Genomic DNA, 54,495 nt, shown 5'->3' with positions numbered 1-54,495 from the left:
CAGGTCACGGTCAGCGCCACCTATGCGGGCGCCGACTCGGACACCGTCGCCCAGACCGTGGCCGCGCCCATCGAGACCCAGGTGAACGGTGCGGACAACATGATCTACATGCAGTCCACGTCATCGCCCACCGGCTCGATGACGCTCAACGTCTACTTCGACATCGGCACCGACCCGGACACCGCCCAGGTGCAGGTGCAGAACCGGGTGAACCTGGCGCTGCCGCAGCTGCCCGAGGCGGTGCAGAAGACCGGCATCAACGTGGAGAAGCGCTCCACCAGCTTCCTGCTGCTGATCGGGATCTATTCGCCGGATGGCCGCTTCGACCAGCAGTACATCAACAACTACGCGAACCTGTACGTGCTGGACGCCATCAAGCGCGTCAACGGCGCCAACCAGGCGCAGATCATGGGCTCGGCGGACCTCGCCATGCGCATCTGGCTGCGGCCGGACCGCATGGCGGCGCTCGGCATCACCAGCAAGGACGTGCAGAACGCGGTGCAGAGCCAGAACGAGCAGTTCGGCGCCGGCAGCGTCGGCCAGTCGCCGAACGCCAACCCGGTGGAGCTGTCGTTCCCGCTGGTGACACCGGGCCGGCTGACCACGCCCGAGCAGTTCGAGAACATCATCCTGCGCGCCGATGCCACGGGCGCCGCCATCGTGCGGCTGCGGGACGTGGGCCGCGCCGAGATCGGCCAGCAGCAGTACATGCTGCGCTCGGCCCTGAACGGCAAGCCGGCGACGATCATCGCGGTCTACCAGCAGCCCGGCTCCAACGCGCTCCAGGTGGCCAACGACGTGCGCAAGACGCTCGACGAGATGGCCAAGACCTTCCCGGCCGGCGTGGCGTACAAGGTCTCGCTGGACACCACCGAGTTCGTCAGCGCCTCCATCGAGGAAGTGGTCCATACGCTGGTCGAGGCCGTGATCCTGGTCGTGCTGGTGGTCTTCATCTTCCTCCAGAACATCCGGGCGACGGTGATCCCGGTGCTGGCCGTGTTCGTGTCGATCATCGGCACCTTTGCCGGCCTGCTGGCGCTGGGCTTCTCGATCAACCTGCTGACGCTGTTCGCGCTGGTGCTGGCCATCGGCATCGTGGTGGATGACGCCATCGTGGTGGTAGAGAACGTCGAGCGGAACATGGCCGAGTTCAAGCTCTCCCCGCGCGAGGCCACCCTGCGGGCGATGGAGGAGGTCACCGGGCCGGTCATCGCCATCGTACTGGTGCTCTCGGCGGTGTTCATCCCGGTGGCCTTCGTCTCGGGCACAACCGGGCAGCTCTACCGGCAGTTCGCGCTGACCATCGTCATCTCGGTGGTCATCTCGGGCTTCTGCGCGCTCACGCTCTCGCCGGCGCTGGCGGCGCTGATCCTGAAGCCAGGGCACCACACGCCGTGGCGCGGCTTCGTCTGGTTCAACGAGCGGTTCGACCGCCTGGTGCACCACTACGGCGGCTGGGTGCGCACGATCATGCGGCGCGCGGTGGTCGCGCTGGCGATCTTCGGGGCGATGCTGCTGGCTACGTGGCAGCTGTTCGCGCACATCCCCACGGCCTTCGTGCCGTCCGAGGACCAGGGCTACATCCTCGTGGCGGTGATCATGCCGGACTCCGCGAGCCTGGACCGCAGCGAGAAGGTCACCTCGCAGGTGGCCGAGATGTTCCGCAAGCACCCGGCCGTGGAGGATGCCTCCGCGCTGACCGGCTACAGCTTCATCGACAGCCAGTACAAGACCAACGCCGGCACGGTGTTCGTCGGCATGAAGAGCTTCAAGGATCGCGGTTCCGCCGATCTGGGCGTGCCGGCGATGCTGGCCGAGATGACGCCCAAGCTGCGCGCGATTCCCGAGGCGGTGATCATTCCGGTCAATCCGCCGTCGATTCCCGGGCTGGGCTCGCAGGGCGGCTTCGAGTTCTGGATCCAGAACCGGGGCACCGGCAACACGGCCGAGCTGGAAGGCGTGACGCGCCGCTTCATCCAGGCAGCGGCCGCGCACAAGGAACTGGGCCGGTTGACCAGCACGATCCAGTCGGCCTCGCGCCAGATGCGGGTGGAGGTGGACAAGGAAAAGGCCGAGACCATGGGCGTGCCGATTGCCGATGTCTACGGCACGCTGCAGACGCAATTCGGCTCGCTCTACGTCAGCCAGTTCACGCAGTACAGCCGCGTCTGGCAGGTGATCCTGCAGGCCGAGCCGCAGTACCGGGCCACGCCGACGAATCTCGAATACCTGTACGTGCGCGGGCGGGACGGCAAGATGGCGCCAGTCTCCGGGCTGCTGAAGACCTACTACTCCAGCGGGCCGGACCTGCTCTCGCGCTTCAACAACTTCCCGGCGGCCAAGATCACCGGCGATGCCGCGCCCGGCCACAGTTCGGGCCAGGCGCTGGCGGCCATGGAGGCGGTGGCGCGGGAGGTGCTGCCCGCCGGCTACAGCTTCGCCTGGAGCGGCGAGGCCTTCGAGCAGAAGAAATCCGGCAATACCACCACCATCGTCTTCGTGTTCGGCATCGTCATGGTGTTCCTGATCCTGGCGGCGCAGTACGAGTCGTGGTCCTTGCCGCTGTCGATCCTGACCGCCGTGCCGTTCGGCATCTTCGGCGCCCTGATGGCGATCCTGTTGCGGGGCTTGTCGAACGACGTGTACTTCCAGATCGGCATGGTGACGCTGATCGGGCTGGCGGCGAAGAACGCCATCCTGATCGTGGAATTCGCGGTGATGAAGCACAAGGAAGGGCTTTCCCACGCCGATGCCGCCGTGGAGGCCGCCAAGCTGCGCCTGCGGCCGATCGTGATGACCTCGCTCGCCTTCATTCTTGGCGCGGTGCCGCTGTTCATCGCCTCGGGGGCGGGGTCGAATTCGCGGCATTCCATCGGCACCGGGATCATCGGCGGGATGATCGCGGCCACTTCGCTCGCGCTGCTGTTCGTGCCGCTGTTCTCGTGGCTGGTGGGCACGGCCGCCGACAAGTGGGCGGCGCGCCGCCCGCGCAAGGTCGCGGCGCCATCCACTTCGCATCCTTCACCGAGCGCCGGGGAGCCATCATGAATGCCGTACTGCGTAGCACTGCGATGTCGGCCGCCTGTCTGGCGATCCTGGGCGGCTGCGCCATCGGCCCGGACTACGCGCGGCCGGAGGCGGCCGAGCCGCCCAACTACCGGATCGACAGCGGCGTGCTGACCGTGGCCGCCGACAGCGACTGGTGGAACAGCTTCAACGACCCGGTGCTGACCGCGATGGTCGAGGCGGCGCTGCGCAGCAACTACGACGCGCGCATCGCGGCGGCCCGCATCGACGAATTCCGGGGCCAGCTGATGGTGGCGCGCTCGGGCTTCTATCCGCAGCTGAACGCCACCGCCTCGGCGGCGCGGCAGAAAAGCGGCTCGTTCAACGGCACGCCGTTCGCGGCGCTGGGCGGCCCGCGCAACAGCTACGAGGCGCTGCTGAACGCCAGCTGGGAGATCGACCTCTGGGGCCGCATCCGCCGGCAGGCCGAGTCGGCCGAAGCCAGCCTGTGGAATGCCGAGTACACCCGGCGCGGCGTGGTGCTGGCGCTGGCGGCCTCGGTGGTGCAGGGCTACGCCACGCTGCGCGGGCTCGATGCGCAGCTCGAGGTGGCGCGCGCCACGCTCGACGCACGCGGCCGCGCACTCGACATCTTCCAGCAACGCTATCAGGGCGGCGTGATCTCGCAGGTGGAGTTGTCCCAGGCCGAGAACGACTTCTATTCGACCGAGGCGACCATCCCGCCGCTGCGCACGTCGATCGCCCAGACCGAGAACGCGTTGTCCGTGCTGCTGGGCCGCGAGCCGGGGCCGGTGGAGCGCGGCAAGCCGGTGAACGAGTTGACGGCGCCGGCCATCGGCGCCGACCTGCCTGCCGCGCTGCTGGCGCGCCGGCCGGACGTCCTGCAGGCCGAGCAAACCGCCGTGGCCGCCAACGCGCAGGTGGGCGCCGCGCTGGCGCTGTTCCTGCCGTCGGTCAATTTGTCGGGGTTCTTCGGCGCGCTGGCCACCTCGCCGGCGGGCCTGTGGCAGAGCGCCTCGCAGATCTGGGGCTTTGGCGCCAACCTCGCCCAGCCGGTGTTTCAGGGCGGGGCGATCCGGGGGCAGGTGAATACGGCCGAAGCGGTGCGCGACCAGGCCATGCTCGGCTATCAGTTCAGCGTGCTCAATGCGCTGGCCGATGTGAACAACCAGCTGTCCAACGGCATCGAGACCCGTAACCGGCTCGGCAGCCTGCGCCGGCAGGAGCAGAGCCTGCTGATCTACGCGGACCAGTCCAGCGCGCGCTACGAGGGCGGCTATTCCAGCTATCTCGAAGTGACGGACGCCCAGGAGAAGCTGTTCACGGTGCAGTTGGCGGCGATCCAGGGGCAGGTCGATGTCCTGACCGGCACCGCCTCGCTGTACAAGGCGCTTGGTGGTGGCTGGCCCGCCATCCCGAGCGATGTGCGGGACGCCGGCCTGACCGGCGACGCCCGCGCTACTGTGCCGCCTCCGCCCCCTCCCGCTAAATAGAAGTCCCTTCCCTCAGCGCGGCGACCACTCGCCGCGCCGCACGCCCAGCGCCGTCACCAGCCCGTAGGCCGTGATGCCGAGCGCCACGCCGAGGAAATGGCCGTCGATGCCCATCCCCGCCACATTGGCGAGCAGCCAGCCGCCACCGGCCGCCAGCGCGATGCGGCACAGCCCGGCGGCGATGGGGCCGCGCATCCGCCCGGCGCCCAGCGAGGCGAAGTAGAGCGCCATGCCCAGCCCGAAGCCGCCGAAGGCCGGCCCCACCCAGGACAGCGCCCGCGCGGCAATCTCGCGGACTTCGACATCGTCGGTGAACAGCGACGCGAACGACATCGGCGCCAGTCCCACGGCGGCGCCCACGGCCCCCGCGATGACCAGTGCGATCAGCGCGCCCACCCACGCCGTGCGGCGCGCGGTATGCCAGTCCCCGGCGCCTACGGCACGGCCGACCAGCGCGGTCAGCGCCGAGCCCACGCCGAACGCGAGCGGAATCATCAGGAATTCCAGGCGCGCCGAAATGCCATACGCGGCCACCACCGAGGTGCCGTAGTGGCGCAGCTGCGCGGTGACGAGGATGGTCGTCAGGTTGGCCACCGAGGCCAGCGCGCACGCCACCAGCCCGACCGACAGGATGCGATGGAACAGCGCGCCCGAGGGCCGCACGCGCAGCGTCGGCACAAAGCCGGCGCCCCCGCGCATCACCACCCAGGCCATGGCGAGCGAGGCCGCCCAGGACACCGCCGCCAGCGCCGCGCCGATGCCGGCGAGACCCATGCCCATACGCTCGGCGAAATACCACGACAGCACCGGGAACACGATCCACATCACGCACAGCACGCGCGCGGCCAGCGCGTGGCGCCCGCCGCCGCGCAGCACCGAGGCCAGCGTGTTGGTCAGCCAGGCGGGAATCGCCCCAACGCCGAACAGCCAGATCGCGTAGGTCGCGGCGGCCTCGGCGGCGGTGGGGCCGGCCACGGCGCCGAACACGGCATGCGGGAAGCCGGCCAGCGCCACGGCGAAGGCCAGGCCGGCCACCACGGCGATGATCACCGCGTGCATGACCAGCGACGAGGCGTCCTCGCGCTTGCCGGCCCCGAGCGCGCGGGCGATGGCCGACACCACGCCGCCGCCCATCGCGCCGGCGGACATCTGCTGGAGCAGCAGCGCAAAGGGCAGTACCACGGCCCAGCCGGCCAGCGAGGCGGTGCCCTGGCGCGCGGCCAGCCAGGTTTCGATCAACTGCGCGCCGGCCTGGAGGAAGGCCACCAGGCTGGTCGGCGCGGCCAGCACGGCGATGCGGCGGGCGAGTTCGGAGGCGGGAACGGGGTCGGCAGGGGCCTGGGCGCTCGCGCCGAGGGTGAGGGCATCGGGCTTATTCATGGTCGATGGCCTCGCTGCCTGCGCCGGCTTCGATCTGGTCGTCCGCGTCGCCGAAGCGCGCGCGGATGTAGCGGCCCGCGCCGGGGCCGGGCCGCACGCGCAGGTCGTCCGCGGTGATCGTGCTGCCATCGGGCCGGGTCAGGCCGCCGGCGACGATCTCGCCGCCGTCGCGCTTGTCCTCGAAGATCGTCGGCGGCCCTTTCTCATCGGCCAGCCAGCGCTCCGCCCACTGCTTGAGCGACACGTACACGGGGAAGAAGTCGCGGCCCATCTGGGTCAGCGTATAGATATGGCGCGCGCCGCCGCCCGGCGCCGGTGACTTCTCCAGCAGGCCATGGCTGACCAGCGTCTTGAGCCGCGCGCTGAGAATGTTCGGCGCAATGCCGAGGTGCCGTTCGAATTCGTCGAAGCGCGTGCTGCCGTAGTAGGCCTCGCGCATCAGCAGGATCGCCCAGCGCTCGCCGAGCATCGCCATCGAGCGCGCCACGGGGCAGGGCATGTTGGAAAAATCGGTGGGGGCCATGTCTCCTCTTTTACTTTTGATCTGCAAGTTGAGGAGAGAATAGCTTGCAAATTGAAAGTTCGCCAGCCCGTTTTCTAGGAGGTGCGGAAGACGTCGAGCCCGGCCACCGCCTCCCGCAGGAACGAAATCAGCGCCCGCGTGGCCATCGACGGATGCGGATTCGGCGTGGTGATGATGTAGAGCCGATTGCCCAGTCCTTCGGGCTTCCAGTCTGGCAGCACCGGCACCAGTGAGCCGCGCCGCACATCCTCCCAGCCGGCGTAGACCGGCAGCAGGCTGATGCCATGGCCCTCGCGCACGGCCCGGATCAGGAAAGGAAAGTGTTCCGACTGCAGGTAGGGGGTGATCTCGACGCTACATCGTTCCGGCCCATTGCAGCTATCGCGGCCCAAGGTCAATGAGAATCGTCTGGTTGTGTAGGGCGGACAGAGAAATCGGCATGCGGCGAGATCGGCCGGCTCCCGCACGGGCGGCACCTGGGCGAGGTAGCCCGGCGAGGCGCACAACTGCCAGCGGATGGCGCAGACCTCGCGCGCCACGGTGTCCAGCGGCGGCTCGGAGGTCACGCGCAGCGCCACGTCGATCTCGGCGGCAATCAGGTCCGTCACGCGGTTGGCGAAGAACACGCGCAGCGAGATGCCCGGGTGCCGCTCGGCAAACTGCAGCAGCAGCGGGGCGATAAAGGCGTCCCCGAGCCCGGTGGGCACGCTGACCCGCACATGGCCGCGCAGCGTCTTGCCCAGGCTGTCGATCTCGGCCTGCGCCGCCGCCACTTCCTGCAGGATGCGCAGGCCGTGCTCGTAGAGGGACTGGCCCGAGTCCGTCATCTCCAGCCGCCGCGTGGTTCGCCGCAGCAGTTGCGTGCCGGCCTGATCCTCGAGCTGCCCGAGCTGCCGGCTGATCTGCGAGCGCGTGACGCCGCGCCGCCGGCCCGCCTCGGCGAGGTTGCCGGCTTCCACGATATCGACGAAGGCCTGAATCAGGTTGAGGTCCATGCGAGGTGTCTGAAAGATTGTAAAGTCTGGCGCAACATTGTGATTCCGAACTACCGGATTGTCGATCTCAGCGATGGGCTTTACGATGGACCGCTTGTCGAATGTTGAGATGGAGACCGCATGCCCGCAGACCTTTGGTTCGAATCGCTGCACCGACCCGGCACGGAGGTACTGGCACGCGGCACGCACCTCGCGGGCGGCTTGCGACGGCTGGGTTTGCAGGAGGGCGACGTGGTGGCCGTGCTGCTGCGCAACGACCCGGTCTTCGCCGATGTGATCTTTGCGTGTCGTACCGCCGGCACCTATTACTGCCCGATCAACTGGCACTTCACGGCCGAGGAAGTGCGCTTCCTGCTCGAAGACAGCGGCGCGCGCGTGCTGATCGCCCATGCGGACATGCTGCCTGCCCTCAACGCGGTGATCCCCGCCGGGGTGGCCGTGCTGGCGGTGGGTGGCACGCATCCCGGCACCTCCGCTGATGCCATCGAATACGAACCCTGGCTTGCCAGCCAGACCCCGTACGACGGCCCGCGTGTGGCCCCGCGCGGCCATCTGGCCTACACCTCCGGCACCACCGGCCGCCCCAAGGGCGTGTTGCGCGAAGCCGTGCCGCTGGACCAACTCGACGACCAGCTCACCCGCATGCGCTCGGTGGTGGCCAAGGCCATCGGCGTGGTGCCCGGCTGCCGCGCGCTGATGTCCGCGCCGCTCTATCACAGCGCGCCGGGCGTGTTCATCCAGAACGCCCTGCAGATGGCCGAGCGGCTGGTGCTGACGCCGCGCTTCGACGCCGAGCAGGTGTTGGCGCTGGTGGAGGAACACCGCATCGACGTGCTCTACCTCGTGCCGATCATGTACGTGCGGCTGCTGAAGCTGCCGGCCGAGGTGCGCGCGCGCTACGACCTGTCGTCGATCCGCTTCGTGGCATCTACCGGCTCGCCGTGCTCGCCCGAGGTCAAGCGGGCGATGATCGAATGGTTCGGGCCGGTGATCCACGAGACCTATGCGTCGAGCGAGGCCGGCATGATTACCGTCGCCACGCCCGAGGACGCCGCGCAGCGCCCCGGCACGGCGGGCCGGCCTGTCGATTCCGCCAGCGTGCGCATCCTCGACGAAGCCGGCCAGCCGTGCGCGCCCGGCGAAACCGGCCTGGTCTACGTGCGCCAGCCGGCCTACCCGGACTTCACCTACCTGAACAACGACGCCGCGCGCCGGGCCATCGACCGAGAAGGCCGGGTCACGCTGGGCGACCTCGGCTACCTCGATGCCGATGGCTACCTGTTCATCTGCGACCGCGCCTCGGACATGGTCATCTCGGGCGGCGTGAACATCTACCCGGCCGAGATCGAGCATGAACTGGTGCGCTATCCGGGCGTGGCCGACTGCGTGGTGTTCGGCGTGCCGGACGACGAATACGGCGAGCGGCTCCACGGCGTGATCGAGCCGATGCCGGGCGCGGAGATCGTGCCGGCGGCCGTGATCGACTGGCTCAAGGCGCGGCTGTCGGGCTTCAAGGTGCCCCGGACGATCGAGATCACCGCGCGCCTGCCGCGCGACGAGACCGGCAAGCTGGCCAAGCGCCGGCTGCGCGACCAGCACTGGGCGGGGCGCCAGCGGCGGGTCTGAACCCCGGCCCGGCGCACCCGCCCTCTATATGAATACAAACAGGAGACAACCATGCATCGCACATTCGCCCAACTGGCGGCGGGGGCGTTCGGCCTTGCGCTGGCCATCGGCCACGCACCGGCGACCTTGGCGGCCTGGCCCGAGCGGCCGGTCAAGCTGGTGGTGCCCTACACCCCGGGCGGCTCCACGGACCAGTTCGGCCGGGCGCTGGCCGAAGGCATGGCGCGCGACCTGAAGCAGCCCGTGGTGGTGGAGAACCGCCCCGGCGCCAACACCATGGTGGGCACGCAGAGCGTGGCGCGCGCGCAGCCGGACGGCTACACCATGCTGATGGGGACCAGCGCGAGCATGGTGCTCAATCCCATGCTGTACAAGAAGACCGGCTATGACCCGAAGGACTTCAAGGTCATCGCCATCGGCATCGAGGTGCCGCTGGTAGTCGTCACCAACACGCAGGTGCCGGCGGCCAATATCCGGGACTTCGCGGCCTACGCCAAGGCGGCCGGCGGCAAGCTCAACTACTCGTCCGTGGGGCTCGGCAACCCGCTGCAGCTGGCCACCGAGATGCTGAAGTCCGAGCTGGGCATCGACATGACCCACGTGCCCTACAACGGCAGCGCGCCGGCGCTGTCGGCGCTGCTGGCCAATGACACCCAGTTGATGGTCGATGTGGTCAGCACCTCGCTGCCCCATATCAAGGCTGGCAAGCTCAAGGCGCTGGCCGTGACCAGCAACGCGCGACTGGACGTGCTGCCCAACGTGCCGACGGTGGCCGAAAGCGGCTATCCGGGCTTCCACGCCGCCACGTGGTTCGGGCTCGCCGTGCCGGCGCAGACCCCGCCCGAGGCCGTGGCCCGGCTCCAGGCCGCCGCCGCGCGCGTGCTGGTCGATCCGCAGTTCCGCAGCACCTTCGGCGCCTTGGGGCTGGTCGTGCAGGTGCCGCGCACGCAGGCTGAGATCGACCGCTACGTGGCCGCCGACCGCGACAACTGGGGCAAGGTCATCCGGGCCAACCACATCAGCCTGGACTGAGCCGACGGGGCGACCGGGGGCAGCTTGGGGGAGGGTGGGGGCGTATAGTACGGGGACGTTTCGATCCTCACCGCCCCCGCCATGACCGATTCCGCCGAGCCGCCAGATCCGTCCGCTTCGTCCGATTCGCCTGCATCGCCGCCTTCGTCCGCTTCGCCTCCCTCGTCAGATTCCCCGACGTCCCCCCCGCCCGCCGATTCCCGCGCCGCCGCCGAGACCGGCCGCCTGCGCGCGCTGCACCTGCAGGCCCGCCACGCGGCCCGGCGCAAGACCCGCCAGGTCAGCCGCATCTCGCGCACGTCGCTGCGCTACGGCGTGTTCATGTGCGGCGCCGGCTGCGTCGCGCTGTTCTCCATCGTCTTCGCCTATATCGCCGAACTGGCGTTGCGCTGGAACGCGCAGGTGACCACGGCCACGCCGTGGCTGGCGTTCGTGCTGCTGCCGTTCGGGCTGGCCGCGTTGCGCTGGCTGACCATCCGCCTCGCCCCGCAGGCGCGCGGCAGCGGCATTCCGCAGGTGATTGCCGCCGTCACGCTGCCGCCCGATGGGGTGGCGCAGGGCGTGCTGGTGTCGTTCCGCCAGTCGATGTGGAAGGTGCTGCTGACCACTGGCGCGCTGATGGCCGGCGCCTCGGTGGGCCGCGAAGGCCCATCGGTGCAGGTCGGCGCGGCGGCGATGCTGGCCTGGGGCCGCTGGTGCCAGGACAAGTTCCGCTTCCGGATCGGCTTTCATCCCAATGCGCTGATCGCCGCCGGCGCGGCGGGCGGGCTGGCCGCCGCGTTCAATACCCCGCTGGCCGGTGTGGTGTTCGCCATCGAGGAACTCGGACGCGGTACCGCCGTGCGCTGGGACCGCCTGGTGCTGTCCGGCGTGCTGACGGCCGGGTTCCTGTCGCTGGCCGTGCTCGGCAACAACCCGTATTTCAACGTGAAGGTGCCAATGCTGGTGCTCCACGACGCCTGGGGCCCGGTGCTGCTCTGCGCCGTGGTCAACGGCGTGTTCGGCGGGCTGTTCGCCAAGGTGTTGATTGCGGGCGTGCCGGGGCTCACGCCGTCGCGCTGGCGCGCGTGGGTGGTCGACCATCCCATCTGGGTGGCATTCGGCTGCGGGCTGGTGGTGGCGGCGCTAGGCTGGGCCACGGCCGGCGCTACTTTCGGCACTGGCTACGAGCAGGCGTCCGCGCTGATCAATGGCGAATCCCACCACACGCTGTGGTTCGGGCTGGCCAAGCTGGGGGCCACGGTGGTGTCGTACTTCGCCGGCATTCCGGGCGGGATCTTCACGCCGGCGCTGGCCATCGGGGCGGGCATCGGGGAGACCGTGTCGCACTTCCTCTCGGGCATGACCGAGCCGCGCGTGCTGGCGCTGGTGTCGATGGCCGCCTTCCTGGCCGCCGCCACGCAGGCGCCGATCACCGCCAGCGTGATCGTCATGGAGATGACGCGGACGCAGGACCTGACGCTGTTCCTGCTGGCGTCGTCGCTGCTGGCGTCGTTCCTGTCGCGCCAGTTCAACCCGCATCCTTTCTATCACCACATGGGTCACGCGTTCCGGCGCGAGGCCATGGCGATCGGCCGCAAGGCCGCCCCGGGCTGACCTCCTGGCGGGCGCGTTTCCGCGGGGGTGTCTCAGTTTCGCATCGCCCCCCTTGGCCGTTGTGGCGTGGGGGCTGGCGATGGCATACCATGTGCCGCGCGCGGACCGGCAGCAGCAGACTTCCCGGCCGCGCTGTGTACCGGCGGCACACCGCGATGCGTCGGGAATCTTCTGAGGGGGAGCTGGAATGGGATCGCAACGACCGGCCGGCACGCGCCCGGCCACCAAGCCGACGACATCGACCGCCACACATCGTCCGATCGTGCAGGATCTGGGCGCCGACACGGCGATCTGGCACACGCGCGGGCTGCAAACCAATTCCCGCATGCGCACGCCGCTGGTCCAGCGCACGCCGTCGACGCAACTGCCGCCGAGCATCGTACCGCGCCTGATGCTCTGGGCCGTGGTCATCGGCATCGCCCTGGTCGGCTGCCATTACCTGAAACAAGTGCTCTATTAAGTGCGTTATTAAGCGCTCTTGCGCGCCGTGGTAAGGTCGCGGCTGGAACCCCTGCCACGGGGTGGGCTCCAATGCGGAGCCGATTTCAGGAGTCAGTTTTGAGAGTTTCCCTCGCCGGGCTGGCCGCCGCCGCCCTGCTGGCGGCCACGGCCGCCCATGCCGCACCGAAGGCCGCCGCGTCGCAGCCTGCCGCCACCCCCGCCGCCCCCGCCGCTCCGTCCACATCCGCCACGCCGTCCGCCAATGACTTGCTGGCGCCGATGCTCCACGTGCTGGAGATCGGCAATCCGCTGCCCACACTGCCCGATTGCGCCGACCATCGCACCCCCGATGGCCGCGACGTGACCGCGTTCTGCGTGGAATTGCGCGGCGACGGCGTGATGCGCCAGGTGGGCGTGCCGCGCGACAAGCGTCCCGCGTTCATGGATGGTGCGCGCCTGGTGGCGTTCGTCGATGGCAACGCGCTGGTCGGCGTAATCGTGCCGACCGACGGCATCCGCTCGCAGGACGCCGCGGTCCAGTCGCTGACCGCGCGCTATGGCAAGCCGTTCCGGCAGGAACAGGAAGACATGAAGGACAAGGCCGGCAAGCCCGTGAAGGCGATCCACGCCGGCTGGATGCGTCGCCCGCTCACCGTGGAGCTGTACGCGATTCCCGAGAATCCGAACGAGGGCACCATCGAGCTGATGCTGCCGCAGGCGCGTGCGTTGATGGCGAACCGCGATGCCGAGGTGGACAAGGCGCTCGCCCCGCCGGCTTCGGCGCCGGGCGCCAAGAAGCCGGAAAAGTCCGAGAAGTCAGAGAAGTCGAAGAAGGAGCCGGCCAAGCCGGTGAATCCGGGTTCCTGGTGATTGGGGGGTGATAGGGTAGCGGGCGCCGGCCCTCTCCCCCGACCGCTCTCCCAAAGGGAGAGGGGAGAACACCGCCGGCATTTCAATTGCTGCTGGGCTGCTCCCCTCGCCCGCTTGCGGGAGAGGGGCCGGGGGAGAGGGGCGGCGCATCCAATTCGCGCCGGCCTTCCCCGGTGCCTACAGCCCTTCCATCACCTTATCCAGCCCCCGCACCAGCCCGCGCAGGCCGCGCACCTTGCGGATGGCCAGCAGCGCGCCGGACACATACGGCTTCGAGCCATCGCCCGCCTCGTGCTTGAGGTGCAGGCGCTGGCCGTCCGCGCCGAAGATCACTTCGACGCCCAACTGGTACCCGGGCAGCCGCACGGCATGGACCTGCGAGCCGGACATCGTCGCGCCGCGCGTTTCCTTCGGCCCGTTGACCTGATCCACCGGCACCACCTGCGTGGCGGCCTTGATCTCGCCGAGCCGGAAGGCCAGTTCGCGCACCGTGCCGGACGGCACATCGACCTTGCCCGCCTTGGCGTAGTCGATGATTTCCCAGTGGTCGAGGTGGCGCGCCGCCATCTCGGCGAACTTCTGCAACAGCACCACCGTGATCGCGAAATTGCCGCAGGCGAGCACGCCGCGCTCGGCCTGGCGCGCGGCGGCGTCGATCTCGGCGTAGTCGTCGTCGGTCAGCCCGGACGTGCCCACCACCACGTGCGCGCCATGCGCCAGCGCCTGCAGGATGTTGTGCTTGGCGATGTTCGGCTTGGTGTACTCGACGTAGACATCGTAGGGCGTGGCGCCCAGCGCCTCGATGCTGGCGGCGGCCACGCCGGGGGTGTCCGCATGGCCGGTCACCTGCGCCAGCGGCTGCCCGGCGGCGCCGCGCGAGAGGCCGGCCACCAGCGTCATGTCCGGCGCGTGCGCCACGCCGCGCGCCAGTTCGCCGCCGGCCCAGCCGGTGACGCCGCCCACGGCAACGCGAATCCGATCGCTCATCGTCATCTCCTTAATGTTGGCCAAAGCGCCTGACCAAAGCGCCCAAGCATAGCGCGCTATCCGGCCGCGCGCCGGCGGTCGATCTTGCGCGCCAGCACGATCGACGTGGTGGTGTGATTCACCCCATCGAGCATGCCGATCTCGTCTAGCAGTTTGTCGAGGCGGGCGTGGGTATCGCAGCGGATCACGGCCATGTAGTCCACCGGGCCGCTGACCGAGTTCAGTTCCTCGATCTCCGGAAAGCGCTGCAGCGCCCGGACCACCGTGGGCGCGGCCTTCGGCTGCACGGACAGGCCGCAGAAGGCCAGGATCGCGTTGTCCTCCATCCGCCCGCCCAGCCGCACGCCAAAGCCGGCGATCACGCCGGACTTTTCAAGCCGGGCGATGCGCGCCACCACTGTGGTCCGGGCGATGCCCAGCACGCGGGCGAGATTGGCTGCGCTCTCGCGCGCGTTGCCCTGCAGCAGGGACAGCAGGTGCCGGTCGGTCTGGTCGAGGTCTGCCATGGTGTTCGCTCGGGGTGACGTTTCGTCAGGATGGATCGTCGATACGTCCGATTATGGGGCGCTTTCGTCGATCTTGCAGCTACAAAACGTGCGCGCCGCTGCCCATACTTCCCTCACGGATTCACGCATTTTTGACGGGGGAGCCATCATGCAACCATCCAACCTCGGTCCCGGCGCAGCACGGGACCTGACCCAGTCGCCCCGGCCGCTGTCGGTCGTCGTGCTCGGCGCCGGCAAGATCGGCCGTGTGATCGCGACGATGCTCGCCGACACCGGCGACTACCGCGTCTGTCTGGTCGACCATGACCCGCACCGGCTGGACGGCCTGCCGCGCCAGATCGCCGTGCGCGCCGGGGACCCGACCGAGCTCGGCACTTGCGCCGCCTTGCTGGCTGGCGCCGATGCCGTGCTCAACGCGCTGCCGTTCCACGCGGCTATCCACGTGGCCACCGTGGCCGCGCGGCTCGGCGTGCATTACTTCGATCTGACCGAGGACGTGGCGGCCACCCACGCCATCCGCCAGCTCGCCCAAGGCGCGCGCTCGGTGCTGATGCCGCAGTGCGGCCTGGCGCCGGGATTTATCGGCGTGGTGGGCAATGATCTGGCGCGGCGCTTCCTGCGGGACGGCGGCGACCTGCTCGACCTGCGCATGCGCGTGGGCGCGCTGCCGCGCTACCCGAGCAACGCGCTCAAGTACAACCTCACCTGGAGCACGGAAGGGCTGATCAACGAGTACTGCAACCCGTGCGAAGCCATTGTCGATGGCCGCCGCGTGGAGTTGGCGGCGCTGGAGGGCCAGGAGTCCTTCGCGCTGGACGGCATCGAGTACGAAGCCTTTAATACCTCAGGGGGCCTGGGCACGCTGCCGGATACCCTGGCGGGCCGCGCGCGCCATGTCGATTACAAGTCGATCCGCTACCCGGGGCACTGCGCCCAGATGAAGCTGCTGCTGAACGACCTGCGGCTGCGCGAGCGCCGGAGCTGGCTGCGCGAGATCTTCGAGCACGCCATTCCGGTGACCGAACAGGATGTGGTGATCGTGTTCGCGAGCGCCACGGGGCATCCCGGCGCCAAAGCCGGGCAGGGTGGCCATGGCGGACAGGGTGGGCGGGGGCCGCTGACGCAGGCGTCCTTCTCGGCGCGGATCGGCGGGATGGAGGATTTTGGCGGCATCGGGCACGTCAACGCCATCCAGCTCACCACGGCCGCTGGCATCTGCACCGCGCTGGACCTCGTGGCGACGGGCGTGCTGCCCCAGTCCGGCTTCGTGCCGCAGGAAGCCATGCCGCTCGATCGCTTCCTGGCCAACCGGTTCGGCCAGCATTACAGCCACCACCCGCTACAGGAGACGCTCGCATGAAAGCGCAGGACATAGCCGCATGCTGGCAGGCCATGGGCCTGCGCCAGCCTTGGGACGATTCGCATGGCGCGGGCGAGGCCCTTGCGCTGCGCTCGCCCGTCGATGGGGAAATCTTCGGCCACCTGCCGGCCTGCCCCGTGGCCGACGCCGATGCCCGCATCGCCCGCGCGCACGCGGCGCAGACCACCTGGGCGCTGACCCCGGCCCCGGCGCGTGGCGAGGTGGTGCGGCGCTTCGGCGAGGCGCTGCGCATGCACAAGGCCGCGCTGGGGCGGCTGGTGGCGCTGGAGTCCGGCAAGATCCTCCAGGAAGGACTCGGCGAAGTGCAGGAGATGATCGATATCTGCGACTTTGCCGTCGGACTCTCACGCCAGCTTCACGGGCTGACGATTGCCTCGGAGCGCCCCGCGCACGCGATGCGCGAGACCTGGCATCCGTTCGGGCTGTGCGGGGTGATTTCGGCGTTCAACTTCCCGGTGGCGGTGTGGGCGTGGAACGCGGCGCTGGCGCTGGTCTGCGGCAACGGCGTGGTCTGGAAGCCGTCGGAGAAGACGCCGCTGTGCGCGCTGGCCGCGCAGGCGCTGCTCGATCGGGTATTCGATGAGGCGGCGCCCCAGCACGCCGGCCTCTGCGTAGTGCTGCCGGGCGGGCGCACGCTCGGCGCGCAGCTCGTGCAGCATCCAGCCGTGCGGCTGATCAGCGCCACCGGTTCCACGCGCATGGGCCGCGAGGTGGGCATGGCCTGCGCGGGGCGGTTCAAGCGCGCCATCCTCGAGTTGGGCGGCAACAACGCGGCCATCGTCGCGCCATCGGCCAACCTGGAACTGACCATCCGCGCGATGACCTTTTCGGCAGCCGGCACCGCCGGCCAGCGCTGCACCACGCTGCGACGCGCCTTTGTCCACGTCGACCTGATCGAGACCGTGACCAACCGGCTGCGCCAGGTCTACGCGCGGCTGCCGGTGGGCGATCCGCTGCAGGCGGGCACGCTGGTCGGCCCGCTGATCGACATGGCCGCCGGCGACACCATGGCCAACGCGCTGGCCGCCTGCCGCGCGCAGGGCAACGTCGTGCACGGCGGCGAACGGCTGCTGGCGGACCGCTATCCGCACGCCTGCTACGTGCGGCCCGCACTGGTGCTGACCGACACCCAGCACGACACCATGCTGACGGAGACCTTCGCGCCCATCCTCTACCTGATGCCGTACACCTCGCTCGACGAGGCCATCGCGCTGAACAACGCGGCGTCGCACGGGCTGTCGTCCTGCCTCTTCACCGAGTCCCTGCGCGAGGCTGAACTGTTCGTCTCGGCGGCGGGCAGCGACTGCGGCATCGCCAACGTGAACATCGGCACCAGCGGCGCCGAGATCGGCGGCGCCTTCGGCGGGGAGAAGGCCACCGGCGGCGGGCGCGAGTCCGGCTCCGATGCGTGGAAGGGCTACATGCGCCGGGCGACCAATACCATCAACTACGGCGATGCATTGCCGCTGGCACAAGGCATTCGCTTCGATCTGTAATACATCGTAATAATGCGAAGGATGAACCCGTAGCGACTCGTAACAATAGTTACGGGGTCTTGACGCTGTATTACCAAACCGCCCCGTATAACGTTCATGAGGGCAGGCACTGCCTGACACACTCAAGGACAACAACATGCGAGCGAAAGCGATAGGTGCGATGGGTTTGGTGGCGATTGGCGCGGCGATGCTGGGCGGCTGCGCTGTCTATCCGACGCCGTACGGCCCCGCCGTGGCCCCGGCTCCGGTGGCCGTGGCGCCTGCGCCGGTCTATGTCGGACCGCCCGCCGTGGTGGTGCGGCCCGCGCCGTATTACTACGGTGGTCGTGGCTACTACGGCGGCCGCCGTTACTATCGCGGCGGCTGGTAAATCGACGAGAGCTACGCAGCAGGTGACAACAAGCAGAAGCGGGCAGAGCCCTAGTTGCCGGCATCGGCCGCAGCCGGGTTCAGCCCGCCCCAACTTGGCGTGAGCGACTGACCGATCTCTGGCAGATCGACGAGATCGAGCACGCGCCCGACCGTATGGTCGACCAGTTCCGCAATCGTCTGCGGCTTCTGGTAGAAGCCGGGCACCGGCGGGAACACGATCCCGCCCATCTCCGTGACCGCCGTCATATTGCGCAGGTGCGCCAGGTTCAGCGGCGTTTCACGCACCATCAGTACCAGCTTGCGCCGTTCCTTGAGCGTGACGTCCGCCGCGCGGGTGATCAGGTTGTCGGAGAGGCCATGGGCGATGGCGGCCAGCGTGCGCATCGAGCAGGGCGCCACGACCATCGCATGGGCGCGGAACGATCCGCTGGCGATGGTCGCGCCGATGTCGCGCACGTTGTGCACCACGCCTGCCAGCGACTCCACCTGGGCGCGGCTGATATCGAGTTCGTGCTGGAGGTTCATCACGCCGGCGGGCGAAATCAGCAGATGGGTTTCCACCCCCGCCACGCCTTGCAGCACCTGCAGCAGCCGGACGCCATAGATGGCGCCCGTTGCGCCCGTGATGGCGACGATCAGCCGTTGCGGCACGGCGCCATCCGGTACGGGCATGATTACGACTTCAGCAGCGATTGCAGTTCGCCGTTCTGGTACATCTCCATCATGATGTCCGAGCCGCCGACGAACTCGCCGTTCACGTAGAGCTGCGGAATCGTGGGCCAGCTCGCATATTCCTTGATGCCCTGGCGGATGCCTTCGTCCTCGAGCACGTTGACCGTGGTCGGGGTGTCCACGCCGCAGGCCTTCAGGATCTGGATGGCACGGCCGGAGAAGCCGCACATCGGGAACTGCGCCGTGCCCTTCATGAACAGGACCACGGGGCTGCCCTTCACGATCTGGTCGATCTTCTGTTGTACGTCACTCATGGTGTGTAGCTTCCGGTTGCGCGCGGCGCCGTGTGGCGTCGCCAGTGTCTGGGGATGGGGATTTCCGCCGAAGCGGATGTCAGGTCGGAATTTTACCGGATTCGCCCGACCATCGCCCGCCGCTGCACCGCTCCTGCCCGGCGAGGTCGCGGGCGGTGGCCACCTCGGTAAATCCACCCGCCTCAAGCAGCGCCCGCGTGGCCGCGCCCTGGTCGTAGCCGTGCTCCATCAGCAGCCAGCCGCCGGGCAGCAGGCGATCCGCCGCGCCGGCCACGATGGTGGCCAGGTCGGACAGGCCGTCCTCGTGGTCGGTGAGGGCGTCGATCGGCTCGAAACGCAGGTCGCCCTCCACCAGATGCGGGTCGCCGGAGGCGATGTAGGGCGGATTGCTGACGATCAGGTGGAAGCGCAGGGTGTCCGGCACGGCTTCGTACCAGTCCGACACCAGGAAGTGGATGCCATGCGCCTCGAGCGCGCGGGCGTTGTCCTGGGCCACCATCAGCGCACCCGGCGAGATATCGGTCGCCCAGACCTCGGCGTCGGAGCGCTCGCGGGCAATCGTCACAGCCAGGATGCCGGAGCCGGTGCCGAGGTCCAGCACACGCGGCGCGTGCACATGGGCCACGCGCGCCAGCGACATTTCCACGGCTATCTCGGTATCAGGACGCGGAATCAGCACATCGGGCGTCACGCGGAAAGTGCGGCCGAAGAATTCGCGCTCGCCCAGCAGGTAGGCCATCGGCTCACCGGCCAGCCGCCGCGCCATCAACGTGGAGAATGCATCACGTTGTGCTGCATTGAGATGGTCGGTATCACGCGTGATGAGTTGCGTACGCGTGAGGCCGGTCACGTGGGACAGCAGCATGCGGGCTTCGAGCGCCGGCAGGCCGGTCATCGCAGCCAGCGTCTGGGCTTCGCGCAGCGTGGGGGCGGGCGACAGGGCGCCCGACGGTGTGGAAGACATCGGAAATAGATGGCTGAAACTGGGAGAGCGGGTGCAAAAAACCCCGTCGGGGCCTGGCGCGACGGGGTTCTGTGCTGGCGCCACAAGGGCGCCCGGTATTAGCCGCTCAGTGTAAGCCGATTTGGCAACGCGCGGGCGCGCGAGCGGCGTGATTCCATATGGACCAATTACTTATTGACGGTTTCCTTGGCCTTGTCTGCCGTGGTGTTCACGGCATCGCGTGCGGCTTCCTTGGCGTTGGCCATGGCGTGGCCGGCATCGGTCTTGGCCTGTTCGGCGGCGGCCGAGACATCGGCGGCGGCACCGCTCGCGGCGGCCTTGGCGGCGTCCGCGGCGTTTGCTGCGGCGGCGGCGGCATCGCTGGCGGCGGCCTTGGCCGATTCGGCAGCGCTCTGCATGGCGGCGTCGGCGTTGGCGGCCGGGGCGTCTTCCTTCTTGCTGCAAGCCGCCATGGCGGCGGTGATCATCAACAGGGCGAGCAGTTTCTTCATGATTTCATCCTTGGTGTCTGTTTTGAGGAGTCGACTTCAGCCCAGACTTCGTATGCCACCAGGTGCGGAAAGTGACGCATGGGGGCGGTCTGGTCGAATCGATTATAGACACCGCCTTTTGGCGGGCCAGTGCTGTTTCAAGCATTTACCTCCGTTACAAACACTTGCCCACGGGTGATGAAATCATCACTGCGAGATGAAAATCAGCCCTCGTCGCCGAGTGCGGCGAGCTGGTCGGCCTGGTGTTCGGCGGAGAGCGAGGCGAGCAATTCGTCGAGGTCGCCGTCCATGATCATGTCGATCTTGTAGAGCGTGAGATTGATGCGGTGGTCGGTCACGCGGCCCTGCGGGAAGTTGTAGGTGCGGATGCGGTCGCTGCGGTCGCCCGTGCCGATCAGGTTGCGCCGCGTGCTGGCTTCCTTGGCCTGCGCCGCGCGCAGCTGCATGTCCTTGATGCGCGCCGCCAGCACCTTCATCGCCTTGTCCTTGTTGCGATGCTGGCTGCGGTCGTCCTGGCACTCCACCACGATGCCGGTGGGCAGGTGGGTCAGCCGCACCGCCGAATCGGTCTTGTTCACGTGCTGGCCGCCCGCGCCGGACGCGCGGAAGGTATCGACGCGCAGGTCGGACGGGTTGATCTCCACCTCGCCCACCTCGTCCGCCTCCGGCATTACCGCCACGGTGCAGGCCGAGGTGTGGATGCGGCCCTGCGCCTCGGTGGCCGGCACGCGCTGCACGCGGTGGCCGCCCGACTCGAACTTCAGCTTCGAGAACGCCGCGTCGCCGGCAATCCGCACGATCACTTCCTTGTAGCCGCCCAGGTCCGACTCGGACTCGCTCATCACCTCCACCTGCCAGCGCTGCCGTTCCGCATAGCGCGTGTACATGCGGAGCAGGTCGGCGGCGAACAGCGCGCTTTCCTCGCCGCCGGCGCCGGCGCGGATTTCCAGCAGCAGGTTGCGGTCGTCGTTGGGATCCTTCGGCAGCAGCAGGGTCTGAAGGCTGGCGGCGAGGTCTTCCAGCCGCTGGCGCGCCGCGCCGATCTCGTCGGCGGCGAACTCCTTCATCTCGGGGTCGTCCAGCAACGCCTGCGCCGTGGCCAGATCCTCCTGCGCCTGCCGGTACTGGCCGTATTGCTCGGCCACCGGCGACAGCTCGGCATGCTCCCGCGAGAGCTTGCGGTACTGGTCGATGTTGGCCGTGGCGTCCTCGCGGGCAAGCAGGGCGTTGACTTCATCGAGTCGCTCGGCCAATTGGTCGAGCTTGTTGAGCATGCTGGCTTTCATGGGCATCCGAAAGGAAACTGGGGCGCGATGGGCGGGAGGTCTGCGCGGCGCCGTGGAGGGCGAACCGAGGGGCGCTGGCAGGGACGCCAGCGGGCCGGCGCGGCCGGCCGGCCGGGGACGAGCGCGGCTAGCGCTCGGAGTGGCTGCTGTGGCGGAACAGGCCCGGCACCAGGCGCAGCAGCGCCTCGCGGTCTTCGCCCTGGGTGTGGTTCAGCGCGTGGGTGGGGCCGTGCAGGAACTTGCGGGTCAGCGCACCGGAGAGGGCTTCCAGTACCGCTTCGGGGTCGTCGCCACGCGCCAGCATGCGGCGCGCGCGTTCGAGTTCGGCCTGGCGCATGGCCTCGCCGTTGGACTGGATCTCGCGGATCACCGGCACCACGCTGCGCGTCTCCAGCCAGTGCATGAAGTTCTGCACGCGGCTTTCGATGATCGCCTCGGCCTGCGCCACGGCGGCCTGGCGCAGCGCGCTGCCCTCGCGCACCACGGCGCCGAGGTCATCCACGGTGTACAGGAACACGTCGTTCAGGCGCGCTACCTCGGGTTCCACGTCGCGCGGCACGGCCAGGTCGACCATCATGATCGGGCGATGCTTGCGGCGCTTGACCGCGCGCTCCACGGCGCCCAGGCCGATGATCGGCAGCGAACTCGCGGTGCAGGACACCACGATGTCGAACTCATGCAGCCGCTCGCCCAGATCCTGCAGGCGGATGGCCTGCGTGGTCAGGCCCTGTTCGGCCAGTTGCTCGGCCAGCCGCTCGCCACGCTCGACGGTGCGGTTGGCCACCACGATCTGGCGCGGCATCTGCGCGGCGAAGTGCGTGGCGCACAGCTCGATCATCTCGCCCGCGCCGATGAACAGCACGCGCTGGGTCGAAACACTTTCGAAAATCCGCTGCGCCAGCCGCACGGCGGCGGCAGCCATCGACACCGAATGGGCGCCGATCTCGGTCTGGCCGCGCACTTCCTTCGCCACGGCGAAGGTGCGCTGGAACAGCTGGTTCAGGTAGGTGCCAAGCGCGCCGGCCTCGCCAGCGGTGCGCACCGCGTCCTTGAGCTGGCCCAGGATCTGCGTTTCGCCGAGCACCATCGAGTCGAGTCCGCTGGCCACGCGGAACGCGTGACGCACGGCTTCGGACTGGGGCAGGGCATACAGATGGGGGGCCAGTTCGCCGGCCGGCACGTTGTGGTGCTGGGCCAGCCAGCGCAGCGTGTGCTCGAAGCCGTCCGCACCGGGCTGCAGCACATCGGTGGCGCAGTAGATCTCGGTACGGTTGCAGGTGGAGAGGATGGCGGCCTCGGTGCCGCTGCGGCCGGCCAGGTGGGTGCGCAGGGCGCCCAGGGCCGGTTTGATCTGCTCAAGCGGAAACGCCACACGCTCGCGGAGCGAGACGGGTGCCGTAGTGTGATTGATGCCGATCGCGAGCAGTTGCATTTGTGGGGTTCGTTGCCATCCGGATCGTAGCCGGAAGCGATGGCCATTATACCGCCGGGCCGCGATTTTGCAGGGCGAGGGGGCGTTTTGTTCCAAGTGCGCCAAAACGCCAGTATTGTTACGGCGCGGTCACGCGGTGCTGGCCGAATCCGGATCAAATAGGGGGTGCCGATGCTCGGCTTGGTGGTGGTGGGGGCGATCGTGGGCCTGGCGGGACGCCAGATGCACCCGGCCGGGCGGGTCGTGAGCCTGCCGGCCGCGCTGGTGCTGGGTGTGCTCGGCGCGCTGGGCGCCTTCTACGGCGGGCGCGCGGCCCACTTGTTTACCGACGGCCAGCTCTCGGGCTGGACCGCCGCGATCGTCGGCGCGGCGCTGCTGGTCGGCGTCTGGGGTGTGGCGCGCCCGCGACGGTAGGGCTGTCCGCCCCGCCGGCTGCCTAGGCTTGACCCCGCGCGGACAGGAAGCGCCGCAGGATCGCGCTCGAATAGTGGCTCGCCACGTCGCGCAAAAATGCCGAAAAGTCCACATGCGCGACATCGTCGGCCCGGTCCGATACGGTACGCATGACTGCATAGGGCACGCCGTACTCGTAGCAGATCTGGGCCAGCGCGGCGCCTTCCATCTCCACGGCCTGCAGGCCCGGCAGTCTTTCCCGCAGGTCGGCCACGGCCGCCGGGGCGTTGATGAACTGGTCGCCGCTGGCCACCATGCCCACGTGCAGGCGCGGCGCGGCCACGCCGAAGCGGGCCAGCACGCCGTCCGGCACTTCGGTGGCGAGGTCGAGGCGCAGGAAGTCGTCGGCCGCCGTCCGCAGCGCCGCCGTCAGCGCCGCATCGGCCGGAAAATCGGCGCGCGCCAGCAGCGGCACCTCGTGGCGCGGGAACAGCGGGCGGGCGTCCAGGTCGTGCTGGAGGGTGCGGTCCGCCACGACGATGTCGCCCACGCGCACCTCGGGCCCCACGCCGCCGGCCAGCCCCGTGAACACGATCTCGTCGACGCCGAACTCGCGGATCAACGTGACCGTGGTGGCCGCCGCCGCCACCTTGCCCACGCGCGCGAGCACCAGCACCACGGACTGCCCGTGGAGCGTGCCGGCGTAGTAGTCCCGCATGCCGATGGTGCGCACGGTGGCGCGCGCGTCTTCGTGCCGCATGGCGGCGATCAGTCCATCGACTTCGTCGTGGAGCGCGGCAAGGATGCCGAGGGTCATGGCTGCCCGGATTGGATGAGAAAGGCGCCAGCATACCGGCGCCGGGAGCGCGGCGGAAGCGGGGCGCCGCGTTTTCAGAACCCTCTCATAGGCACGGGCAGGCCGCTTTGCTACAGTGCGCTTGCGTTCGCATTCCATCGTTTTCCATCGCATTCCAGCCCGGGAGAATTCCGTTGGAACCCCTTTCAGATCGACGCATGGCCCAGCAGGCGCTGGCCGACTGGCGCGCCCAGGATCGCCTTGACGCCGAGGGCCTCACGCCCGCGTGGGCCCGCACCTTGCCGGCGCGGGCCGACTGGCACCGCTGGCTCGAGCGGGCGCTGCTGGCGCTCGGCACCGCGCTGCTCTGCGCCGGCGTCATCGTCTTCTTCGCGTTCAACTGGGAGGCGCTGCACAAGTTCGCCAAGTTCGGGCTGCTGGCGGGCCTGCTGACCGGGCTTGCGGCGCTGGCGGCATGGCGGCCGGCCGGGGACGGCATCGGGCAGGCCGCGCTGGCCGGCGCGCAGGTGGTGTCGGGGGTCTGGATGGCCGTGATCGGCCAGACTTACCAGACCGGCGCCGATGCCTGGCAACTGTTCGCCCTGTGGACGCTGCTGGCCGTGCCATGGGCGCTGGCCGCGCGGGCGGCGCCGCACTGGTGGCTGGTGATCGTGGTCGGCAACGTGGCGCTGCTCCGTTATGGCAGTGTGCGGCTGGGCGTGGGCAGCATGTTCGACCTGCTGTTTTCGGGGCGCCATGCGCGCGAGACCACGATGTTCCTGCTGCTGGCGTGTTGCATCCAACTGGTGATCTGGTACGTGCTGGCGGCCCGCGCGGCCCGCTGGGGTTTTCGGGGCGATGCCGGCCCGCGCCTGATCGCCGTGCTCGCCTGTGGATATGCGGCCTGGCTGGGCCTGACGAGCGTGCTGGTCCATCGCTTGGAGGCGGTGGGGCTAGTGGCCGGCGCGGTGGCGCTGGCCGGGCTCGGCGCCTGGTTCCGGCGGCGCGCGTCGTTCGACATCGTCGTGCTGAGCCTCGCGTGTCTCGCCGGCATCGGGCTGGTGGTGTCGGCGCTGGGGCGCCTGCTCGCCGAGGGCCATGGCGACTTCGGCATCTTCCTGCTGCTCGGGCTGGTCACGGTAGGGCTGGCTGCTGCGGCGGCGGCATGGTTGCTGCGGGCATGGCGTGACGCCAGCGGGAGGCCGGCATGAGCGCGCAAGCGGTGGAGCGAAAGCTCTGGGACGACCTCACAGCACAGGGCGTGGTCGAGGGAGAGTACGTGGCCACGCAGCGCACGCCGTGGCCCATTCGCCTGCTGATGGGCGCGGCGGGCTGGCTCGGCGCGCTGTTCTTCCAGGTATTCCTGCTCGGCTCGGTGTTCGCGGCAACGAGCAGCAACGGCCCGGCCATGCTGGTGACCGGGCTGCTGATGCTGGGCGGGGCCGTGCTGCTGTACCGGATGGCCGGCGAGGGCAGCGGGCGCATCGCGCTCGGCCAGTTCGCGTTGGCCCTGAGCCTGGGCGGGCAGGGCATGGCGATCTTCGGCACGGCCCAGATGCTCGGCGGCGAGTGGCTGGTGGACCGCGCGGCGTTCTGGCTCGCGGTGGCCGTGTTCGAGGTGGCGCTGTACGCCATCGTGCCGAACCGGCTCCATCGTTTCGTGGTGGCGCTCGGCGCGTGGACGGCGCTGGCGTTCGCGCTGAATATCGCGCTGGCCGGCGCCCGGCACTACGGCTGGGTCGTGCTGCCGTGGTCGCTCGGCTGGCTGATGCCGCTGGCCTGCGCGGTGGTCACCGTCTTCGTGCTGAAAGAGCATTGGCTGGCGGCGCGCGGCGACCATGGGCGATGGGAGCCCGGCGCGGACGCCACGCTGGTGTTCGCGCTGGCGGCGGCGCTGCTGGTCACCGGGGCAAACCATCCGCTGGCTGGGGTTTTCGATGAACGTGGCGCACCGCGCCTGCTCGCGCCGTGGCTGGCCGGGGCGCTGATCGAGGCGGTGCTGCTGATGTTCGCGTTGTTCGAATGCCGGCGCCTGCATGTCGAGCCGCGCATCGGTGCGGCGGTGCTGGGTGTGACGCTGGCCTTCGCCACGCTGATGGTGATGGCGCCGGCAGTCGGTGCCGGCGTGCTGGCACTGGCGCTGGCCCTGCGGCGCGGGTCGCTGGCATGGCTCGGGCTCGGCATCGCGGCGGTCATCGCGGGCTTTGTCTGGTACTACGGCTCGCTCCAGTGGACGCTGCTGGCCAAGTCCGCCACGCTGGTGGCGGCCGGCGTGCTGCTGCTGGCGGTCCGGATCGTGATGCGACGGATGGAGGCGCGACCATGAAACGATGGATCGTGGTGGCATGGCTGCTGGTGATCGGCGTGGCCGGGGCGGTCATCGTCGGCAAGGAACGGGTGCTGTCGCATGGGGAGGTCGTCTACCTTCGGCTGGCACCCGTGGACCCGAGGTCCCTCATGCAGGGCGACTACATGGCGCTGAATTTCGCCCTCGGGCTGGAAATCGCCGCCGCCCAGGCCCGCGCCCAGTCCCCGCGCGAGCGGGAGACCGAAGTGGTGATCCGCCGCGACGCCGCCGGGGTCGGGCAACTGGTCCGGCTGCAGAACGGCCAGCCGCTGGCCGAGGGCGAGCGGCGCCTGCGCGTCCAGAACGTCCCCTCGCGCTGGGGCGGCCCGATCGTGCAGGTCTCCACCGACGCGTGGTTCTTTCAGGAAGGACAGGCGGAGCGGTTCGCCAAGGCCCGCTACGGCGAATTCCGGCTGGATAGCAGCGGTCAGGCGCTGCTGGTGGGCATGCGGGATGAACAGTTGAAGCCGTTGTAGCCGCGAGCGAGGGCTCGCGCTGCGCCCTCAAGCAAAAAACCCGGCATCTGCCGGGTTTTCTCGGGTTTGTTACGCCTGCCTCAGACGTTGAACAGGAAGTTCATCACGTCCCCGTCCTTCACCACATATTCCTTGCCTTCGGCGCGCATCTTGCCGGCTTCCTTCGCGCCCTGTTCGCCCTTGAACTGGATGAAGTCATCGTAGGCGATGGTTTGCGCGCGGATGAAGCCGCGTTCGAAGTCGGTGTGGATCACGCCGGCGGCCTTGGGGGCGGTGTCGCCCACGTGGATCGTCCAGGCGCGGACTTCCTTCACGCCTGCCGTGAAGTAAGTCTGCAGGCCCAGCAGCGTGAAGCCGGCGCGGATTACGCGGTCCAGGCCGGGTTCTTCCATGCCCAGGTCGGCAAGGAATTCGGCCTTGTCGGCGTCTTCCAGGTCGGCAATCTCGGCTTCGATGGCTGCGCAGACGGCCACGACCGGCGAATTGGTCAGCTTGGCGTGCTCGCGCACTGCGTCGAGGTGCGGATTGTTCTCAAAGCCGTCTTCGCGCACGTTGGCCACGTACATCGTCGGCTTGGCGGTGATCAGGCAGAACGGACGGATGGCTTCCCATTCCTCGGGCGACAGGTCCAGCGTGCGCACGGCCTTGGCCTGATCGAGCACGATTTGTGCCTTCTCCAGCACTGCCACGAGGCGCAGCGCTTCCTTGTCACCGGCGCGGGCGGGCTTGATATAGCGCGCGTGGGCCTTTTCCACCGTGGCCAGGTCGGCCAGCGCCAGTTCGGTGTTGATGACTTCGATGTCCGACAGCGGATCGACCTTGCCCGCCACGTGGATCACGTTCGGATCCTCGAAGCAGCGCACGACGTGCGTGATGGCGTCGGTTTCGCGGATATTGGCCAGGAACTGGTTGCCCAGGCCTTCGCCCTTGGACGCGCCCGCCACCAGGCCGGCGATATCGACGAATTCCACCGTCGCCGGCAGGATGCGCTCTGGCTTGACGATGTCAGCCAGCTTCGTAAGCCTCGGATCCGGCACTTCCACGACGCCCACATTGGGTTCGATGGTGCAGAACGGATAGTTTTCGGCGGCGATGCCGGCCTTGGTCAGGGCATTGAACAGCGTGGACTTGCCGACGTTGGGCAGGCCGACGATGCCGCATTTGAGGCTCATGGTGTCTGGCTGGAAATAGCAAAGGCTGTATTCTAGCGGATGGCCACCCTTGGCCAGCCTTTATCCCTCGGCGGGCGGCCCGCCACGGCTTGTGCGATGTCCCCGATGGCGCGCACGTCACGTCGCTATAATCGAGGCATGACCGGATCAGCCGCACCGGCGCGTCGCGCCGCCTCCCATTCCATGCCCTCGACTCCATCCTCCCGCTTTCAGATTGCCGTGGTCGGCGGTGGCATCGTCGGCAAGGCCTGCGCACTGCTGCTGGCCCAGCAGGGCATGCAGGTGGCCCTCGTCGCGCCGCGCCCCGTGGGCGAGACCGCGCGCACCGGGGAAGACGACTGGGACAGCCGCATCTACGCGTTCTCGGCCAGCTCGCAGCAATTGCTGGAGCGGCTGCGCGTCTGGGAGGCGCTCGACCCCGCCCGCGTACAGCCCGTGCGCGACATGCGCGTCTTCGGCGACGTCAGCGCCGCCGAGGCCAGCCCCTCGCCGCACGGCGACCTCCATTTCTCGGCCTATGCCGCTGCCGTGCCGCAACTGGCGTGGATCATCGAGTCGAGCCATGTGGAGCGCGTGCTGGACACCGCGCTGCGCTTCCAGCACCAGGTGCAATGGTTCGACGAAGCCGCCGATGGGTTCGAGCGCGACCTCGACGGCGTGACCCTGACCCTCGCCAGCGGCGCCCGCGTGCGCGCCAACTGCGTGGTCGGCGCCGACGGCGCGCGCTCCTGGGTGCGCCAGCAATGCCATATCGGCACCAGCCAGCGGCGCTACCGCCAGCTTGGCGTGGTGGCGAACTTCGCCTGCGAACTGCCGCATCAGGAAACCGCATGGCAATGGTTCCTGGGCGCGCCCGAGAAGCTCATGGCCGACGAGGAACTCGCCAATGGCGAGATCGTCGCCATGCTGCCGCTGCCCGGCAACCGCGTGTCGATGGTCTGGTCCGCCGATGAAGCCCACGCGCAGGACCTCGTCGCGCTGTCCCCCGAGGCCCTCGCCGCCACCGTGGCCCAGGTGGCCAACGGGGCGGTCGGCGCCCGGTTCGGCGCACTGCGCTGCCTGACGCCGGCCAAGGGCTTCCCGCTGGTGCTCCAGCGTGCCGAGCAGTTCGTCCAGCCGCACGTGGCGCTGGTCGGCGATGCCGCGCATGTGGTCCATCCGCTGGCCGGGCAGGGCATGAATCTTGGTTTACGCGATGTGACGGAACTTGGGCGCGTGATGGCCGACAAAGAACCGTTCCGATCGGAAGGCGACTTGCGCCTGTTGCGCCGCTACGAGCGTGCACGCGCCACGGACCTGCTCTCCCTGACTGCCGCCACCGATGGCTTGCACCGGCTGTTTTCGCTGCCGGGCGCGCCCGCGCGGCTGATACGCAACGCCGGCATGCGCGCCGTGGGCGGCCAGGGGCTGCTCAAGCGCTTCCTGATCGGCCGCGCGCTGGGCTGAGCCGGCCAACCACTATTTAAAGATTCTGCCGACAAGGCACCCGAACCCTGGAGTCACCATGTTGCAACTGTTCCGCCGCCGTTCCGCCCGCATGGGCGCCCTTGCTGCCCTGGCCGGTGGCCTGGCCCTGGGCGGCTACGCCCTGCACGCGCTGGCCGCGGACGAGCCGGGCACGGACCGCATCAAGGCGTCCATCCAGAAGATGCTGGGCGGCCGCGCCGAGGTGAAGAGCGTGACCAAGGCGCCGGTACCGGGTTTGTATGAAGTCAACGTGGCTGGCCAGATCGTGTACACCGACCCCACCGGGCGCTACATCATCAATGGCGAGGTCATCGACACCAAGACCAACACCAACCTGACCGAGGAGCGTCTGGCCGAGCTGAACAAGATAAAGTGGTCCGATCTGCCGCTGGCGCGCGCCATCAAATGGACGAAGGGCGATGGCAGCCGCACCGTGGCGGTGTTCTCGGACCCGAACTGCGGCTACTGCAAGAAGATCGAACAGACCTTCCAGCAGATGGACAACATCACGGTCTACACCTTCCTCTACCCGGTGCTGTCGCCCGATTCGACGACCAAGGCCAAGCAGGTCTGGTGTGCAACAGACCGTACCAAGGTGTGGCGCGACTGGATGCTGAACCACGTGGCCATCACCGGCAACGGTAGCTGCAAGACGCCGGTGGACGAGAACCTGGCGCTGGGCCAGAGCCTGAATATCTCGGGCACGCCGGCTGTGTTCTTCACCGACGGCACGCGCATCCCGGGCGCGGCGGACATCGCCACGCTGGAGCGCAAGCTCGCCAGTCTCAAGAAGTAACGCGCGGCGCCGGACCCTCCCGGCTGTCTGAAGCGGCCGGCACTGTCCGGCCGCTTTGCTTTCCGGCGCCTGCGCTGCGTTACCAAATTCCCTGAAAAATCAAAGAGATCGAGGAGACACCATGACGTTCCAGGCTTTGCTGCTGACCCAGGCCGATGGCAAGACGGCCGCCGCCGTCACCCAACTCGATGAATCCGCGCTGCCGGTGGACGGCAACGTGCTGGTGGCCGTCGACTATTCGACGATCAATTTCAAGGACGGCCTGGCAATCACGGGCCGCGCGCCGGTGGTGCGCAAGTGGCCGATGGTGGCGGGGATCGACGGCGCCGGCACGGTGCTCGATTCGAGCGACCCGCGCTGGCGCACCGGCGACCGCGTGGTGCTGAACGGCTTCGGCGTGGGCGAGACGCACTGGGGCTGCCTGGCGCAGCGCGCGCGGCTGCAGGGCGACTGGCTGGTGCGGCTGCCCGATGCGTTCACGTCGCGGCAGGCCATGGCGATCGGCACGGCCGGCTACACGGCCATGCTGTCGGTGCTGGCGCTGGAGCGCGGCGGCGCGCTTGGGCCCGTGAAGCCCGGCGATGGCGAGGTGCTGGTCACGGGCGCCTCGGGCGGCGTGGGCTCGGTGGCCATCGCCATCCTGTCGAAGCTCGGCTATCGCGTGGTGGCTTCCACCGGCAAGACCGCCGAGGCGGATTTCCTGCGTGCGCTGGGCGCCGCCGACGTGATCGACCGGGCCGAACTGGGCGCGCCGGGCAAGCCGCTCCAGAAGGAGCGCTGGGCGGGCGTGGTGGATTCGGTCGGCTCGCACACGCTGGTCAACGCCTGCGCCCAGGTGCGCTACGGCGGCGTGGTCACGGCGTGCGGGCTGGCGCAGGGCATGGATTTCCCGGCCTCGGTGGCGCCGTTCATCCTGCGCGGCGTGACGCTGGCCGGCATCGATAGCGTGATGGCGCCGATGTCGCTGCGCGAAACCGCGTGGAAGCGGCTGGCGCGGGATCTGGCCCCGGACCGGCTCCAGGCCATCACGCGTGAGATCCGGCTGGGCGAGGCCATCGACGCCGCCAGCCAGATCATGGCGGGCGGCATGCGCGGCCGCGTGGTGGTCGATGTGAACGCCTGAGGGAACGTCCGAGGGAACGCCCACAAGACAAGTCCACGTTCGAAGGGTGACGGGGCGTGGCGCTACAATCACAACCATGACGCCGATCCGCTACGCCATCGCCCCGCTTCAGCCCGAAGCCCATCTGTTCGCCGTGACCGTGACGGTGGACGTCCCCGACCCCGCCGGCCAGGTCTTCACGCTGCCCGCGTGGATTCCCGGCAGCTACATGATCCGCGACTTCGCGCGCAACATCGTCCGCATTCGGGCCGATGCGGGCGGGGCGGCGGTGCCACTGACCAAGCTCGACAAGCAGAGCTGGCAAGCCGCACCGGTGGCTGCCGATGCCGGGCCGCTGGTCCTGCAATACGAGGTCTATGCCTGGGACCTGTCGGTGCGCAGCGCGCACCTCGACACCACCCACGGCTTCTTCAACGGCAGCTCCGTGTTCCTGCGCGTGGTGGGGCAGGACGACCAGCCGTGCACCGTCGATCTCCATGCGCCCGCCGGCGAGGCGTATGCCGACTGGCGCGTCGCCACGGCGCTGCCCGAGGCGCGCGGCCCCGGCGGCGCGCGCCGCTACGGCTTTGGGCGCTATCAGGCAGCCAACTACGACGAACTGATCGACCATCCGGTGGAGATGGGCACGTTCGCCATGGCCAGTTTCCGTGCCTGCGGCGCCCAGCACGACGTGGTGTTCACGGGCAAGGTGCCGAACCTGGACCTGCAACGCGTCTGCCGCGACCTGAAACAGATCTGCGAGGCCCAGATCCGGCTGTTCGAGCCGCGCTCGGCCCGCGCGCCGTTCCTGGACAGCAATCGCCGCTACGTCTTCATGACGATGGTGACCACTGACGGCTACGGCGGCTTGGAGCACCGCGCCAGCACGGCGCTGATGTGCGCGCGCGGCGACCTGCCGGTGCGCGGCAACGCCGAGACCAGCGAGGGCTATCGCACCTTCCTGGGGCTGTGCAGCCACGAGTACTTCCACACCTGGAACGTCAAGCGGATCAAGCCGGCGGCGTTCGTGCCGTACCAGCTCGCGCAGGAAACCTATACGCCGCTGCTGTGGCTGTTCGAAGGATTTACGAGCTACTACGACGATCTGATCCTGGCCCGGACGGGGCTGGTTTCGACCACCCAGTACGTCGAGATGCTGGCCAAGACCTGGAACGGCGTCTTGCGTGGCAACGGCCGCACCAAGCAGAGCGTGGCCGACAGCGCCTTCGATGCCTGGACGAAATACTATCGGCAGGACGAGAACGCGCCGAACGCCATCGTCAGCTATTACACCAAGGGTTCGCTGGTAGGGCTGGCGCTGGACCTGACCATCCGCGAGAAGACCGGCGGGCGGAAATCGCTCGATGACATCATGCGCGCGCTCTGGCAGCGCTACGGTCGCGACTTCTACGCGCCGGGCGCCACCCAGCGCGGCGTGACGGAAGCCGAGGTCCACGCGCTGTTCGATCAGGTGACCGGGCTGCGGCTCGGCACGCTGCTGCGGGCACTGACCGAGGGCACGGGCGAGATCAACCTGCCGCCGCTGTTCCGCGCCTTCGGCATCAAGGCCGAGAAGGTCGAGCCGAGTAAGCCGTCCGCCGGCGCGGCGCTGGGCATCAAGACCCGCAACGAGGAAGGCTGGGTGCGCGTGAGCCAGGTGCTCGACGGCGGGGCGGGGCAGGCCGCTGGCGTCTCGGCGGGTGACCTGCTCGTGGCGCTGGACGGCCTGCGGCTGGCGCCCGGCCAGCTCGACAAGCAACTGGCGCGCTACCGGCCCGGCGACGCCGTGCAGCTCCACCTGTTCCGGCGCGATGAACTCCAGGTGCTGCCCGTCACCCTGGCGCGCGAGCCGGCCATGCAGTACAAAGTGAACGTGGAGCCCGGCAAGCATGCGGCCCGCACGCGCTGGCTGGGGCAGTAACCGGCCGATGACGGCGCCCGGGTCCTGACACCGGGCGCCAGTCGACAGTCGACAATCGCCCCCGCTGCCCCAACGTCGCCATCGTCCGCCAGCCCAACATCGCCCCATGGAATACGCGCACGATCCTCGTACGTTTCTGTTCTCCCACTATATCTACCGTGGCCTGCGCTCGGCCACGGGGGTCATCGGCGCCACGCTGCTGGCCATGCAGGTCATGGACCTGCCCAGCGCCATGGTCGTGTCGATGGGCGCGCTCTGCACCAGCCTGATGGACCTGCCCAGCCCGCTGAACCACAAGTTCAACGAGATGCTGGCCAGCGTGCTGCTGTGTACCGCCGTGACCGCCGTGGTGGCGCTGGCCACGCCGTTCCCGCGCGTGCTGCCGTGGGTGCTGGTGCTGGTGACCTTCCTCGCCGGCATGATGACGGTCTATGGCAACAAGACCATGCCGTTGCAGTTTTCGGCATTGTTCGTCATGACGCTCACCGTCAACGAGGACTTCGTGCTCCAGAAGGCGTTCGTCCATGCCGGGCTGTTCGGGGCCGGGGCGGTGGCCTACATGGCCTATGCGATGGCGGTCAGCTGGGTCATGGAGCGGCGCACGCGCCAGCAGATACTAGCCGAGTCGCTGTACGAAATGTCTCACTACCTCGAGATCAAGGCAGGTTTCTACGATGCCGGCACCGACTACGAGGAACAGTTCAACCAGCTGGTGCGCCAGCAGATCGTGGTGGCCGAGCGCCAGCAGGCGGCGCGCGATCTGGTGCTGCGTGGAAACCGCACCAAGCGTGACGGCCTGCTGGTACGCGTGCACCTGCGGATGCTCGATCTCTACGAGTACATCCTTTCCACCAACACCGACTATCCCTTGCTGCGCCAGACCTTCGGTGGCACGCCGGCGCTGGACGCGATACGGCGGCTGGTACGTGGGCTGGGCAAGGATCTCGAGGAAATCGCCTACGACGTCACACGCGGCAAGCCTTCGTACAGCGCCCATGACTACGGCCCCGACCTGCGCGCCGTGACGACGGAAATCGAACAATTACGACATCACCACGTGTCGGCGGCGGCCATGACGGCGGTCGCGGAGACGATTGAGATGATTCGCGGTGCCATCACGCTGGTCGGCCAGTTGCACGAGGCGTCCCGCACACCGGTGGAGCCGGCCAAGGTGATGCCGGGGTCGGACATGACACCGTTCCTGACCCGCCAGAAGTACGAGCTGGGCGTGATCCTGGACAACCTGCGCTGGCGCTCGCCGGCGTTTCGCTACTCGCTGCGCATCACGATGGCGGTGGCGGTGGGGCTCTGGCTGGGCGACCGGCTGCCGTATGCGTCGCACAGCTATTGGATTCTTCTCACGATTGTCGTAATCCTGAAGCCGAACTACAGCCTGACCAAGCAGCGCTATAACGACCGGCTGATCGGCACGCTGATTGGTTGCCTGATCAGCGTGGTGGTGCTGCGCGTGGTGACGGAGCCGCTGGCGCTGCTGGCGGTGCTCTACGTGGCACTGGTGGCCAGTTCGGCGTTTTCCACCATCAAGTACCGCTACACGGCCATCGCCGCCTGCGTGCAGGTGCTGATCCAGATCAACCTGCTGATGCCGGGCAGCCAGACCGTAGTGGGCGAGCGGCTGATCGATACGGTGATCGGCGGCGTGATCGCGTCCATCTTCAGCTTTGTGCTGCCGAGCTGGGAATACCGGGCGATTCCGAAGCTGGTGGAGAACGTGCTTCAGGCCAACCGGCGCTATATCGCCGCCACGCGCGACCTGCTGCTGCGCCGCGCCCAGGACGACTTTGCCTACCGCGTACAGCGCAAGCAGTTCATGGACAACCTGTCGGCGCTGATCGCCTCGTTCCAGCGCATGCTCGACGAACCGCGCAGCCGGCACCGCGCCGTGGACAACCTGAGCCGCTTCATCAATCAGAACTATCTGGTGGCGGCGCATGTGGCGGCGGCGCGCATCCAGGTGCGCCAGCACTACGAGGAACTGGACGTGCCGGCGGCCGAGGCGGCCATCGAGCAGGCCACGGAAGCCGCCACGCGCAGCCTGACGCTGGCCAGCGAACGGCTGGCGGGCGAGGAGCGGCACGGGCCGCGCGGCGCTGGCTTTATCCGCACGCCGACGGAAACTGCCGTCGCCGGGGTGGGCCTGCCGCCGCACGAACTGGTCGCAGGGGCCGCCGCCGATGACGACGAAGCCAGCGAGCGCCGCGCACGGATCGCCGATTCGGCGGATCGGCGCAAGGCGGACGTGCTGGTCCAGGCCGCCGCGGCGGGCGAGATCGGCGCGGACGAGCGCGATGCCGCCGCGCAACCTGCCGAGTCGGGCGCGAGTTCGACCGGCCGCGCCGCCAACGCGGTGCTGGAGCGCCGCCTGCGCGCGCTGCGCGAAGACGCCGCCAAGATCGCGCTGCGCACCGGCGCGATTGGCCGGTCGATGGCGGAGAAGGATTGAAAGAACCGTGCGACTGGATGCGCCGACCCTCTCCCCCGGCCCCTCTCCCGCAAGCGGGCGAGGGGAGACCACAGGCAGCGGCTGAAGGGTAATGGTTTGCTCCCCTCTCCCTCCGGGAGAGGGGCTGGGGGAGAGGGCAGGCGCCCGCAGCACCTCAAACGGAGAATCACCGATGACAGCCATCCATGAAACCTGGCATCTCATCGCCCATGGCCGCGTGCAGGGCGTGGGCTATCGCGCGGCCTGCGCGGACCGCGCCGTGGCGCTGGGGCTGGTGGGATGGGTGCGCAACCGGACCGATGGCACGGTCGAGGTGATCGCGCAGGGGCCGCGCGACCCGCTTGAGGCGCTGCGGACGTGGATGGCGGCGGGCCCGCCGGCCGCGCAGGTGTCGAAGGTGGAGATGACCCCGGCGGACGACGAAGGGCCCTTCAGCGGGTTCCGCTGGCTGCCGACTGCTTAAATATTAGACAGCGCTTAGTCGGCCTTCAGCCAATCAATCGGCGCCCGGCCATGCCGTTCCAGCCAGTCATTGGCCTGCCGGAAATGCCCGCAACCCAGGAATCCGCGATGCGCGGACAGCGGCGACGGATGCGGCGCCTCCAGGACGCAATGCGTGTGCGCGGTCTGCCCATCGAGCAGTGCCCGCTTGGCCTGCGCATGGCTGCCCCATAGCAGGAACACGAGATTGGGCTGCGACGCCGCCAGCGCGTGGATCAGGCAATCGGTCACCGCCTCCCAGCCGCGCTTGGCGTGGCTGGCCGCCTGGCCTTGCTCCACGGTCAGCACGGTGTTCAGCAGCAGCACGCCCTGGCGCGCCCAGCCCTCCAGATTGCCGGAGGCGCGCGTGGGCTCGGCGCCGTACTCGGCACCGATTTCCTTGAAGATATTGCGAAGGCTCGGCGGCACCTTGACGCCCTCGGGCACCGAGAACGCCAGCCCGTGCGCCTGCGGAATCTCCGCGCCACCGACCACGCCGGTGCCGTGATACGGGTCCTGCCCCAGGATCACGACCTTGACGGCATCGGGCGGGGTCAGGTGCAGCGCGTGGAAGACCGCGTGCGGAAACACCGGCTTGCCGGCGGCGCGCTCGCCATCGACAAAGCGCGCCAACTCGTCCCACGCGGCATGGCCGAGGCACGGCGCGAGCAGGGTGCGCCACGCGGCGGGCAGCGCATCGACCTGGGTTTGCAAAGGGGCGATGGCAGGAGGCTCGGCGGCCACGGGTGCAGCAAAGAAGTCGGCTTGCATGCGGGGAGGGGAGAGCGTCAGGAGAGTTCGCCGCCCGTCAGGCGATAGCCGCGCGCGGCCTTGCTCAGATCGGACGGGGTGAGCGGCGCCACATGGGACAGCCGCGCGGCGAACGCACGCAGCGCGGCTTCGGCAAGCTGGCTGTCGTCGGCCCCGCCGTTGTCATCGCCCGGCAGCCATTCGAGTTCGAGTTCCTGGATGGTCTCGACCTGGGCCTGCCCCGGCGCGGTGATCTTGCCAGTATCGAGCGCGGCTTCGATGCGCGCGCCGTCCTGCATGACGATCCATGTGCGGCGGACGAAATCGGTGCGGAATACCGGCGCCAGATGGTCGGCCAGCGGCGCCAGCACGGCGCGCGCCTCGTCGGGGAAGCGGGACAGCTCGATGGCCTCGCCGGCCACGTCGCACTCCCACTCGTTGCGCGAGGCCATCCCGCCCTGGCTGCTGCCGGCGGTCTTCAGCGTCTGGAGCCACTGGCTGCCCTTCTGGTCGCCCTTTTGGCGCAGTCGGAGCGCGGCACGCTGGCGGGCGAGGTCGCGCGCGGGCGTGTCCAGGTAGACGTTGAGCAACGTGGTTTCGCCGCGCGCCTCGCCGTTGGCATCGAGCCACGCGGCCACGGCCGCCAGCGCGGCGTCTGGCACGGCCAGCTTCAGTTCGATTTCACGCGGCATGGCAGCGATCCGTCGTTATGCGAACAGCCGTGCCAGTTCCACGCCCGGATCCGGCGCGCGCATGAACGCCTCGCCCACCAGGAACGCGTTGACGTTGGCGTCGCGCATCCGCTTCACATCGGCCGGGCCGAGGATGCCGGACTCCGTGACCACCAGCCGCTCCGGCGGCATCGACGGCAGCAGGTCCAGCGTGTTCTCCAGCGAGACCTCGAAGGTGCGCAGATTGCGGTTGTTCACGCCGACCAGCGGGGTCTTGAGGCGCAGCGCGTGGTCCAGTTCGTCGGCGCCGTGCACTTCCACAAGCACGTCCATGCCCAGTTCCAGCGCGCAGGCTTCCAGTTCGGCCATCAGGCCCGGGTCCAGCGCGGCCACGATCAGCAGGATGCAGTCGGCGCCCCAGGTACGGGCCTCGTAGACCTGATACAGGTCGACCATGAAGTCCTTGCGCAGCGCCGGCAGCGGGCAGGCCCCGCGCGCGCGCTTCAGGAAATCGGCATGGCCCTGGAAGAAGTTCACATCGGTCAGCACGGAGAGGCAGGCCGCGCCGTGGCTGGCGTAGCTCTCGGCAATGGCCTCGGGCACGAAATGCTCTCGCAGCACGCCCTTGGACGGCGATGCCTTCTTGACCTCGGCAATCACGCCCGCGTGGCCCGCCGCGATCTTCTCGCGCAGGGACCGCTCGAAGCCGCGCGGCGCCAGGCCGGGCTCGGTGCGCAGGGCCTCGGCCTCGGCGCGCAGGCTGGGCAGGTCGCGCTTCTTGCGCGCGGCGGCCACTTCGTCGGCCTTCACGGCCAGGATTTTTTGCAGGATGTCGGACATGGCGGATTACTTGAATTGCTGCGTGGCACGCACGAACTGGTCGAGCTTCTCGCGGGCGGCGCCGCTGGCGATGGCCTTGCGGGCGCGTTCGATGCCGTCCTCGATCGAGCTGGCCACGTTGGCTGCGTAGAGCGCGGTGCCGGCGTTCAGCGTGACGATCTCGCGCGGCGTACCCGGCACATCGGTCAGCGCTTCGAGCAGCATCTCCTTCGATTCCACGGCATCGGCCACCTTCAGGCCCCGGTTGGAGATCATCGACAGGCCGAAGTCCTCCGGGTGAATCTCATACTCGCGCACCTCGCCATCCTTGAGTTCGCCGACCAGCGTGGCGGCACCGAGCGAGACCTCGTCCATGCCGTCCTTGCCGTACACGACGATGGCGTGCTTGGCGCCCAGGCGCTGCATCACGCGCACCTGAATGCCGACGAGGTCCGGGTGGAACACGCCCATCAGGATATTGGGGGCGTCCGCCGGGTTGGTCAGCGGGCCGAGGATGTTGAAGATGGTGCGCACGCCCATCTCCTTGCGGATCGGGGCGACGTTCTTCATGGCCGGATGGTGCGTCGGCGCGAACATGAAGCCGATGCCGGTCTGCTCGATGCACTGGCCGACCTGCTCCGGCGTGAGCATGATGTTCACGCCCAGCGCCTCCAGCACATCGGCGCTGCCCGACTTGGACGACACGCCCCGGTTGCCGTGCTTGGCGATCTTCGCGCCGGCGGCTGCCGCCACGAACATCGACGCCGTGGAGATGTTGAACGTATGCGACCCATCGCCGCCCGTTCCCACGATATCGACGAAATTGTCGCGGTCCGTCACCGGCACCTTGTTGGCGAACTCGCGCATCACCTGCGCCGCCGCCGAGATCTCGCCGATGGTTTCCTTCTTCACGCGCAGCCCGGTCAGGATGGCGGCCGCCATCACCGGGGAGATCTGCGCCTGCATGATCTGCCGCATCAGGTGCAGCATCTCGTCATGGAAGATCTCGCGGTGTTCGATGCAGCGCGTCAGCGCTTCCTGCGGCGTGATGGACATGGCGGATTCTTGAATAGGGTCGGGGGCGGGGGCGAACGTTGCGGGATCGAGCCGCCTCATCGCGGCACCTTCAGGAAGTTGGCCAGCAGCGCATGGCCGTGTTCGGACAGGATCGATTCCGGGTGGAACTGCACGCCTTCCACGGCCAGCGTCTTGTGGCGCACGCCCATGATCTCGCCGTCCGGCGTCCACGCGGTCACTTCCAGGCAATCGGGCAGGGTCTCCCGCTCGATCGCCAGCGAATGATAGCGCGTGATGTCGAAGTGCCGGGGCAGGCCGGCGAACACGCCTTCCTGGGTGGTTTCGATGGTGCTGACCTTGCCATGCATCACCTGCTTGGCGCGAATCACTTTTCCGCCAAATGCCTCGCCGATGGCCTGGTGGCCGAGGCACACGCCCAGCAGCGGGATCTTGCCCGCGAAGTGTTGCAGCACGGCCACCGAGATGCCGGCTTCCTTCGGGCTGCACGGGCCGGGCGACACGCAGATGCGCTCCGGGTTGAGCGCCTCGATCTCCTCGAGGGTGATCTCGTCGTTGCGGTAGGTCCGCACATCGGCGCCGAGTTCGCCGAAGTACTGCACCAGGTTGTAGGTAAACGAGTCGTAATTGTCGATCATCAGCAGCATGGTCGTTTCTCCAGTTCCTGGGGTCAGAGGTCGGCGTCCAGGCCGTCCTGGACTTGCTCGGCGGCGCGGATCACGGCGCGCGCCTTCGCCTCGGTTTCCCTCCATTCGGCCTCGGGGTCCGAGTCCGCGACAATGCCGGCGGCAGCCTGCACATAGAGATTGCCGTCCTTGATGATGCCGGTGCGGATGGCGATGGCGAGGTCCATTTCGCCGCCGAACGACAGGTAGCCCACCGCGCCGCCATAGATGCCGCGCTTGCGGGGCTCCAGTTCGTCGATGATTTCCATCGCCCGCACCTTGGGCGCGCCGGACAGCGTGCCGGCCGGGAAGGTGGCACGCAAAACGTCCAGATTGCTCATGCCCTCGCGCAGCGTGCCTTCCACCGAGCTGACGATGTGCTGCACGTGCGAGTACTTCTCGATGACCATCTTGTCGGTCACCTTGACCGTGCCGGTTTCGGCAATGCGCCCGATGTCGTTGCGCGCCAGGTCGATCAGCATCACGTGCTCGGCAATCTCCTTCGGATCGTTGAGCAGTTCGGTGGCGAGCTGGGCGTCACGCTCGGGCGTGCTGCCGCGCGGGCGCGTGCCGGCCAGCGGGCGGATCGTCACGATGTGCTTGCTGTCGGCATCGCCGTTCGTGCCCACCTTGCGGGTTTCCTGGCGCACCAGGATCTCCGGCGAGGCGCCCACCACCTGGAAATCGCCGAAATTGTAGAAATACATATAGGGCGACGGGTTCAGCGAGCGCAGCGCGCGGTACAGCGACAGCGGCGAGTCGCGGTAGGGCTTGACCAGCCGCTGGCCGATCTGCACCTGCATCATGTCGCCGGCCATGATGTATTCCTTGGCCTTGTGCACGGCGGCGATGTAGTCCGCCTTGGCGAATTCGCGGTAGACCTCGGACTGCACGGACGGGCTGGTCACCGGCACGTCCACCGGCTGGCGCAGCTTCATGCGCAGTTCGCGCAGGCGCTGGCGGGCGCGCGGGTAAGCTTCGGGGGTGGTCGGGTCGGCGTAGACAATCAGGTACAGCTTGCCGGACAGGTTGTCGATGACCGCCAGTTCCTCGCACAGCAGCAGCTGGATGTCGGGCAGGTCGAGATCGTCCGGCTTCTGCCTGTCGGCGAGCTTTTTCTCGATATAGCGCACCGCGTCGTAGCCGAAGTAGCCGGCCAGGCCGCCGCAGAAGCGCGGCAGGCCGGGGCGCATGGCCACCTTGAAGCGGCTCTCGAACGTGGCGATGAAGTCGAGCGGATTGCCTTCATGGGTCTCGACGACCTTGCCGTCGGTGACCACCTCGGCGCGCTGGCCGTAGGCGCGCAGCAGCGTACGGGCATGCAGGCCGATAAACGAATAGCGGCCGAAGCGCTCACCGCCCACCACCGATTCCAGCAGGAAGGTGTTCACGCCGCGCGTTTGCGACTGAGCCAGCTTCAGATAGAGCGAGAGCGGCGTCTCCAGGTCGGCCAGCGCCTCGGCGATGATCGGAATACGGTTGTAGCCCTGGTCGGCCAGCGATTTGAATTCCAGTTCGGTCATGTCGATCCTCTTCTTGCGGCACCCGCGTATCGGATGTGGGGCGCGGCACCGCTTGTGTCGGCAGGGGAGGGCTGGCAACGCTGGCAACCCGCCCCGGGGGCGGACCGTGGTGCGAAGGGCTTGCACGAAGGCGCACAAGCGCGCACACGGCCGGGCGTGGCGTGCGGCGCGTTCTTGAGCTAACCGTAGCACATGCGGCTACGGCGCTGGCGGAGGGATCTGGGGATCGGCGCGGAGGCCGGCCTGGTGTGGCGTGGCCGGGTCCGGCGGAACCGGAACTCGTCGGGGGCGGCTGGCCGCGTGAAGCAGCTTGGTCCGGCCCGGCAAGTCCGTCAGGTGACTCGCGAACGCACTTTACGCCTGTTCAGAGGCGCGCCAGCGACGCCAGGGCCAGGCCTGCCGATCACTGCCAGAAAAGATGCGTTTGCGGTTGAGAAACATGGAGTTTTCAGCGTGGTACCCGCTGTGCGCGCTGTGCGGTAACAAGCGCTGCGGCGCGGGCAATGTCGGGGACTATACCATCGGCGTCAACGCCTTGTACAGGGTTCCCATGGTTGTAGCCATATGGCACCAACAGCACACCCATGCCGGCCGCGCGGGCCGCCTGCGCGTCGTTTTCGGAGTCGCCGATGGCCAGCACGGCGGCCGGATCGAGGCGGAATGCCTCGGCCACCCTGAGCAGCGGGAACGGATCGGGCTTGCGCAGCGCGAAGGCGTCGCCGCCGTAGACCAGTTCGAAAAACGGCGCCAGGCCGGTCTTGGCCAGCAGCGGTTCGGTGAAATTCCAGGGCTTGTTGGTCACGCAGGCCAGCCGCAGCCCGGCCGCCTTCAGCGCCGCCAGCCCTTCGCGCACATTGGGGTAGAGCGCCGAGAACTGGCCGTTGATGCGCACGTACTCGCGGTCATAGAGCGCGTAGGCCTCGGCGAACAGGCCGTTGGCGTGCAGCGGCGAGAAGCGCGCGTCCAGCACCCGGCGGATCAGCTTTTCCGAGCCCTTGCCGACGAAGCTGACGATCTCCTGGGTGGACATCGGCGCCACCGGCCCCAGGTGCGGATGCAGGTGCGCCAACGCCAGCAGCATCGCGTTGACGGAGGCGTGGAAGTCGCCCGCCGTATCGACCATGGTGCCGTCCAGATCGACGATCACCGCCTCGATGCCGCTCCAGTCCGTGCGGCGCAGGATTTCAAGACCCATCTGTCCGGCCCGCCCGCTCAACGGCCAGCCGTGGCCAGCGCGTCGCGCAGCTGGCCGAGGACGCCGCGGTAGCCGCCATCGGCGTCCGGCTTGCTGAACACGGCGGAGCCGGCCACGAAGGTGTCCGCGCCGGCCGCGGCGATCTCGGCGATGTTGTCCACCTTCACGCCGCCGTCCACTTCCAGCAGGATCTGCCGGCCGGTGCGGGCCGTGTAGGCGTCGATGCGGGCGCGCACGGCGCGCAGCTTGTTCAGTGTCTCGGGAATGAACGACTGGCCGCCGAAGCCCGGGTTGACGGACATCAGCAGGATCACGTCCAGGCGGTCCATCACATGGTCCAGGTGGTGCAGCGGCGTGGCCGGGTTGAATACCAGGCCGGCCTGGCAGCCGTGGTCGCGGATGAGGGCCAGCGAACGGTCGATGTGATCGCTCGCCTCCGGGTGGAAGGTGATGATATTGGCGCCCGCCTTGGCGAAGTCCGGGATGATGCGGTCTACCGGGCGCACCATCAGGTGCACGTCGATCGGGGCGGTCACGTGCGGGCGGATGGCCTCGCAGACCAGCGGGCCCACGGTCAGGTTCGGCACGTAGTGGTTGTCCATCACGTCGAAATGGATCCAGTCGGCGCCGGCTTCGGTGACGCGGCGCACTTCCTCGCCCAGGCGGGCGAAGTCGGCGGACAGGATGGACGGGGCGATGCGGTAGGTGGGCGTGCTCATGGTGTGGGGCGGTGCGGGCGGGGCGGGTGGCCCGGCCGGCATCCGGATCGTCGGCATGGGAATGGCGCGTATTTTACGCCGGACCGGGCCCCTGGCGCCGGCGTCGCCCAGAATCCCGCCCAACCACGCCCAAAATCCGCCCGCTTGCCCCTGCCGGGGCCTTGCCGCACAATGCGGACACCCGACCGTGGCGCCTGGCGCCGCAGGCCGCCCCGATCCTCCATCCGATCCGTCGATCCCGGTCGACGCATGAGCCAGCAATGAGCGAGTACGCTTTTTCCGTGGCGGTACGCACCCAGTACCTGCCCGACCAGTCGGACCCCGATCGCGGACGTTTCGCGTTCGCGTACACCATCACCATCCACAACACCGGCGAAGTGGCCGCGCAGCTGATTTCGCGCCACTGGACCATCACGGACAGCGACAACGCCGCGCAGGAAGTGGCCGGCCTCGGCGTGGTGGGCCATCAGCCGCTGCTCAAGCCGGGCGAGCACTTCGAATACACGAGCTGGGCGACGATTTCCACCCCGGTGGGGTCGATGAAGGGCCTGTACTTCTGCGTGGCCGAGGATGGCCATCGCTTCGAGGTGCCGATTCCCGAGTTCGCGCTGGTGCTGCCGCGCATGCTCCACTAAGACTGGCGGGAACTCAGGCGGCGGGCGGCGGGTCTGCGTCCTTCGGTGCCTCGGCGGTCCGGGATGGATGATCCTTGGGCGCGCGGCTCGGGCGCGGATGCTTGCGCGCCGTGCCCATGGTCCAGACCACGATGAAGATCAGCAGCAACAGCGCCACGCCGGCTTCGGCCGCGAGCAGCAGGGTGGGATGGTCTTCGAAGAACTGGCTCATCGGGATCAGGATCGGGATCGAGGCGTGGATCGGTCAGACAGGTACGAGATTGTAGGACATGCGTGCCGCCGTGCAGCGCGCGCACGGTGCTAACAACGAAGACGATGGCATATCAGGAATCCTTTGGGGCGGTATCTCCGTGCAACCGGCCGGCAACGGGCGGGAAATCGGTGACATCCATGGCTGGATGGCGCACGTGGCTGGCGCTGGCCGGGGCAGCCGTGCTGCTGGCCGGCTGCATGAGCGGCCCGCCGCCGCGCGTGGAAGGCCCGGGCGGCACGCCCGGCACCCCGACGCCGCCGCCCTCCGCCAACGCCGGCCGGCTGCAGCCGGCGAGCTGGGCCGAGATCGGCGGCTGGAGCCAGGACGACGTGCGCGCCGCCTGGCCCGCGCTGCAGGCCAGCTGCCAGGCCCTGAAGAAGCGCGCCGACTGGAACCGCGTCTGCGCTGTCGGCCTGATGGTGGATGCCGGCGACCTCGCCGCCATGCGCGAGTACTTCGAGACCCATTTCCAGCCGTTCCGCGTGATCAATGGCGACGGCACCGATAGCGGCCTGATCACCGGCTATTACGAGCCGATCCTGCACGGGTCGCGCACGCGCCAGGGCACCTTCCAGATTCCGCTGTACCGCCGTCCGCCGCAACTGGGCAAGGGCGCGCTGCCGGCCCGGGCCGAGCTGCTGCGCAACCCGGCGCTGCGCGGCAACGAGGTGGTCTGGGTGGACGACGCCGTGGAAGCCGCCTTCCTCCAGATTCAGGGTTCGGGCCGTATCCGGCTGCCCGATGGCTCGGTGATGCGCGTCGGCTTCGGCGGCACCAACGACCAGCCGTTCCGGTCCTTCGGCAAATGGCTGCTCGACCGGGGCGAGATCACGTCCGCGCAGGCCACGATGCAGGGCATCAAGGCGTGGGCGCGCGCCAATCCGGCCCGCGTGGAGGAGATGCTCAACGTGAATCCGCGCTACGTCTTCTTCCGCGAACTCCCGCCGAACAACGACGGCCCGGTCGGCGCGCTGGGCGTGCCGCTGACGGCCGAGCGGTCGATTGCCGTCGATCCGGCCACGATTCCGCTGGGCGTGCCGGTGTTCCTCTCGACCACCCGGCCGCTCTCGACCGAACCGATCCAGCGCCTGATGTTCGCGCAGGACACCGGCTCGGCCATCAAGGGCGGCGTGCGGGCCGACTTCTTCTGGGGTGCCGGCGACGCCGCCGGCGAGACGGCCGGCCGCATGAAGCAGGGCGGCCGGATGTGGGTGCTGATGCCGCGCAGCTAAGCGGCAGCCTTCCACTTCGGGCTAGCGCGGCCGTTGATCCACGATGCGCCGCGCCTTGCCCACCGACCGCTCCACGCCGCCTTCGGGCAGGATCTCGATGGCGGCGGTGACGCCGATATACGCCTTGATATCGTGGACCAGCCCCGACCGGGCGTGCTGCGCCCCCTCGGGCTCGGCGCCGTGGGCGCATTCCACGCGCACCGTCAGCGTATCCATCGGCCCTTCCTTGCCCAGCACGCACTGGTAGTGCGGCGCCAGTTCGGCGTGCTTCAGGATCAATTCCTCGATCTGCGACGGGAACACGTTCACGCCACGCACGATCATCATGTCGTCGGTGCGGCCGGTGATCTTCTCCATCCGGCGGAACGCGGCGCGCGCCGTGCCCGGCAGCAGCCGCGTGAGGTCGCGCGTGCGGTAGCGGACCACCGGCATCGCCTCCTTGGTCAGCGAGGTGAAGACCAGTTCGCCGAACTCGCCATCGGGTAGCACTTCGCCGGTGTCCGGGTCGATGATCTCGGGGTAGAAGTGGTCCTCCCAGATCGTCGGGCCGTCCTTGGTCTCGGCGCATTCGTTGGCCACGCCGGGGCCCATCACCTCGGACAATCCGTAGATATCGACCGCCGAGATGCCCATGCGGCGCTCGATGGCCAGGCGCATCTCGGGCGTCCACGGCTCGGCGCCGAAGATGCCGATGCGCAGCGAGGTGCTGGCCGGGTCGATGCCCTGCCGCTCGAATTCATCGGCAATCGCCAGCATGTAGCTGGGCGTGACCATGATGATTTCGGGCTTGAAGTCCTGGATCAGTTGCACCTGGCGCTCGGTCTGGCCGCCGCCGAACGGGATTGCCGTCAGTCCGGCCTTTTCCACCCCGTAGTGCGCGCCCAGCCCGCCCGTGAACAGGCCGTAGCCGTAGCTGACGTGGACCTTGTCGCCGCGCCGCGCGCCCGAGGCGCGGATCGAGCGCGCCATGACCGTGGCCCAGGTATCGATATCGCGCAGTGTGTAGCCGACCACCGTGGGCTTGCCCGTAGTGCCGGAGGACGCGTGGATGCGCGCGATCTGGTCCTGCGGCACGGCGAACATGCCGAACGGGTAGTGGTCGCGCAGGTCCTGCTTGGTGGTGAACGGAAAGCGCGCCAGGTCCGCCAGCGACTGGATCTGGTCCGGATGGACCCCGGCGGCGTCGAACTTGCGCCGATAGACCGGCGAATGGTCGTAGGCATGGCGCACGGACCATTTCAGGCGATCGAGCTGCAGGGCCTGGAGGTCTTGCCGGCTGGCGGTCTCGATGGGCTCCAGCGGCAGGTCGGTGAGGCGCGCGCTCATGTCGGCTCCACCACGTGGCCCTTGATCTGGGCGGACTTGCCCCGGAACATCGCCACCGGCTCGCCGGCCTGGTTGGACACGCGGATGTCGTAGACGCCGTGGCGGCCGGACAGCACCTGCTCCTGGGCCTCGGCTGTCAGCACGTCGCCGCCGTGCACCGGGCGCAGGAACTCGATCGAACAGCCGGCGGCCACGGTGTTGATGTTGTGGCTGTTGCAGGCGAACGCGAAGCTGGAATCGGCGAGCGTGAACATCAGCCCGCCATGGCAGATGCCGTGGCCGTTGAGAAATTCGGGCCGCACCGGCATCGAGAGCCGGGCGTACCCGGGGCGCACGGCTTCCACGACGATGCCGAGCCAGCGGCTGCACGCATCGGCCTCATACATGGCGGCGGCGGCCGCTTCGGCGAGGGCCTGGGGGTCTTGGGGCAAGCGGGTCTCCTCGGGCTGTCTATATATATATAGGGGGCGATGTTGGGCAGCGGGCTATCGGCCGGTGAAGTGCGGGGCGCGTTTCGCCAGGAAGGCGTTCACGCCTTCCGTGTAGTCGTGCGACTGGCCGAGGTCGCGCTGGAGGTCGCGTTCGAGGTCGAGCTGGGTGTCGAGCGTGTTCGTGGCGCTGGCGTACATCGCCCGCTTGATCGCCGCCAGCGCGCGGGTGGGCTGGGCGGCGAGGTGGGTGGACAGCGCCATCGCCTGTTCGGCCAGCAGGGGGTCGTCCATGACTTCCCAGACCAGGCCCCATTTCTCGGCTTCGTCAGCGCTGAGGCGGTCGCCGGTCATCGCCAGCCCCATCGCGCGGCCCATGCCGAGCCGCTTGGGCAGCAGCCAGGTGCCCCCGGAGTCCGGCACCAGGCCGATCTTCACGAAGGCCTGGATGAAGCAGGCCGAGCGGGCCGCCAGCACCATGTCGCAGGCCAGCGCGAGGTTGGCGCCAGCGCCGGCTGCCGTGCCATTGACGGCCGCCACCACGGGCAGCGGGAGCGCCTGGAGGCGGCGGATGAGCGGGTTGAACCAGGTGTCGATCAGTTCGCCGAGGTCGGTGCTGTGGCCGGGCGTGAAATCGAGATCGGCAAGATCCTGGCCGGCGCAGAAACCGCGTCCGGCACCGGTCAGCAGCAGGGCGCGGGCGCCGCCGGCTTCCACGTGGTCGAGCGCGGCGACCAGCGCCTCGTGCATCTGGTGCGTGAAGCTGTTGAGCTTGTCGGGGCGGTTCAGCGTGACCACGGCCACGTCGCCCTGCCAGCGCAGCAGGATCGGGCCGGCGTCGAGCGTCGCCCGGGCCGTGGCCGACGATGAGGATGGGGGCATGGTTGTCTCCTGCGCCATATTGTTCTCCGGGTCGGTGAGTGGATCTGACGCCACGATGCGCGCCCGGCCATTGTAGACAGCCATCGCGCGCAATTAAATAAACCGACCAGTCGGTCGGCAAATAATAGTAGGCCTGCGGATTGGGCGCAAGATGGGGTTACGCGCAGCCGCCTCGATCAGGCCGACTGCCATCCCCTCGCAGATTTGACAATTCTTGCCCTTCGACTACGGTTAGCGCGTGAGCTAGCGCTTTCATCACCTCTGCGAGGCCCGTATGCGCAAATGGAATCCATGGCTGGCCGTCCTGATGGCGGCGCTGGTATTACCCGTGGTGCCCGCCACGGCCTCGGCCACCGAGCAGGCCCAGCAACGCCGCGAAGGGCGCGACGTGCGCCAGGACACCCGTCAGGGATCGCGGGAGACGAAGCAGGATTGCCGCGCCAACGACCAGAAGAGCAATCCGCAGTGCCGGCAGGACAAGCGCCAGACCAAGCAGCAAGGCCGGGAGACCGCGCGCGACATCAAGTATTAATAGGCGGATCTCTGGATCTAGCGCGCCGGTTTCGCCAGTTCCTCGTCGATATAGCGCAGCAGCGCCTCTGACAGCGCCTCGCGCGGGTAGGCGTTCTGCGTGACGAACAGCGCGGCGACGGTGGTGCGCGTGCGGGCGATTGGCACGGCGAGTGCCCAATGGTCCGCATTGACGTAGGCCAGCAGCGTGCTGCCCGGAATCACCTGATCGTAGAACAGCATCTGGCTGTCATTGCGGGGATCGATCTGCGCCAGCTTTTCATGGCTCGACGTCAGGATCGACGAAATACGCCCCGGCTGGGGAAACGTCACCAGCGAGTAGTAGCGCGGCCCCGCCGGCAACGGATGTGCCGCCAGCCAGGCCTTGCGGACGGCCGGCCGCAGGCTCATCACGCCGCCGCCATCGCCGGGCTGGCAGGTGGAGCCGGGGAAGTGCTGGAGCAGGTCCGCCTGATATTGCTCGGCATCGTTGGCGAGCGGCGAGCCGCCCACCGCGCCCGCCGCGCTGACCACCGCCGCCACGCGGCCGAGGATCTCCGGGTAGTTGACCAGGGCCTCGAGGATGTCAGGCGCGCCCTTCGAATAGCCGATCAGTACGAGTCGCGGCCCAGCGGGGTCGAGCGGCGTGGCCATGACCGCATCGCGGATCTGGCGCGCGTTGTAGGCGGAACTGGACAGCGCATCGACCGACAGCATCGCCCCGTCATAGCCGAACTCGCGCAGGTGCTTGCCCACGGCATCGGGCGGATTCAGCCACGGCGCGAAGCAATTGAAGCCGATGCCGGGCACGACCATCGCCACCAGTGGCCGGCGCGCAGGGCCGAGGTCGGCCGGCTTGCCGGTGCCGGACGGCTCCGTGCCGACGCGCGTCAGGGCTTCCTCGCACGGGCGATAGTCGGGCACGGTCTGCTGGCGGGTCTGCAGGATCGCGCAGAAGATCTCGCGGAAGCGCGCCCGCCCATCGCCCACGCCGGCGGCGGCGGCGGGCAGCAGGACCAGCGGCGGGGTCTCGGTGGAGTAGGGCACCAGCGGCTTCGAGGCGCAGCCCGCCAGGGCCAACGCCAACGCCAGTACCAACGCCAGGCTACTCGCGCGCATGGGACTCCCCTTCGACGATCGGCTCCCAGTCCAGGATGTCGATGTCCGACAGGCTCAGCGGGCGGAGCACGAAGAACATCACCGCCCGCCGCCCGTCGGTGTGGTAGTGGGCGCCGCTGAAGGTGGCCCGCTCCTGCGCCAGCGGCACCGGCGTGGGGCCCCGGACGAAGGCCAGCTTCTCCAGGCCCTCCGAATACATGCAGTCCTGGACCATCAGGTTGCGCGCCTCATCGACATCCCCATGCATCAGCTGCGCGACATCGGCCGCCGCGAAGCGCCCCCCCACCGGGCGGCCAACCTGCAGCAGGTACACCGGCCGCCCCTGATAGCTGATGGGCGCCAGCCAGACGCGGATCCACGTGGCCGGCGCCCCCGCCTGCGCCTGCTTGCGCAGCACCGCGTCCGGAATCCGGCCGAACACGCGCTGGGCGTTGTCGAAGTCCTGCTGGTTGCGCCGATAGTTGCGGCGGATCATGGCCGCGCTGAAATCCGCCACGGCGCCGACGACGATGCCGTTCAGCGGCTCGCCCACGCCCTGCCCGGCGGCGTCCGTCGCACAGCAGGGCAGGCGCTCCAGCGCGGCGCGCAGGCTGCCGAGGTCGGGATAGTCCGTCACGGCGGCGGGCGGATAGGCGAACAGCTTGCGCGAGAAGTCCGGGTGGCTGGCATCGTCCGGCACGCTCAGGAACAGCGTGAAGGCGATCAGGGTTTGATCGCCGAGCAGGTCGACATTCAGCAGCTTGGTGCCGCGCGACGGATTGGTGAACACCACGCCGGAGCGGGTGGCGCCGGCCGGGATCGGATTGCGGAAGCCCTGCCGGTTGAACCACTCGTCCAGCCGCGCGTTGGACTTGCGGTCGAACCAGCTATGCACGGACCACGCCACTTCGAGCGGCGAGAAGTAGTCCGGATCGGTGCCGGTGCGGAGCAGGATCATTGACCGCTCGGAGGCGTTCTCCACCTCGATCCATACCGGCTGGACCCCCGTGCCCCGGATGTCGATGCCGAACATCCGGTCGGTGTCGGCCTGGCTCAGCACGGCGGCGCGGAGCGTGATGCCCTGCTTGGACGTGGTCTCCGCGCGGGCGCGCAGCGCGGTCACCGCGTCTGTGGTTGGCGGCTGCCAGGTGGAGCAGCCGGCCAGCAGCCAGGCGAGGAACGTCATCGGGAAGAGCGCGGGCAGCCAGCGCAGGGAGAATCGCCGCAGGGTCATCGGCCGATCCCCGGGGTGGCCCGGCGCTGGGCGTCGTGGTCCTGCCAGCGGAAGAACTGGATGCTGTCCAGCGACACGGGCCGGCGGTCGAACACCATCACCAGGCGGTCCCCATCGGTGTAGTACGGGTCCGTGGTCAGGTTCTGGCGCGGCTGCTCGGGCGGGGCGGCGCCGACGCCCGAGGCGTAACCGATCATCACCAGGCTTTGCGAATACGCCATGTCCTCGGCCAGCGCGGTGCGGGCTTCATCGACATCCGGGTCGATCTTGTGCGTGGTCAGCGTGGGCGAGTGGATGGTCAGGCGGCTGCCGATGTCGCGGCTGATCTGGCCGACCCAGACCGGCTTGCCGCGATAGCGCAGGGGGCTGAGCCAGAGCCGCAGGTGGTTGCGCTGGTGGATGGTGTCGCGCGCCTTCTGCAGCGCGAGGTCCTGCGGGCGGCCGAGCAGGTAGAGGTCGCTGACGGGCGCGTTGAGGTAGCGCTCGCCTGAGAGTGCCGATGAGACAACTCGCATGATGGCGCCCGACCATTTGGTCTCCGTCGGCCGCCAGCCGCGGCGCACGAGGGCCGGGAAGGCATCGTCCAGCCCGCCAACGATCACCAGGTTGAGCGGATCGGCGGGCTTGCTGCCGCCCTCGTTGGTGGCACAGCAGGGCAGGGCCTCGAGCGCCGCGCGGAAGGCGTCGTCATCGTCGTAGTCCCGAATCTGGTCGGGCGGATAGACCTCGCGGCGGAAGACGGCGCTGGTCTGGTAATCGCCGCGAAAGCCCGGCACGACGGTGAAGATCGAGAAGGCGTGGGCGTGGTCCTTGGCGACGAGGTCGAGCTGGATCAGCTTGACGCCTTCCTCGAGGTGGGTCAGGACCATGCCCGAACGGGTTTGGCCGGGGAGTACCGGGTTGCGGAAGGCGAGGCGGCCAAATCGCTCGGCGGCCTCGCGCCGCGCTTCGCGGGAGGCATCGGCGGCAAAGATATCGGCGGCTTCGGAGCTGGGGAAGAAGCTGGGGTCCAGTCCTACGTACATGAGCCAGATCGGGCGATCTGTCTCATTGTCGATCTCGACCCAGACCGGCTGCATGCCCCGCTTCGCCAGCGGCACCCCGTAGAGCGCTTCGCTCTCCGTCGCGGACAGGACCGAGACGGACACGTTGACGCCGCCATCCGAACGTGACCGCATGCGGTCCCGGTAGCCGGCGCCGGACTCGGGCGCCGGGCCGGCGCAACCGGTCACGAGCACGGCCATGCCGATGGTCGCCGCCACCCAGGCGGCCAGTCCGGCCCGCGAATGCCCGGGCGACATGGCGGCGCACGCGCAGGGCGACTCAGTTCAGGTCTTCATCCTTGTAATACTTGGTGCCCTTGGCCGTCAGTTCGACGGCCAGCCCGCTGTCCGTGATCTGGTAGACCCAGATCCCCGGCGCGACGGCCACCGCGCCCTGGAAGGCGCTGCCGCTGTCACCGGTTTTCGCGGCGGCGGTGGCTTGCCCCCCAATCGTCCAGCCAGAGTTGATGAATTCGTTCAGCGCCTTGTCGTTCTCGAACACCCAGACCATCTGGAATTTCTTCACGCCGATGCCCAACCCGGCCTGCAACTCGACCATCTTCATATAGACCATGGACTTGGTCTTGTTGTTGACGGCGATGCCTTCCCCCTTGCCGCTCCCCGCCAGCAGGATCTTCATGCCGAAGTTACTGAACGCGGCGTAGCCGGCGGCGGACTCGACCTGCTTGCGCGCCGCCGGCTGCGCCTTGTAAAGCGCATTCAGGGCATTTTGCGCAGCCTTGCGTACTTCAGCCTGCTCTTCCGCCTTGCTCGCGCCAAAGGCGAGGCCGGGGAAGGCGATCAGGGGGATTAAGGAGAATGTGGCCGTGCGACGATTCATGATGGCTCCCTTCTCCGCATCGACGGAGTCGAATGCGGATGCTGGCAAAGCATCTGGGATGCCGCTCGGCGCAATAGGAGGTGCGGCGCTTTTTGTAAGTGTTACCGCAAAATCGTGGGTTCAGATTAGGCGACGGTATGGCGCCGCGCAAGCGTCGCGCCGGTCTTCCCGCTTGACCGCCACGCCGCCCGCGCGCCAGTATCGTGGGCTGGCAGCAGACCTAATCCCATTGATAGAGAGAGAGGAGCAGACATGTCGTACGAGAACATCCTGGTGGAAACGCGCGGGCGCGTTGGCCTGGTGACGCTGAACCGCCTCAAGGCGTTGAACGCGCTGAACGACGCGCTGATGGACGAACTCGGTGCCGCGCTGACCGCATTCGACCAGGACGAGGCGATCGGCTGCATCGTCATTACTGGCAGCGAGCGCGCCTTCGCGGCGGGTGCCGATATCGGGATGATGGCGAAGTATTCGTTTATCGACGTCTACAAGGGCGATTACATCACCCGGAATTGGGAAACCATCCGGCGCATCCGCAAGCCCGTGATTGCCGCGGTGGCCGGTTATGCGCTGGGTGGCGGCTGCGAACTGGCGATGATGTGCGACATCATCCTCGCCGCGGATAGCGCGAAGTTCGGCCAGCCCGAGGTCAAGCTCGGCACCATGCCCGGCGCCGGCGGCACCCAGCGCCTGCCGCGCGCGGTCTCCAAGGCCAAGGCGATGGATTTGTGCCTGACGGCCCGCATGATGGACGCGGCGGAGGCGGAACGTGCCGGGCTGGTATCGCGCGTGGTGCCCGCCGACAAGTTGCTCGAGGAAGCCTTCGCCGCGGCGGACGCCATCGCGAGCTATTCGCTGCCCGTGGTCATGATGATTAAGGAATCCGTGAACGCCGCCTATGAGACGACACTGAATGAAGGCGTCCACTTCGAGCGCCGGCTGTTCCACGCCACCTTCGCCACGGCAGACCAGAAGGAAGGCATGGCCGCGTTTGTGGAGAAACGCGCACCTGATTTCAAGCATCGTTGAGTACTGACTAGGGAATACCCGAGGCCAGTTGAGGGGTATTATCCCGCGGCAAAAATATTCTGCGGAGTGGAATTTCCTTATCGATCAAGGGTTTGTCTGGATAATGCGCGCTTGTCACGCACGGTGGCATGACAAGCGTGTTGCAAAGCCTTGGAAACGGGCCTACTATTCGTCCCCTCGCAACACAAACCGCGCTGCAAACGCAGCAGCGACAAGGGCTGCGGGGTTGATGGGTGGTCGGGCTGAGGAGTTTTCCAGCGCTGACCGCGGCGAAAAAAACTTCGCTGACCTGTTGACGAAACGTAGGTT

The 54,495-nt window shown here is 68.4% G+C and carries 53 protein-coding genes (1 of these 53 only partly in view); 24 read left to right on the top strand and 29 right to left on the bottom strand.

Translation table 11 applies throughout. From position 1 onward, the window contains the following. Window positions 1-3,048: the 3' portion of an efflux RND transporter permease subunit gene (locus AC1DEL_RS21945; protein WP_092299140.1), read on the top strand. It extends 126 nt beyond the left edge of the window; the window shows 3,048 of its 3,174 coding nt (coding positions 127-3,174); its start codon lies off the left edge, out of view; its stop codon occupies window positions 3,046-3,048. After that, complete coding sequence (locus AC1DEL_RS21940; RefSeq protein WP_092299463.1) at window positions 3,045-4,520, top strand: efflux transporter outer membrane subunit; 1,476 nt, start codon at window positions 3,045-3,047, stop codon at window positions 4,518-4,520. Before AC1DEL_RS21945 ends, AC1DEL_RS21940 begins: the two co-directional genes overlap by 4 nt. 12 nt (window positions 4,521-4,532) lie before the next feature. On the opposite strand, the gene AC1DEL_RS21935 is transcribed toward AC1DEL_RS21940, so the two are convergent. From AC1DEL_RS21935 to AC1DEL_RS21925, 3 genes are all read right to left on the bottom strand, one after another. Continuing rightward, entirely contained in the window at window positions 4,533-5,900 is a 1,368-nt protein-coding gene (locus AC1DEL_RS21935; RefSeq protein ID WP_441593378.1) for an MATE family efflux transporter, read from the bottom strand. Beyond that, entirely contained in the window at window positions 5,893-6,423 is a 531-nt protein-coding gene (locus tag AC1DEL_RS21930; protein ID WP_477108299.1) for a winged helix-turn-helix transcriptional regulator, read from the bottom strand. The genes AC1DEL_RS21935 and AC1DEL_RS21930 overlap by 8 nt, the downstream gene beginning before the upstream one ends. Before the next feature lie 74 nt (window positions 6,424-6,497). Then, entirely contained in the window at window positions 6,498-7,418 is a 921-nt protein-coding gene (locus AC1DEL_RS21925) for a LysR family transcriptional regulator (protein ID WP_092299131.1), read from the bottom strand. A 120-nt stretch (window positions 7,419-7,538) separates the two neighbouring features. Between AC1DEL_RS21925 and AC1DEL_RS21920 the strand changes: the two genes are divergently transcribed. The 5 genes from AC1DEL_RS21920 (at window position 7,539) to AC1DEL_RS21900 (ending at window position 12,983) form a co-directional block, all read left to right on the top strand. Then, complete coding sequence (locus AC1DEL_RS21920; protein ID WP_477126229.1) at window positions 7,539-9,044, top strand: acyl-CoA synthetase; 1,506 nt, start codon at window positions 7,539-7,541, stop codon at window positions 9,042-9,044. Between the two features lie 51 nt (window positions 9,045-9,095). Beyond that, a complete protein-coding gene (locus AC1DEL_RS21915) occupies window positions 9,096-10,076 on the top strand; it encodes a Bug family tripartite tricarboxylate transporter substrate binding protein (RefSeq protein ID WP_477126228.1) in 981 nt (326 codons plus the stop codon). 81 nt (window positions 10,077-10,157) lie between these two features. Further along, window positions 10,158-11,672 (top strand): chloride channel protein, encoded by a 1,515-nt coding sequence (locus AC1DEL_RS21910; protein WP_441593374.1) that lies wholly within the window; start codon window positions 10,158-10,160, stop codon window positions 11,670-11,672. A 187-nt stretch (window positions 11,673-11,859) separates the two neighbouring features. Then, the gene (locus AC1DEL_RS21905; RefSeq protein ID WP_092299119.1) at window positions 11,860-12,132 is read left to right on the top strand and encodes a hypothetical protein; all 273 of its coding nucleotides are present in this window, start codon (window positions 11,860-11,862) and stop codon (window positions 12,130-12,132) included. Between the two features lie 98 nt (window positions 12,133-12,230). Further along, a complete protein-coding gene (locus AC1DEL_RS21900) occupies window positions 12,231-12,983 on the top strand; it encodes a hypothetical protein (RefSeq protein ID WP_477126227.1) in 753 nt (250 codons plus the stop codon). A gap of 177 nt (window positions 12,984-13,160) precedes the next feature. On the opposite strand, the gene dapB is transcribed toward AC1DEL_RS21900, so the two are convergent. Both dapB and AC1DEL_RS21890 read right to left on the bottom strand, forming a co-directional pair. Continuing rightward, entirely contained in the window at window positions 13,161-13,970 is an 810-nt protein-coding gene (dapB, locus tag AC1DEL_RS21895; RefSeq protein ID WP_477105948.1) for a 4-hydroxy-tetrahydrodipicolinate reductase, read from the bottom strand. A 56-nt stretch (window positions 13,971-14,026) separates the two neighbouring features. Beyond that, the gene (locus AC1DEL_RS21890; RefSeq protein WP_092299110.1) at window positions 14,027-14,476 is read right to left on the bottom strand and encodes an Lrp/AsnC family transcriptional regulator; all 450 of its coding nucleotides are present in this window, start codon (window positions 14,474-14,476) and stop codon (window positions 14,027-14,029) included. A 148-nt stretch (window positions 14,477-14,624) separates the two neighbouring features. Here AC1DEL_RS21890 and AC1DEL_RS21885 point away from each other — a divergent pair, with 148 nt between their 5' ends. The 3 genes from AC1DEL_RS21885 to AC1DEL_RS21875 all read left to right on the top strand — a co-directional run bounded on the left by AC1DEL_RS21885 (window position 14,625) and on the right by AC1DEL_RS21875 (window position 17,723). After that, the gene (locus AC1DEL_RS21885; RefSeq protein ID WP_477126226.1) at window positions 14,625-15,836 is read left to right on the top strand and encodes a saccharopine dehydrogenase family protein; all 1,212 of its coding nucleotides are present in this window, start codon (window positions 14,625-14,627) and stop codon (window positions 15,834-15,836) included. Further along, window positions 15,833-17,353 carry an L-piperidine-6-carboxylate dehydrogenase gene (gene amaB, locus AC1DEL_RS21880; RefSeq protein WP_477110542.1) on the top strand — a complete coding sequence of 507 codons (1,521 nt, stop codon included), beginning with the start codon at window positions 15,833-15,835 and terminating at the stop codon, window positions 17,351-17,353. The genes AC1DEL_RS21885 and amaB overlap by 4 nt, the downstream gene beginning before the upstream one ends. 136 nt (window positions 17,354-17,489) lie before the next feature. Continuing rightward, window positions 17,490-17,723: a hypothetical protein gene (locus AC1DEL_RS21875; protein WP_441593371.1), complete on the top strand. Its 234-nt coding sequence runs from the start codon at window positions 17,490-17,492 to the stop codon at window positions 17,721-17,723. A gap of 50 nt (window positions 17,724-17,773) precedes the next feature. Here AC1DEL_RS21875 and AC1DEL_RS21870 read toward each other — a convergent pair whose 3' ends face one another. The 6 genes from AC1DEL_RS21870 to hemA form a co-directional block, all read right to left on the bottom strand. After that, a complete protein-coding gene (locus AC1DEL_RS21870) occupies window positions 17,774-18,397 on the bottom strand; it encodes a UbiX family flavin prenyltransferase (protein ID WP_092299097.1) in 624 nt (207 codons plus the stop codon). A 2-nt stretch (window positions 18,398-18,399) separates the two neighbouring features. After that, entirely contained in the window at window positions 18,400-18,711 is a 312-nt protein-coding gene (gene grxD, locus AC1DEL_RS21865) for a Grx4 family monothiol glutaredoxin (RefSeq protein ID WP_092299094.1), read from the bottom strand. 79 nt (window positions 18,712-18,790) lie between these two features. Further along, entirely contained in the window at window positions 18,791-19,675 is an 885-nt protein-coding gene (gene prmC, locus AC1DEL_RS21860; RefSeq protein ID WP_092299091.1) for a peptide chain release factor N(5)-glutamine methyltransferase, read from the bottom strand. A gap of 167 nt (window positions 19,676-19,842) precedes the next feature. After that, the gene (locus tag AC1DEL_RS21855) at window positions 19,843-20,166 is read right to left on the bottom strand and encodes a hypothetical protein (RefSeq protein WP_092299088.1); all 324 of its coding nucleotides are present in this window, start codon (window positions 20,164-20,166) and stop codon (window positions 19,843-19,845) included. A 203-nt stretch (window positions 20,167-20,369) separates the two neighbouring features. Beyond that, window positions 20,370-21,452 carry a peptide chain release factor 1 gene (prfA, locus tag AC1DEL_RS21850; protein WP_441593370.1) on the bottom strand — a complete coding sequence of 361 codons (1,083 nt, stop codon included), beginning with the start codon at window positions 21,450-21,452 and terminating at the stop codon, window positions 20,370-20,372. 127 nt (window positions 21,453-21,579) lie between these two features. Continuing rightward, a complete protein-coding gene (gene hemA, locus AC1DEL_RS21845) occupies window positions 21,580-22,884 on the bottom strand; it encodes a glutamyl-tRNA reductase (RefSeq protein WP_092299082.1) in 1,305 nt (434 codons plus the stop codon). A 171-nt stretch (window positions 22,885-23,055) separates the two neighbouring features. Between hemA and AC1DEL_RS21840 the strand changes: the two genes are divergently transcribed. Next, window positions 23,056-23,298 carry a GlsB/YeaQ/YmgE family stress response membrane protein gene (locus tag AC1DEL_RS21840; protein ID WP_092299079.1) on the top strand — a complete coding sequence of 81 codons (243 nt, stop codon included), beginning with the start codon at window positions 23,056-23,058 and terminating at the stop codon, window positions 23,296-23,298. A 22-nt stretch (window positions 23,299-23,320) separates the two neighbouring features. On the opposite strand, the gene AC1DEL_RS21835 is transcribed toward AC1DEL_RS21840, so the two are convergent. After that, window positions 23,321-24,094, bottom strand: coding sequence for a 5'-methylthioadenosine/adenosylhomocysteine nucleosidase (locus AC1DEL_RS21835; protein ID WP_441645318.1), 774 nt, complete (start codon window positions 24,092-24,094; stop codon window positions 23,321-23,323). 173 nt (window positions 24,095-24,267) lie between these two features. Here AC1DEL_RS21835 and AC1DEL_RS21830 point away from each other — a divergent pair, with 173 nt between their 5' ends. From AC1DEL_RS21830 to AC1DEL_RS21820, 3 genes are read left to right on the top strand one after another with little or no spacing between them, the layout of a single operon-like run. Then, window positions 24,268-25,284 (top strand): DUF2157 domain-containing protein, encoded by a 1,017-nt coding sequence (locus AC1DEL_RS21830; protein ID WP_477126225.1) that lies wholly within the window; start codon window positions 24,268-24,270, stop codon window positions 25,282-25,284. Continuing rightward, a complete protein-coding gene (locus tag AC1DEL_RS21825; protein WP_477126224.1) occupies window positions 25,281-26,399 on the top strand; it encodes a DUF4401 domain-containing protein in 1,119 nt (372 codons plus the stop codon). The genes AC1DEL_RS21830 and AC1DEL_RS21825 overlap by 4 nt, the downstream gene beginning before the upstream one ends. Beyond that, window positions 26,396-26,896 (top strand): GDYXXLXY domain-containing protein, encoded by a 501-nt coding sequence (locus AC1DEL_RS21820; protein ID WP_092299067.1) that lies wholly within the window; start codon window positions 26,396-26,398, stop codon window positions 26,894-26,896. The genes AC1DEL_RS21825 and AC1DEL_RS21820 overlap by 4 nt, the downstream gene beginning before the upstream one ends. Window positions 26,897-26,976: 80 nt before the next feature. Here AC1DEL_RS21820 and ychF read toward each other — a convergent pair whose 3' ends face one another. Beyond that, window positions 26,977-28,068: a redox-regulated ATPase YchF gene (gene ychF, locus AC1DEL_RS21815; protein WP_477126223.1), complete on the bottom strand. Its 1,092-nt coding sequence runs from the start codon at window positions 28,066-28,068 to the stop codon at window positions 26,977-26,979. Window positions 28,069-28,206: 138 nt separating this feature from the next. On the opposite strand from ychF, the gene AC1DEL_RS21810 reads away from it, so the two are divergent. The 6 genes from AC1DEL_RS21810 to AC1DEL_RS21785 all read left to right on the top strand — a co-directional run bounded on the left by AC1DEL_RS21810 (window position 28,207) and on the right by AC1DEL_RS21785 (window position 36,281). Continuing rightward, the gene (locus AC1DEL_RS21810; protein ID WP_454757358.1) at window positions 28,207-29,514 is read left to right on the top strand and encodes a UbiH/UbiF family hydroxylase; all 1,308 of its coding nucleotides are present in this window, start codon (window positions 28,207-28,209) and stop codon (window positions 29,512-29,514) included. 58 nt (window positions 29,515-29,572) lie between these two features. Then, complete coding sequence (locus AC1DEL_RS21805; RefSeq protein WP_092299058.1) at window positions 29,573-30,331, top strand: DsbC family protein; 759 nt, start codon at window positions 29,573-29,575, stop codon at window positions 30,329-30,331. Window positions 30,332-30,452: 121 nt separating this feature from the next. Then, window positions 30,453-31,454 carry an acrylyl-CoA reductase (NADPH) gene (gene acuI, locus AC1DEL_RS21800; RefSeq protein WP_441593365.1) on the top strand — a complete coding sequence of 334 codons (1,002 nt, stop codon included), beginning with the start codon at window positions 30,453-30,455 and terminating at the stop codon, window positions 31,452-31,454. 76 nt (window positions 31,455-31,530) lie between these two features. Further along, on the top strand, window positions 31,531-33,354 hold the full coding sequence (locus AC1DEL_RS21795; RefSeq protein ID WP_477126222.1) for a M61 family metallopeptidase: 1,824 nt from the start codon (window positions 31,531-31,533) through the stop codon (window positions 33,352-33,354). Between the two features lie 106 nt (window positions 33,355-33,460). Next, on the top strand, window positions 33,461-35,818 hold the full coding sequence (locus AC1DEL_RS21790) for an FUSC family protein (protein WP_092299049.1): 2,358 nt from the start codon (window positions 33,461-33,463) through the stop codon (window positions 35,816-35,818). Window positions 35,819-35,990: 172 nt separating this feature from the next. Further along, the gene (locus tag AC1DEL_RS21785; protein ID WP_092299047.1) at window positions 35,991-36,281 is read left to right on the top strand and encodes an acylphosphatase; all 291 of its coding nucleotides are present in this window, start codon (window positions 35,991-35,993) and stop codon (window positions 36,279-36,281) included. A 14-nt stretch (window positions 36,282-36,295) separates the two neighbouring features. Here AC1DEL_RS21785 and AC1DEL_RS21780 read toward each other — a convergent pair whose 3' ends face one another. From AC1DEL_RS21780 to rpe, 8 genes are all read right to left on the bottom strand, one after another. Further along, window positions 36,296-37,069 carry a uracil-DNA glycosylase gene (locus tag AC1DEL_RS21780; protein ID WP_441593361.1) on the bottom strand — a complete coding sequence of 258 codons (774 nt, stop codon included), beginning with the start codon at window positions 37,067-37,069 and terminating at the stop codon, window positions 36,296-36,298. Between the two features lie 17 nt (window positions 37,070-37,086). Next, window positions 37,087-37,740 (bottom strand): CYTH domain-containing protein, encoded by a 654-nt coding sequence (locus AC1DEL_RS21775; protein WP_092299043.1) that lies wholly within the window; start codon window positions 37,738-37,740, stop codon window positions 37,087-37,089. Between the two features lie 15 nt (window positions 37,741-37,755). Then, entirely contained in the window at window positions 37,756-38,559 is an 804-nt protein-coding gene (trpC, locus tag AC1DEL_RS21770; protein WP_092299040.1) for an indole-3-glycerol phosphate synthase TrpC, read from the bottom strand. A 6-nt stretch (window positions 38,560-38,565) separates the two neighbouring features. Next, a complete protein-coding gene (gene trpD / locus AC1DEL_RS21765; protein ID WP_092299037.1) occupies window positions 38,566-39,594 on the bottom strand; it encodes an anthranilate phosphoribosyltransferase in 1,029 nt (342 codons plus the stop codon). A gap of 56 nt (window positions 39,595-39,650) precedes the next feature. Further along, on the bottom strand, window positions 39,651-40,220 hold the full coding sequence (locus AC1DEL_RS21760) for an aminodeoxychorismate/anthranilate synthase component II (RefSeq protein ID WP_441593356.1): 570 nt from the start codon (window positions 40,218-40,220) through the stop codon (window positions 39,651-39,653). A gap of 23 nt (window positions 40,221-40,243) precedes the next feature. Next, entirely contained in the window at window positions 40,244-41,761 is a 1,518-nt protein-coding gene (trpE, locus tag AC1DEL_RS21755; RefSeq protein WP_477126221.1) for an anthranilate synthase component I, read from the bottom strand. A 448-nt stretch (window positions 41,762-42,209) separates the two neighbouring features. Further along, window positions 42,210-42,956, bottom strand: a complete 747-nt coding sequence (gene gph, locus AC1DEL_RS21750) for a phosphoglycolate phosphatase (RefSeq protein WP_477126220.1) — start codon at window positions 42,954-42,956, stop codon at window positions 42,210-42,212. A gap of 17 nt (window positions 42,957-42,973) precedes the next feature. Further along, a complete protein-coding gene (gene rpe / locus AC1DEL_RS21745; RefSeq protein ID WP_092299461.1) occupies window positions 42,974-43,675 on the bottom strand; it encodes a ribulose-phosphate 3-epimerase in 702 nt (233 codons plus the stop codon). A 260-nt stretch (window positions 43,676-43,935) separates the two neighbouring features. Between rpe and apaG the strand changes: the two genes are divergently transcribed. Then, complete coding sequence (gene apaG, locus AC1DEL_RS21740) at window positions 43,936-44,310, top strand: Co2+/Mg2+ efflux protein ApaG (protein ID WP_092299026.1); 375 nt, start codon at window positions 43,936-43,938, stop codon at window positions 44,308-44,310. Window positions 44,311-44,323: 13 nt separating this feature from the next. Here apaG and AC1DEL_RS21735 read toward each other — a convergent pair whose 3' ends face one another. Continuing rightward, the gene (locus tag AC1DEL_RS21735) at window positions 44,324-44,521 is read right to left on the bottom strand and encodes a hypothetical protein (protein WP_092299023.1); all 198 of its coding nucleotides are present in this window, start codon (window positions 44,519-44,521) and stop codon (window positions 44,324-44,326) included. 179 nt (window positions 44,522-44,700) lie between these two features. On the opposite strand from AC1DEL_RS21735, the gene mltA reads away from it, so the two are divergent. Next, window positions 44,701-45,795 carry a murein transglycosylase A gene (gene mltA, locus AC1DEL_RS21730; RefSeq protein WP_477126219.1) on the top strand — a complete coding sequence of 365 codons (1,095 nt, stop codon included), beginning with the start codon at window positions 44,701-44,703 and terminating at the stop codon, window positions 45,793-45,795. Between the two features lie 21 nt (window positions 45,796-45,816). Here mltA and paaK read toward each other — a convergent pair whose 3' ends face one another. The 3 genes from paaK to paaG are packed head-to-tail and all read right to left on the bottom strand — an operon-like array spanning window position 45,817 to window position 48,431. Continuing rightward, on the bottom strand, window positions 45,817-47,121 hold the full coding sequence (gene paaK, locus AC1DEL_RS21725) for a phenylacetate--CoA ligase PaaK (RefSeq protein WP_092299017.1): 1,305 nt from the start codon (window positions 47,119-47,121) through the stop codon (window positions 45,817-45,819). Further along, complete coding sequence (gene paaI / locus AC1DEL_RS21720; protein ID WP_441593351.1) at window positions 47,118-47,552, bottom strand: hydroxyphenylacetyl-CoA thioesterase PaaI; 435 nt, start codon at window positions 47,550-47,552, stop codon at window positions 47,118-47,120. Before paaI ends, paaK begins: the two co-directional genes overlap by 4 nt. A gap of 54 nt (window positions 47,553-47,606) precedes the next feature. Next, window positions 47,607-48,431: a 2-(1,2-epoxy-1,2-dihydrophenyl)acetyl-CoA isomerase PaaG gene (gene paaG, locus AC1DEL_RS21715; protein ID WP_477108283.1), complete on the bottom strand. Its 825-nt coding sequence runs from the start codon at window positions 48,429-48,431 to the stop codon at window positions 47,607-47,609. A gap of 307 nt (window positions 48,432-48,738) precedes the next feature. Here paaG and AC1DEL_RS21710 point away from each other — a divergent pair, with 307 nt between their 5' ends. Then, window positions 48,739-48,963, top strand: coding sequence for a hypothetical protein (locus AC1DEL_RS21710; RefSeq protein ID WP_255370941.1), 225 nt, complete (start codon window positions 48,739-48,741; stop codon window positions 48,961-48,963). A gap of 17 nt (window positions 48,964-48,980) precedes the next feature. On the opposite strand, the gene AC1DEL_RS21705 is transcribed toward AC1DEL_RS21710, so the two are convergent. Genes AC1DEL_RS21705 through AC1DEL_RS21690 form a run of 4 tightly spaced genes read right to left on the bottom strand, consistent with a single transcriptional unit; the run spans window position 48,981 to window position 53,157 of the window. Then, the gene (locus AC1DEL_RS21705; protein ID WP_092299009.1) at window positions 48,981-50,060 is read right to left on the bottom strand and encodes a lipase family protein; all 1,080 of its coding nucleotides are present in this window, start codon (window positions 50,058-50,060) and stop codon (window positions 48,981-48,983) included. Beyond that, window positions 50,047-51,273, bottom strand: a complete 1,227-nt coding sequence (locus tag AC1DEL_RS21700; protein WP_092299006.1) for an LssY C-terminal domain-containing protein — start codon at window positions 51,271-51,273, stop codon at window positions 50,047-50,049. The genes AC1DEL_RS21705 and AC1DEL_RS21700 overlap by 14 nt, the downstream gene beginning before the upstream one ends. Beyond that, a complete protein-coding gene (locus AC1DEL_RS21695; protein ID WP_477126218.1) occupies window positions 51,270-52,574 on the bottom strand; it encodes an LssY C-terminal domain-containing protein in 1,305 nt (434 codons plus the stop codon). The genes AC1DEL_RS21700 and AC1DEL_RS21695 overlap by 4 nt, the downstream gene beginning before the upstream one ends. A gap of 22 nt (window positions 52,575-52,596) precedes the next feature. After that, window positions 52,597-53,157: a lipid-binding SYLF domain-containing protein gene (locus tag AC1DEL_RS21690; RefSeq protein ID WP_092299003.1), complete on the bottom strand. Its 561-nt coding sequence runs from the start codon at window positions 53,155-53,157 to the stop codon at window positions 52,597-52,599. A gap of 252 nt (window positions 53,158-53,409) precedes the next feature. Here AC1DEL_RS21690 and AC1DEL_RS21685 point away from each other — a divergent pair, with 252 nt between their 5' ends. Continuing rightward, complete coding sequence (locus AC1DEL_RS21685) at window positions 53,410-54,186, top strand: enoyl-CoA hydratase (RefSeq protein WP_477126217.1); 777 nt, start codon at window positions 53,410-53,412, stop codon at window positions 54,184-54,186. Window positions 54,187-54,495: the final 309 nt, after the last annotated feature.

This window comes from Cupriavidus sp. 10L43_2 (assembly GCF_056395265.1).
The sequence above is the reverse complement of the archived record's forward strand: the minus strand, read 5'-3'. Positions and strand labels throughout refer to the sequence as shown.

What these genes read in the sequence shown, in the direction of transcription:
- AC1DEL_RS21940 (WP_092299463.1), top strand. Translation starts at nt 3,045, where the DNA reads ATGAATGCCGTACTGCGTAGCACTGCGATGTCGGCCGCCTGTCTGGCG.
- AC1DEL_RS21935 (WP_441593378.1), bottom strand. Translation starts at nt 5,900, where the DNA reads ATGAATAAGCCCGATGCCCTCACCCTCGGCGCGAGCGCCCAGGCCCCT.
- AC1DEL_RS21930 (WP_477108299.1), bottom strand. Translation starts at nt 6,423, where the DNA reads ATGGCCCCCACCGATTTTTCCAACATGCCCTGCCCCGTGGCGCGCTCG.
- AC1DEL_RS21925 (WP_092299131.1), bottom strand. Translation starts at nt 7,418, where the DNA reads ATGGACCTCAACCTGATTCAGGCCTTCGTCGATATCGTGGAAGCCGGC.
- AC1DEL_RS21920 (WP_477126229.1), top strand. Translation starts at nt 7,539, where the DNA reads ATGCCCGCAGACCTTTGGTTCGAATCGCTGCACCGACCCGGCACGGAG.
- AC1DEL_RS21915 (WP_477126228.1), top strand. Translation starts at nt 9,096, where the DNA reads ATGCATCGCACATTCGCCCAACTGGCGGCGGGGGCGTTCGGCCTTGCG.
- AC1DEL_RS21910 (WP_441593374.1), top strand. Translation starts at nt 10,158, where the DNA reads ATGACCGATTCCGCCGAGCCGCCAGATCCGTCCGCTTCGTCCGATTCG.
- AC1DEL_RS21905 (WP_092299119.1), top strand. Translation starts at nt 11,860, where the DNA reads ATGGGATCGCAACGACCGGCCGGCACGCGCCCGGCCACCAAGCCGACG.
- dapB (WP_477105948.1), bottom strand. Translation starts at nt 13,970, where the DNA reads ATGAGCGATCGGATTCGCGTTGCCGTGGGCGGCGTCACCGGCTGGGCC.
- AC1DEL_RS21890 (WP_092299110.1), bottom strand. Translation starts at nt 14,476, where the DNA reads ATGGCAGACCTCGACCAGACCGACCGGCACCTGCTGTCCCTGCTGCAG.
- AC1DEL_RS21885 (WP_477126226.1), top strand. Translation starts at nt 14,625, where the DNA reads ATGCAACCATCCAACCTCGGTCCCGGCGCAGCACGGGACCTGACCCAG.
- amaB (WP_477110542.1), top strand. Translation starts at nt 15,833, where the DNA reads ATGAAAGCGCAGGACATAGCCGCATGCTGGCAGGCCATGGGCCTGCGC.
- AC1DEL_RS21875 (WP_441593371.1), top strand. Translation starts at nt 17,490, where the DNA reads ATGCGAGCGAAAGCGATAGGTGCGATGGGTTTGGTGGCGATTGGCGCG.
- AC1DEL_RS21870 (WP_092299097.1), bottom strand. Translation starts at nt 18,397, where the DNA reads ATGCCCGTACCGGATGGCGCCGTGCCGCAACGGCTGATCGTCGCCATC.
- grxD (WP_092299094.1), bottom strand. Translation starts at nt 18,711, where the DNA reads ATGAGTGACGTACAACAGAAGATCGACCAGATCGTGAAGGGCAGCCCC.
- prmC (WP_092299091.1), bottom strand. Translation starts at nt 19,675, where the DNA reads ATGTCTTCCACACCGTCGGGCGCCCTGTCGCCCGCCCCCACGCTGCGC.
- AC1DEL_RS21855 (WP_092299088.1), bottom strand. Translation starts at nt 20,166, where the DNA reads ATGAAGAAACTGCTCGCCCTGTTGATGATCACCGCCGCCATGGCGGCT.
- prfA (WP_441593370.1), bottom strand. Translation starts at nt 21,452, where the DNA reads ATGAAAGCCAGCATGCTCAACAAGCTCGACCAATTGGCCGAGCGACTC.
- hemA (WP_092299082.1), bottom strand. Translation starts at nt 22,884, where the DNA reads ATGCAACTGCTCGCGATCGGCATCAATCACACTACGGCACCCGTCTCG.
- AC1DEL_RS21840 (WP_092299079.1), top strand. Translation starts at nt 23,056, where the DNA reads ATGCTCGGCTTGGTGGTGGTGGGGGCGATCGTGGGCCTGGCGGGACGC.
- AC1DEL_RS21835 (WP_441645318.1), bottom strand. Translation starts at nt 24,094, where the DNA reads ATGACCCTCGGCATCCTTGCCGCGCTCCACGACGAAGTCGATGGACTG.
- AC1DEL_RS21825 (WP_477126224.1), top strand. Translation starts at nt 25,281, where the DNA reads ATGAGCGCGCAAGCGGTGGAGCGAAAGCTCTGGGACGACCTCACAGCA.
- AC1DEL_RS21820 (WP_092299067.1), top strand. Translation starts at nt 26,396, where the DNA reads ATGAAACGATGGATCGTGGTGGCATGGCTGCTGGTGATCGGCGTGGCC.
- ychF (WP_477126223.1), bottom strand. Translation starts at nt 28,068, where the DNA reads ATGAGCCTCAAATGCGGCATCGTCGGCCTGCCCAACGTCGGCAAGTCC.
- AC1DEL_RS21810 (WP_454757358.1), top strand. Translation starts at nt 28,207, where the DNA reads ATGACCGGATCAGCCGCACCGGCGCGTCGCGCCGCCTCCCATTCCATG.
- AC1DEL_RS21805 (WP_092299058.1), top strand. Translation starts at nt 29,573, where the DNA reads ATGTTGCAACTGTTCCGCCGCCGTTCCGCCCGCATGGGCGCCCTTGCT.
- acuI (WP_441593365.1), top strand. Translation starts at nt 30,453, where the DNA reads ATGACGTTCCAGGCTTTGCTGCTGACCCAGGCCGATGGCAAGACGGCC.
- AC1DEL_RS21795 (WP_477126222.1), top strand. Translation starts at nt 31,531, where the DNA reads ATGACGCCGATCCGCTACGCCATCGCCCCGCTTCAGCCCGAAGCCCAT.
- AC1DEL_RS21790 (WP_092299049.1), top strand. Translation starts at nt 33,461, where the DNA reads ATGGAATACGCGCACGATCCTCGTACGTTTCTGTTCTCCCACTATATC.
- AC1DEL_RS21785 (WP_092299047.1), top strand. Translation starts at nt 35,991, where the DNA reads ATGACAGCCATCCATGAAACCTGGCATCTCATCGCCCATGGCCGCGTG.
- AC1DEL_RS21780 (WP_441593361.1), bottom strand. Translation starts at nt 37,069, where the DNA reads ATGCAAGCCGACTTCTTTGCTGCACCCGTGGCCGCCGAGCCTCCTGCC.
- AC1DEL_RS21775 (WP_092299043.1), bottom strand. Translation starts at nt 37,740, where the DNA reads ATGCCGCGTGAAATCGAACTGAAGCTGGCCGTGCCAGACGCCGCGCTG.
- trpC (WP_092299040.1), bottom strand. Translation starts at nt 38,559, where the DNA reads ATGTCCGACATCCTGCAAAAAATCCTGGCCGTGAAGGCCGACGAAGTG.
- trpD (WP_092299037.1), bottom strand. Translation starts at nt 39,594, where the DNA reads ATGTCCATCACGCCGCAGGAAGCGCTGACGCGCTGCATCGAACACCGC.
- AC1DEL_RS21760 (WP_441593356.1), bottom strand. Translation starts at nt 40,220, where the DNA reads ATGCTGCTGATGATCGACAATTACGACTCGTTTACCTACAACCTGGTG.
- trpE (WP_477126221.1), bottom strand. Translation starts at nt 41,761, where the DNA reads ATGACCGAACTGGAATTCAAATCGCTGGCCGACCAGGGCTACAACCGT.
- gph (WP_477126220.1), bottom strand. Translation starts at nt 42,956, where the DNA reads ATGGGTCTTGAAATCCTGCGCCGCACGGACTGGAGCGGCATCGAGGCG.
- rpe (WP_092299461.1), bottom strand. Translation starts at nt 43,675, where the DNA reads ATGAGCACGCCCACCTACCGCATCGCCCCGTCCATCCTGTCCGCCGAC.
- apaG (WP_092299026.1), top strand. Translation starts at nt 43,936, where the DNA reads ATGAGCGAGTACGCTTTTTCCGTGGCGGTACGCACCCAGTACCTGCCC.
- AC1DEL_RS21735 (WP_092299023.1), bottom strand. Translation starts at nt 44,521, where the DNA reads ATGAGCCAGTTCTTCGAAGACCATCCCACCCTGCTGCTCGCGGCCGAA.
- mltA (WP_477126219.1), top strand. Translation starts at nt 44,701, where the DNA reads ATGGCTGGATGGCGCACGTGGCTGGCGCTGGCCGGGGCAGCCGTGCTG.
- paaK (WP_092299017.1), bottom strand. Translation starts at nt 47,121, where the DNA reads ATGAGCGCGCGCCTCACCGACCTGCCGCTGGAGCCCATCGAGACCGCC.
- paaG (WP_477108283.1), bottom strand. Translation starts at nt 48,431, where the DNA reads ATGCCCCCATCCTCATCGTCGGCCACGGCCCGGGCGACGCTCGACGCC.
- AC1DEL_RS21710 (WP_255370941.1), top strand. Translation starts at nt 48,739, where the DNA reads ATGGCGGCGCTGGTATTACCCGTGGTGCCCGCCACGGCCTCGGCCACC.
- AC1DEL_RS21705 (WP_092299009.1), bottom strand. Translation starts at nt 50,060, where the DNA reads ATGCGCGCGAGTAGCCTGGCGTTGGTACTGGCGTTGGCGTTGGCCCTG.
- AC1DEL_RS21700 (WP_092299006.1), bottom strand. Translation starts at nt 51,273, where the DNA reads ATGACCCTGCGGCGATTCTCCCTGCGCTGGCTGCCCGCGCTCTTCCCG.
- AC1DEL_RS21695 (WP_477126218.1), bottom strand. Translation starts at nt 52,574, where the DNA reads ATGTCGCCCGGGCATTCGCGGGCCGGACTGGCCGCCTGGGTGGCGGCG.
- AC1DEL_RS21690 (WP_092299003.1), bottom strand. Translation starts at nt 53,157, where the DNA reads ATGAATCGTCGCACGGCCACATTCTCCTTAATCCCCCTGATCGCCTTC.
- AC1DEL_RS21685 (WP_477126217.1), top strand. Translation starts at nt 53,410, where the DNA reads ATGTCGTACGAGAACATCCTGGTGGAAACGCGCGGGCGCGTTGGCCTG.